This is a genomic window from Pseudomonas sp. MT92, from assembly GCF_058792515.1.
The window spans coordinates 1-57,671 of record NZ_JBXAFA010000022.1 but is presented as its reverse complement, the minus strand read 5'-3'; the positions used below and the strand labels follow the sequence as shown (position 1 = coordinate 57,671).

The 57,671-nt window shown below is 60.6% G+C and carries 38 protein-coding genes, 2 pseudogenes and 2 riboswitches (1 of these 42 running past the window's edge); of the genes and pseudogenes, 20 read left to right on the top strand and 20 right to left on the bottom strand.

What is annotated here, in order from left to right:
* The 5 genes from AC1Q6D_RS30120 to AC1Q6D_RS30100 all read right to left on the bottom strand — a co-directional run.
* Positions 1–67, bottom strand: the 5' end (the start) of a protein-coding gene (locus tag AC1Q6D_RS30120) for an amidohydrolase family protein (protein WP_103405782.1). 1,130 nt of this gene lie to the left of the window's left edge; the window shows 67 of its 1,197 coding nt (coding positions 1–67); the start codon lies at positions 65–67; its stop codon lies beyond the left edge, outside the window.
* A 146-nt stretch (positions 68–213) separates the two neighbouring features.
* Positions 214–1,272 carry an extracellular solute-binding protein gene (locus tag AC1Q6D_RS30115; RefSeq protein WP_103405781.1) on the bottom strand — a complete coding sequence of 353 codons (1,059 nt, stop codon included), beginning with the start codon at positions 1,270–1,272 and terminating at the stop codon, positions 214–216.
* Between the two features lie 17 nt (positions 1,273–1,289).
* On the bottom strand, positions 1,290–2,078 hold the full coding sequence (locus AC1Q6D_RS30110) for an ABC transporter permease (protein ID WP_047529819.1): 789 nt from the start codon (positions 2,076–2,078) through the stop codon (positions 1,290–1,292).
* Positions 2,075–2,992: an ABC transporter permease gene (locus AC1Q6D_RS30105; RefSeq protein ID WP_047529818.1), complete on the bottom strand. Its 918-nt coding sequence runs from the start codon at positions 2,990–2,992 to the stop codon at positions 2,075–2,077. The genes AC1Q6D_RS30110 and AC1Q6D_RS30105 overlap by 4 nt, the downstream gene beginning before the upstream one ends.
* Position 2,993: 1 nt before the next feature.
* On the bottom strand, positions 2,994–4,079 hold the full coding sequence (locus tag AC1Q6D_RS30100) for an ABC transporter ATP-binding protein (protein WP_103405780.1): 1,086 nt from the start codon (positions 4,077–4,079) through the stop codon (positions 2,994–2,996).
* A 140-nt stretch (positions 4,080–4,219) separates the two neighbouring features.
* Between AC1Q6D_RS30100 and AC1Q6D_RS30095 the strand changes: the two genes are divergently transcribed.
* From AC1Q6D_RS30095 to AC1Q6D_RS30075, 5 genes are all read left to right on the top strand, one after another.
* Positions 4,220–4,909 (top strand): GntR family transcriptional regulator, encoded by a 690-nt coding sequence (locus AC1Q6D_RS30095; RefSeq protein WP_047529816.1) that lies wholly within the window; start codon positions 4,220–4,222, stop codon positions 4,907–4,909.
* A gap of 139 nt (positions 4,910–5,048) precedes the next feature.
* Positions 5,049–7,160, top strand: coding sequence for a hybrid sensor histidine kinase/response regulator (locus AC1Q6D_RS30090; RefSeq protein WP_103405779.1), 2,112 nt, complete (start codon positions 5,049–5,051; stop codon positions 7,158–7,160).
* Positions 7,161–7,211: 51 nt separating this feature from the next.
* Complete coding sequence (locus AC1Q6D_RS30085; protein WP_103405778.1) at positions 7,212–9,848, top strand: excinuclease ABC subunit UvrA; 2,637 nt, start codon at positions 7,212–7,214, stop codon at positions 9,846–9,848.
* 219 nt (positions 9,849–10,067) lie between these two features.
* Positions 10,068–10,301 (top strand): DUF465 domain-containing protein, encoded by a 234-nt coding sequence (locus tag AC1Q6D_RS30080; protein ID WP_103405777.1) that lies wholly within the window; start codon positions 10,068–10,070, stop codon positions 10,299–10,301.
* Between the two features lie 109 nt (positions 10,302–10,410).
* Positions 10,411–10,599, top strand: coding sequence for a hypothetical protein (locus AC1Q6D_RS30075; protein WP_103405776.1), 189 nt, complete (start codon positions 10,411–10,413; stop codon positions 10,597–10,599).
* A gap of 52 nt (positions 10,600–10,651) precedes the next feature.
* On the opposite strand, the gene AC1Q6D_RS30070 is transcribed toward AC1Q6D_RS30075, so the two are convergent.
* The 6 genes from AC1Q6D_RS30070 to AC1Q6D_RS30045 all read right to left on the bottom strand — a co-directional run bounded on the left by AC1Q6D_RS30070 (position 10,652) and on the right by AC1Q6D_RS30045 (position 17,167).
* Positions 10,652–11,740: an SMP-30/gluconolactonase/LRE family protein gene (locus AC1Q6D_RS30070; RefSeq protein WP_103405775.1), complete on the bottom strand. Its 1,089-nt coding sequence runs from the start codon at positions 11,738–11,740 to the stop codon at positions 10,652–10,654.
* Positions 11,737–12,882 carry a sterol desaturase/SRPBCC family protein gene (locus AC1Q6D_RS30065; RefSeq protein WP_103405774.1) on the bottom strand — a complete coding sequence of 382 codons (1,146 nt, stop codon included), beginning with the start codon at positions 12,880–12,882 and terminating at the stop codon, positions 11,737–11,739. Before AC1Q6D_RS30065 ends, AC1Q6D_RS30070 begins: the two co-directional genes overlap by 4 nt.
* A gap of 105 nt (positions 12,883–12,987) precedes the next feature.
* Positions 12,988–13,851 (bottom strand): LysR family transcriptional regulator, encoded by an 864-nt coding sequence (locus tag AC1Q6D_RS30060; RefSeq protein WP_047529801.1) that lies wholly within the window; start codon positions 13,849–13,851, stop codon positions 12,988–12,990.
* 85 nt (positions 13,852–13,936) lie between these two features.
* Complete coding sequence (locus tag AC1Q6D_RS30055) at positions 13,937–15,784, bottom strand: amidohydrolase (RefSeq protein WP_178083149.1); 1,848 nt, start codon at positions 15,782–15,784, stop codon at positions 13,937–13,939.
* 293 nt (positions 15,785–16,077) lie between these two features.
* The gene (locus AC1Q6D_RS30050; protein ID WP_047529794.1) at positions 16,078–16,392 is read right to left on the bottom strand and encodes an SCP2 sterol-binding domain-containing protein; all 315 of its coding nucleotides are present in this window, start codon (positions 16,390–16,392) and stop codon (positions 16,078–16,080) included.
* A gap of 64 nt (positions 16,393–16,456) precedes the next feature.
* The gene (locus AC1Q6D_RS30045; protein WP_047529792.1) at positions 16,457–17,167 is read right to left on the bottom strand and encodes a histidine phosphatase family protein; all 711 of its coding nucleotides are present in this window, start codon (positions 17,165–17,167) and stop codon (positions 16,457–16,459) included.
* A gap of 200 nt (positions 17,168–17,367) precedes the next feature.
* Between AC1Q6D_RS30045 and sohB the strand changes: the two genes are divergently transcribed.
* Positions 17,368–18,390 carry a protease SohB gene (sohB, locus tag AC1Q6D_RS30040; RefSeq protein ID WP_047529790.1) on the top strand — a complete coding sequence of 341 codons (1,023 nt, stop codon included), beginning with the start codon at positions 17,368–17,370 and terminating at the stop codon, positions 18,388–18,390.
* 175 nt (positions 18,391–18,565) lie between these two features.
* Positions 18,566–22,477 (top strand): annotated as a pseudogene (locus tag AC1Q6D_RS30035) (dermonecrotic toxin domain-containing protein).
* A gap of 48 nt (positions 22,478–22,525) precedes the next feature.
* On the opposite strand, the gene AC1Q6D_RS30030 reads toward AC1Q6D_RS30035, so the two are convergent.
* Entirely contained in the window at positions 22,526–23,020 is a 495-nt protein-coding gene (locus AC1Q6D_RS30030) for a DUF934 domain-containing protein (RefSeq protein ID WP_103405772.1), read from the bottom strand.
* Complete coding sequence (locus tag AC1Q6D_RS30025) at positions 23,004–24,662, bottom strand: nitrite/sulfite reductase (protein WP_103405771.1); 1,659 nt, start codon at positions 24,660–24,662, stop codon at positions 23,004–23,006. Before AC1Q6D_RS30025 ends, AC1Q6D_RS30030 begins: the two co-directional genes overlap by 17 nt.
* 522 nt (positions 24,663–25,184) lie before the next feature.
* On the opposite strand from AC1Q6D_RS30025, the gene AC1Q6D_RS30020 reads away from it, so the two are divergent.
* Positions 25,185–26,270 carry an ABC transporter substrate-binding protein gene (locus AC1Q6D_RS30020; RefSeq protein ID WP_103405770.1) on the top strand — a complete coding sequence of 362 codons (1,086 nt, stop codon included), beginning with the start codon at positions 25,185–25,187 and terminating at the stop codon, positions 26,268–26,270.
* Positions 26,271–26,276: 6 nt separating this feature from the next.
* On the opposite strand, the gene AC1Q6D_RS30015 is transcribed toward AC1Q6D_RS30020, so the two are convergent.
* A complete protein-coding gene (locus tag AC1Q6D_RS30015; protein WP_103405769.1) occupies positions 26,277–26,495 on the bottom strand; it encodes a DUF2970 domain-containing protein in 219 nt (72 codons plus the stop codon).
* Positions 26,496–26,671: 176 nt separating this feature from the next.
* On the opposite strand from AC1Q6D_RS30015, the gene AC1Q6D_RS30010 reads away from it, so the two are divergent.
* Entirely contained in the window at positions 26,672–33,250 is a 6,579-nt protein-coding gene (locus tag AC1Q6D_RS30010) for an NEL-type E3 ubiquitin ligase domain-containing protein (protein WP_103405768.1), read from the top strand.
* A gap of 55 nt (positions 33,251–33,305) precedes the next feature.
* Here AC1Q6D_RS30010 and metH read toward each other — a convergent pair whose 3' ends face one another.
* Positions 33,306–37,016 (bottom strand): methionine synthase, encoded by a 3,711-nt coding sequence (gene metH / locus AC1Q6D_RS30005; protein WP_103405767.1) that lies wholly within the window; start codon positions 37,014–37,016, stop codon positions 33,306–33,308.
* Between the two features lie 155 nt (positions 37,017–37,171).
* Between metH and AC1Q6D_RS30000 the strand changes: the two genes are divergently transcribed.
* Entirely contained in the window at positions 37,172–39,469 is a 2,298-nt protein-coding gene (locus AC1Q6D_RS30000) for a fatty acid cis/trans isomerase (RefSeq protein WP_103405766.1), read from the top strand.
* Between the two features lie 227 nt (positions 39,470–39,696).
* Positions 39,697–40,281 carry a Fe-S biogenesis protein NfuA gene (nfuA, locus tag AC1Q6D_RS29995; protein ID WP_007959519.1) on the top strand — a complete coding sequence of 195 codons (585 nt, stop codon included), beginning with the start codon at positions 39,697–39,699 and terminating at the stop codon, positions 40,279–40,281.
* 107 nt (positions 40,282–40,388) lie between these two features.
* Here the strand turns inward: nfuA and cobM are convergent, their stop codons facing one another.
* From cobM to AC1Q6D_RS29975, 4 genes are all read right to left on the bottom strand, one after another.
* Complete coding sequence (gene cobM / locus AC1Q6D_RS29990) at positions 40,389–41,135, bottom strand: precorrin-4 C(11)-methyltransferase (RefSeq protein ID WP_047529769.1); 747 nt, start codon at positions 41,133–41,135, stop codon at positions 40,389–40,391.
* Between the two features lie 83 nt (positions 41,136–41,218).
* Complete coding sequence (locus AC1Q6D_RS29985) at positions 41,219–41,632, bottom strand: cobalamin biosynthesis protein (protein ID WP_103405765.1); 414 nt, start codon at positions 41,630–41,632, stop codon at positions 41,219–41,221.
* Entirely contained in the window at positions 41,629–42,333 is a 705-nt protein-coding gene (locus AC1Q6D_RS29980) for a CbtA family protein (protein ID WP_047529765.1), read from the bottom strand. The genes AC1Q6D_RS29985 and AC1Q6D_RS29980 overlap by 4 nt, the downstream gene beginning before the upstream one ends.
* An 11-nt stretch (positions 42,334–42,344) precedes the next feature.
* The gene (locus AC1Q6D_RS29975; RefSeq protein WP_047529763.1) at positions 42,345–42,539 is read right to left on the bottom strand and encodes a CbtB domain-containing protein; all 195 of its coding nucleotides are present in this window, start codon (positions 42,537–42,539) and stop codon (positions 42,345–42,347) included.
* A gap of 120 nt (positions 42,540–42,659) precedes the next feature.
* A riboswitch (cobalamin riboswitch) is annotated at positions 42,660–42,885 on the bottom strand.
* Between the two features lie 121 nt (positions 42,886–43,006).
* A riboswitch (cobalamin riboswitch) is annotated at positions 43,007–43,218 on the top strand.
* 98 nt (positions 43,219–43,316) lie between these two features.
* Between AC1Q6D_RS29975 and cobW the strand changes: the two genes are divergently transcribed.
* From cobW to AC1Q6D_RS29955, 4 genes are all read left to right on the top strand, one after another.
* Positions 43,317–44,384, top strand: coding sequence for a cobalamin biosynthesis protein CobW (gene cobW / locus AC1Q6D_RS29970; RefSeq protein ID WP_103405764.1), 1,068 nt, complete (start codon positions 43,317–43,319; stop codon positions 44,382–44,384).
* 3 nt (positions 44,385–44,387) lie between these two features.
* Positions 44,388–48,230 (top strand): cobaltochelatase subunit CobN, encoded by a 3,843-nt coding sequence (gene cobN / locus AC1Q6D_RS29965; protein ID WP_103405763.1) that lies wholly within the window; start codon positions 44,388–44,390, stop codon positions 48,228–48,230.
* A 109-nt stretch (positions 48,231–48,339) separates the two neighbouring features.
* Positions 48,340–49,338, top strand: a complete 999-nt coding sequence (locus AC1Q6D_RS29960) for a magnesium chelatase ATPase subunit I (protein ID WP_103405762.1) — start codon at positions 48,340–48,342, stop codon at positions 49,336–49,338.
* Between the two features lie 2 nt (positions 49,339–49,340).
* On the top strand, positions 49,341–50,003 hold the full coding sequence (locus tag AC1Q6D_RS29955; RefSeq protein WP_371919930.1) for a vWA domain-containing protein: 663 nt from the start codon (positions 49,341–49,343) through the stop codon (positions 50,001–50,003).
* A 95-nt stretch (positions 50,004–50,098) separates the two neighbouring features.
* On the opposite strand, the gene AC1Q6D_RS29950 is transcribed toward AC1Q6D_RS29955, so the two are convergent.
* Complete coding sequence (locus AC1Q6D_RS29950) at positions 50,099–51,643, bottom strand: MFS transporter (protein WP_103405760.1); 1,545 nt, start codon at positions 51,641–51,643, stop codon at positions 50,099–50,101.
* Positions 51,644–51,746: 103 nt separating this feature from the next.
* On the opposite strand from AC1Q6D_RS29950, the gene AC1Q6D_RS29945 reads away from it, so the two are divergent.
* From AC1Q6D_RS29945 to AC1Q6D_RS29925, 5 genes and pseudogenes are all read left to right on the top strand, one after another.
* The gene (locus AC1Q6D_RS29945) at positions 51,747–52,616 is read left to right on the top strand and encodes a LysR family transcriptional regulator (protein WP_103405759.1); all 870 of its coding nucleotides are present in this window, start codon (positions 51,747–51,749) and stop codon (positions 52,614–52,616) included.
* 282 nt (positions 52,617–52,898) lie between these two features.
* A complete protein-coding gene (locus tag AC1Q6D_RS29940; protein WP_103405758.1) occupies positions 52,899–54,458 on the top strand; it encodes a TerC family protein in 1,560 nt (519 codons plus the stop codon).
* A 224-nt stretch (positions 54,459–54,682) separates the two neighbouring features.
* Positions 54,683–56,750, top strand: a pseudogene (locus AC1Q6D_RS29935) (type VI secretion system Vgr family protein).
* Entirely contained in the window at positions 56,747–57,343 is a 597-nt protein-coding gene (locus AC1Q6D_RS29930; RefSeq protein WP_103405757.1) for a DUF4123 domain-containing protein, read from the top strand. Before AC1Q6D_RS29935 ends, AC1Q6D_RS29930 begins: the two are co-directional and overlap by 4 nt.
* 95 nt (positions 57,344–57,438) lie before the next feature.
* Positions 57,439–57,671: hypothetical protein (locus AC1Q6D_RS29925; RefSeq protein WP_103405756.1), on the top strand; the 233-nt coding region annotated here is incomplete at its 3' end.

Sequence of the window (57,671 nt, the reverse complement as noted above, 5' to 3'; positions counted from 1 at the left end):
CGATCAGCAGGTCTTCGGCGGGGGAGCCGTAGGGGCGCACATAGCGCAGCCAGCGGGGTTGAGTCATTTAAACCTCGAATTCTGTGGTGTTTGGGAGGGCCTCATCGCTGGCAAGCCAGCTCCCACAGGGTTTGGGGGGTTCACAAATGTTGTGATCAACACAAATTACTGTGGGAGCTGGCTTGCCAGCGATGGCCGCGTCAGGGTTTCAAGTCAGCCCTTGAGCTTCGCCCAGATGCGGTCCTGCAGTTCCCGCGCCTTGTTGCTGCACTCTTTTTCAGGGCGCAGTCGCGAGGCGAATTCGTCGGGCATGTTGATGGCGTCCATCACCCGCCATTTGGCGTCGATCAACGTGTCGCTCTGGATGCCGTTGGCGTAGGCGATGGCGTTGGACACGGCGGCGGCGTTTTCCGGTTTCATCATCCAGTCGATGAAGATTTTCGCGTTGCCAGGGTGCGGGGCGCTTTTGGGCACGGCGAAGTTGTCCTGGAACATCGCCAGGCCTTCGCGCGGGTAGACGTACTTGATGGTGCTCTTCTGCAGCGTGGCTCGCGCGGTGGAACCGTTCCAGTTCTGCATCATGATCACTTCACCGGAGGCCATGCGGTCGACGGTGTTGTCGGAGCTGTACATCTTCAGGAACGGTTTCTGTTTTTGCAGCAGCTCGAGGATGCGCTTGGCGTCCTGCGGGTTTTCGCTGCATTCGTCGACGTTCAGGTAATGGCTGGCGGCATTGATCACGCTGCTGGAGGTGTCGAGCGCGGCGAGTTGGCCTTGCAGTTCCTTGCGCGGTTCGAAGAACTCTTTCCACGAATCGTCGAGTTTGCCGCCCGGCACCCGCGCACTGTCATAGGAAAACCCGGTGCTGCCCCACAGGTACGGTGCCGAGAATTTGCGGCCGGGGTCGAAACCCGGGTCGCGGAATGCCGGTTTCACGTATTGGAAATTGGGCAGGGTCGAGGCATCGATTTCCAGCAGCAGGTTCTGGTTGATCAGGGTGCGCATGATCGACTGCGACGGCACGATCACGTCATACGCCGCGCCCCCGGCCTGCAATTTGGCCAGCAGGGTTTCGTTGCTGTCGTAGCCGTCCATGGTGACCTTGATTCCGGTCTCTTTTTCGAACTTGGCCAGCAGGTCGACCGGGTAGTAGTCAGTCCAGTTATAGAAGAACAGCTCCTTGGGTTCGGCGGCGTGCGCGCCGAACGCGGTGAAGCAACTCAAGGCCAGACTGGCAACGGCGAAACGCATGCTTTTCACTTTCTTGTTCATAAACACAGGCTCCAGGCTCATTGTTGTTTACCGCGCTGTCCCAGCCAGAAGGCCAGCACGACCAGCACGATGGAAATCACCAGCATCAGGGTCGAAATCGCGTTGATCTCCGGCGTCACGCCGGCCTTGATCGCCGAGAAGATGTACACCGGCAAGGTGGTCGAACCCGGCCCGGCGACGAAGAAGGTCATGATGAAATCGTCGAGGCTGACCACGAACGCCAGCACCGAACCGGACAACACCGCTGGCCACAGCAGCGGCAAGGTCACCCGGCGAAACACCTGCCACGGGTTGGCGTACAGATCGTTCGCCGCTTCCAGCAGGCTCTTGTCCAGGTCATTGAGCCGCGCGCGGATCGGCAGGTACGCGAAGGGAATGCAGAAGCCGACGTGCGCGATGATCACTGTCAGCAAACCGAGCTTGATCCCCAGTGCCATGAACAGCAGCAAGGTGGCGACCGCCGTGACGATCTCCGGCAGGATCAGCGGCAGGTTGATCCCGCCCTCGACCATTTTCTGTCCGTAGAACGGCCGGTAGGTGGCCAGCGCCGCGAGCAAGGCAATGGCCGTGGCGCAGACCGTGGCGATGCTGGCGACGATGATCGAGTTCAGCGCCGCCGTCTGGATCGACGGGTTGGCCAGGATCCGCCCGTACCAGGCGAAGGAGAACTCGGTCCACACCGTGGCCGAGCGGTTGGCGTTGAAGCTATAGGCAATCAACACCAGGATCGGCAGGTACAGATAAGCCAGCATCAACAGACTGACTTCACGGGTCAGGGGCAGTTTTTTCAGGTGCAGGGCGATCATGCTTGGGCTCCCCGACGCAGGGTCTTGGCGGCGTTGCGGCTATAGAGGGCGTACAGCACCAGGGACAGCAACATGATCCCCAGCAGCAGGAACGACAGCGAACTGCCCAGCGGCCAATTGCGCGCGGTGCCGAACTGTTGCTGGATCAGGTTGCCGATCATCAGCGTCTTGCCGCCGCCGAGAATCGCCGGGGTAATGAACGCGCCGAGGCTCGGCACGAACACCAGCAGGGAACCGGCAATCACCCCCGGCATCGACAGCGGCAAAATGATCCGCTTCAGCGCGTGCCAGCGATTGGCGCCCAAGTCATAAGCGGCTTCCACCAGACGCCAGTCGAGTTTCTCCAGGGTCGAGTAGATCGGCAGGATCATGAACGGCAGGAAGCTGTAGACCAGGCCGACGCTGACCGCGAAGTCGTTGTAGAGCAGGGTGATGCCACCGGCCTGGGGGAACAGCGCATTGAGGGTTTGGGCGACCCAGCCCTGTTCGCGCAGGATGATCAGCCAGGCGTAGTTGCGGATCAGCAGGTTGGTCCAGAACGGGATGGTGATCAGCAAGACCATCAGGTTGCGCCGGCGCGGTGTCAGGCTCGACATCCACAACGCCACCGGAAAGCCGAAGAGGAAGCACAACACGGTCGTGCCTCCGGCCTGGAACACCGAGCGCAACAGCGCCTGGGCGTAGACCCAGTTCAGTTCCAGTTCGCCGTCGAAACCTTCCTGGAAAAACAGCTGCACGTAGCTTTGCAATTGCCAGTTGGCCTGCCAGTCGACGCCGCCATATACGTTGCGCGGCAACAGGCTGATGTAGCCCATGATGCCTAGCGGGATGGCGATCAGGGCCAGCAAGGTCAGTACCACCGGGCTGAGCAACAGCGCGCGGTTGAGGGCGGGAGAAGTGCTGCTGACGCTCATCTCAGGCCTCCATCAGCAGGCAGGCGTGGGGCGGCAGGTTGACCGCGACGCGATCGCCGACACCGCGGCTGCGATTCAGGCCTTCGTTGTTTTCGCGCAGCATGACCTTGATGTCGTTGTTCAAGCGGCACTGGTAGAGGGTCGCGGTGCCGACATACAACACGGCCTCGATGACCCCGCGCAGGTGATGCGGTTGCGTCGGCTCGACCAGTTGCGAGCGCTCCGGACGGAACGCCAGTTGCACGCTGGCGCCATCGAAGCCCTGGGCCGGGCAGGGGATTTCCACCGGCATGCCGTTGGGCACGAACAGCTTTTCGTTCTGCTGGCCGCGCTTGAGATGGCCGGGCAGGAAGTTGATGTCACCGATGAACTGCGCGACAAACTGATGCTGCGGCCGTTCGTAGATGTCATTCGGCGTACCGATCTGCAGGATCTTGCCGGCGGACATCACCGCAATACGATCGGACAGGGTCAGGGCTTCTTCCTGGTCATGGGTGACGAAAATGAAGGTGATCCCGGCTTCCTTCTGCACGCGCTTGAGCTCGACCTGCATTTCCTTGCGCAGCTTGAGGTCCAGGGCCGACAGCGGTTCGTCGAGCAACAGCACTTTCGGTTTCGGTGCCAGGGCCCGGGCCAGAGCCACGCGCTGTTGCTGGCCACCGGACAATTCCGCCGGTTTGCGCTTGGCCAGGTGCTGCATTTGCACCAGCGCGAGCATTTCGTCGACCCGCTGCGCAATCTGCTTGTGATCAAGACCCTGCATCTCAAGGCCGAAGGCGATATTCTGCGCAACACTCATGTGCGGAAACAGCGCGTAGCTCTGGAATACCGTGTTGACCCGACGCTTGAATGGCGGCAGGTCATTGACCGGTTCGCCCGCGAGGCGAATCTCGCCGGCGCTGACGTGTTCGAAGCCGGCGATGGTGCGCAGCAGGGTGGTTTTGCCACAGCCGGAGGGGCCGAGCAGGGTAAAGAACTCGTTGTCGGCAATGTCGACTGAAACGTTGTCGAGGGCTGGAGCCAGCCCCGGATCATCGGAATACCGTTTAAAGACGTTACGCACTTCGATTGCAACTGGATGACCCATAATGGTGCATTCCTCTAATTATTGTATGCAAAATCTGGATGCAATTTAGAAATACCCGGATTAACCTGCTCGTGCAACCCCCTTTTTCAAGGCAGTTCATTCGCCTGGGGCTGATTGCATGGCGCTGAAGGAGTGATCGAATGGCGGAAAAGAAACTGGAAACCACGGTCGACCGTGTCTACCAAGGGGTTTACGAGGCGATCAGCAAGCGCACCTTGCGTCCCGGGATGAAGCTGGGCGAGTCATCCCTGGCCGAACTGTTCAATGTCAGCCGCACGTCAGTTCGTGCCGCGCTCAAGCAGTTGGAAGCCGATGGCCTGGTCACCACCGAGCCCAATAAAGGTGCATCGGTATCGTTGCCGAGCGACGAAGAGATCCGTTCGCTGTTCGAGACGCGACGTTTGATTGAAATCGGCATCGTCAGCGAACTGTGCCGTCGTCGCGATACCGCCGTGACCCAGGATTTGCGCGATCATCTGCTGCTGGAGGACGAAGCCCATCAAAGCGGCGACCACGAGCGCCTGATCCATTTGCTTGGCGAGTTCCACATCAAACTGGCCCGCAGCCTGAACAACCCGGTGTTGCTGGACTGGTTCCAGAAACTGATCTCCCGCGCCTCGCTGTACGCTGCTGCGCTGGATGACGACAGCCACGAAGCCTGTCGCGATGACGAACACCTGCGGTTGATCGAGTACATCGAAGCGGGTAACCAGAGCGCGGCGATCGAACTGACCTGCATGCATTTGAATGGCATCGAGAAGGCGATTCTGGATGTGGCCGCCACCTTGAAAACCGGTTATCACCCGCTCAAGCATTTGATCGAGGTGTGATCATCGATTGGCTCTTTGTGGGAGCACGCTGTGGCACCCTAAATGCTTCGACGATATGAATCAGCTATACCTCTATGAAACCATTGCCATCCGCGATGCTCGAAACAAACGGGTATGATTTTCTGGATAAGGCCAACTGATGCAGTTTCTAGAGGATAGCCACGGGTGTGCCGGCTGGAACGGTGAAATGGCCGGGCGTATCCGTGCGTTCGACTGGAGCCGGACCGAGCTGGGCAACCTCGATACCTGGCCCAAGAGCCTGAGCAGTTCGGTGCAGTTGATGCTTGCCTCGCCACTGCCGATGGTGATGCTCTGGGGGCAGCCCGGCTACATGATCTATAACGACGCCTATTCGGAGTTTGCCGGCGGGCGTCATCCTTATCTGTTGGGTTCTCCGGTCGAGCTGGGCTGGCCGGAAGTCGCCGAATTCAATCGCTACGTGGTCGATACCTGCCTGGGCGGCGGCACCTTGTCCTTCCGCAACAAAGAGTTGGTGCTGTTGCGCAGCGGAATCCCCGAAGAGGTGTGGTTGGACCTGTATTACAGCCCGGTTGCCGATGATAACGGCAAGCCCGCCGGGGTCATGGCGATGGTTGTCGATACGACTGAACGGGTGATTTCCGAGCGCCGTCGCCAGGCCGCCGAAGATGCCTATCGCGCCGACAACGAGCGCGTACGCCTGGCGTTGAATGCCGGCGCCTTGCTGGGGTCGTTTGTCTGGGACGTGAAGAGCAATGTGCTGAGCGGCGATGAGCGTTTCGCCCGCACCTTTTCCTATCCCGCCGAACAGCCGCTGGACAACCTGCCACAAGACATCGCTGAAGCGCATATCCACCGTGACGACCTCAGTTGGCTGCAGGAACAGGTCCGGCAATCGATGGCGACGGGCGAACCCTTCAATGCCGAATATCGGGTCATCCGCCCTGATGGCAGTTATCTGTGGGTACTCGCCAGTGGCTGTTGCGAGTTCAATGAACAGGGCGAGCCGTTTCGTTTCCCCGGGGTGTTGATCGACATTCATGAACGCAAGATCGCCGAAGAGTCCTTGCTCAGGTTCACCCGCAACCTGGAGCAACGCGTGGCCGATGAAGTCGAGGCGCGACTGGCGGCGGAAGAACAACTGCGCCAATCCCAGAAGCTCGAAGCCATCGGTGGCCTGACGGGCGGCGTGGCCCACGACTTCAACAATCTGTTGCAGGTGATCGCCGGCAACCTGCACCTGCTGGCCCGGCATGAGCCAAATAACGCCAATGTCCAGCGCCGGGTGGCGGCGTCGATTGCCGCCGTCGAACGCGGGGCAAAACTGTCTACGCAATTGCTCGCGTTTGCTCGTCGCCAGCCCTTGTCCCCGGCCATTTATACGCCTGAGCAGATTTTCGATGGCCTGGGTGAGTTGTTGCAGCGTGCGCTGGGTGAAACCTTCCAGGTGCAAATGCGTGCGCCCGCCAACCTCTGGCGGGTGTTCGTCGATCGCAATCAACTGGAAAATGCCATTCTCAACCTGGCCATCAATGCCCGTGACGCCATGAAGGGTGAGGGCACCATCGACCTGAGCGCGGAAAACATCCGCCTTGATCGCGCATTTTGCAAAGGCAAGGGCATCGGCGCCGGCGACTATGTGCGGGTATCGGTGGCCGACACGGGGGCAGGCATGCCGCCGCAGGTGCTCGCCCAGGCGTTTGAACCGTTTTTCACCACCAAGCCCGACGGCCAGGGCACGGGGCTTGGCTTGAGCATGGTGTTTGGCTTCGTCAAACAGAGCGGCGGGCACATCGAGATGTTCAGCGTCGTCGGCGAAGGTACCCGGGTGCAGCTTTACTTCCCGCGCAGCCTGCGCACGGCGGGCAATGAAATATCCACTCTTGAAGTGCAGCAACGAGGCGGACACGAGCGGATTCTGGTGGTCGAGGACAATGAAGCGGTGCGCGTTTCAACGGTGGAGTTGTTGCGCGAGGAGGGCTATCAGGTGCTGACGGCCACCAATGCCGATGTCGCCATGCAGATGTTGCTGGAAGGCGTGGCGGTAGACCTGATTTTCACCGATGTGGTCATGCCGGGCCTGATCAAGAGCTCGGATCTCGCGGCGTGGGCCAAGGTACAGAATCCGCCCGTGACGGTGCTGTTCACCTCGGGGCACACCCGTGACATTATCTCGCGCAATCACCAACTCAGCCCGGATACCTTTTTGCTGAGCAAACCCTACGGCCCCGATGCGCTGACCCGGATGATTCGTACGGTGCTCAACGGTTGAGCAAAAAGACCGGCATGGGTGGGTTCTGCGCTATCCAATCAAGGCGACCTGATGACCTCAAACCGCACCTCCAATCCAACCTCCGGCATGGTCAAGGTACGCGGTGCCCGGGAACACAACCTCAAGAACGTCGATGTCGATATTCCCCGCGATGCCTTGGTGGTGTTCACCGGGGTGTCCGGTTCGGGAAAATCGTCGCTGGCGTTTTCGACCCTCTACGCTGAAGCGCAACGCCGCTATTTCGAATCCGTCGCCCCTTATGCGCGCCGCTTGATCGATCAGGTCGGCGTCCCGGATGTGGACTCCATCGAAGGCTTGCCACCGGCCGTGGCCTTGCAGCAGCAACGGGGCACGCCGAGCACGCGTTCTTCGGTGGGCAGCGTGACGACGTTGTCGAGCCTGATCCGTATGCTCTACTCCCGCGCCGGCAGTTACCCGCCAGGCCAGCCGATGCTGTACGCCGAAGATTTTTCGCCCAATACGCCCCAGGGTGCCTGCCCGGAATGTCACGGCCTGGGCCGGGTGTATGAAGTCACCGAGGCGCTGATGGTCCCGGACCCGAGCCTGACCATCCGCCAGCGGGCCGTCGCCTCATGGCCCCTGGCATGGCAAGGACAGAACCTGCGCGACATTCTGGTGACCATGGGCTACGACGTCGATATTCCCTGGCGCGACCTGCCGAAAAAGCAGCGCGACTGGATACTGTTCACCGAGGAAACGCCGACGGTGCCGGTGTACGCCGGCCTCACCCCGGAAGAAACCCGGGTCGCCCTCAAGCGCAAAATGGAACCGAGTTACCAGGGCACCTTCACTGGCGCGCGCCGCTACATCCTGCACACCTTCACCCACTCCCAGAGTGCGCTGATGAAAAAGCGTGTGTCGCAGTTCATGCTCGGCAGCCCGTGTCCGTTGTGCGAGGGCAAGCGGCTCAAACGCGAGGCGCTGTCGGTGACCTTTGCCGGCTACGACATCGGCGCGCTGTCACAGATGCCGTTGTTGCAAGTCGCTGAGGTGCTGAAGCCGGTGGCGGCCCAGCATTACCTGGAGGAGGGTGATGAAGCGGGCGAGGTACTGAGCCACAGCCAGACCCGCGAGGCCCGTGAACAGCGCGTGGCCCATGGCGCCAGCGGCCACGCCAACGCCCCCGATGTACGTCATACGCCAAACCTGTCAGTGGAAAAACGCCTCGCCGCGCAACGGATCGCCCAGGATTTGCTGGAGCGGGTCAGCACCCTGACCGACCTTGGCCTCGGTTACCTGGCGCTGGAGCGCAGCACGCCGACGCTGTCATCGGGTGAGTTGCAGCGTCTGCGCCTGGCGACGCAGTTGGGCTCGCAGTTGTTCGGCGTGATCTACGTGCTGGATGAACCCTCGGCCGGCCTGCATCCGGCGGATGGCGAGGCGTTGTTCGACGCCCTTCAACGCTTGAAGGCCGCCGGCAATACCTTGTTCGTGGTCGAGCACGATCTGCAAACCATGCAGCGTGCCGACTGGTTGATCGACGTCGGCCCGGCGGCGGGGGAGCATGGCGGACGGGTGCTGTACAGCGGTCCACCGGCCGGGTTGGCTGAAGTGGCCGAATCGCAAACCCGCGCCTACCTGTTCGCCGAGCAGGCCAGTCACGCCCGTACCAGCCGCAAGGCCGGGGATTGGCTACGCCTGGAAGGCATTACCCGCAACAATCTGGATAACCTCGATGTCGAGTTTCCGTTGGGTTGTTTCACGGCGGTGACCGGTGTCTCGGGTTCGGGCAAGTCGAGTCTGGTCAGTCAGGCGTTGCTGGAACTGGTCGGCGCGCACCTCGGGCGCCCGGCCGCCGACAGCGAACCGCAAGAGTTGAATCTGGAGGACGACACGCCGCAGGTCAGCAGTGGCCAGGTCACGGCGGGGCTGGCGTCGATCAAGCGTCTGGTGCAAGTCGATCAGAAGCCCATCGGTCGCACACCGCGCTCCAACCTGGCGACCTATACCGGGCTGTTCGATAACGTGCGCAAACTCTACGCTGCCACGCCCGAGGCACAAGCGGCGGGTTATGACGCCGGGCAGTTTTCCTTCAACGTCGCCAAGGGCCGTTGCCCGACCTGCGAAGGCGAGGGGTTTGTCAGCGTCGAGTTGCTGTTCATGCCCAGCGTCTATGCACCGTGCCCGACCTGTCACGGTGACCGCTACAACCCCGAGACGCTGGCGATTAGCTGGCAGGACCGCAACATTGCGCAGGTCCTGCAATTGACGGTGGATGAGGCGGTCGAAGTGTTCACCGAACAAGCGGCTATCCGCCGCTCGCTGGAGGTGCTGCGCGACATTGGCCTGGGCTATTTGCGCCTCGGTCAACCGGCGACGGAGCTGTCCGGGGGCGAAGCCCAGCGCATCAAACTGGCCACCGAACTGCAACGCAACCAGCGCGGGGCCACGCTCTATGTGCTCGACGAGCCCACCACCGGACTGCACCCACGGGATGTCGATCGCTTGCTGGAGCAATTGAACAACCTGGTGACCGCGGGGCACACGGTGATCGTCGTCGAGCACGAAATGCGCGTGGTGGCGCAGAGCGACTGGGTGATCGATATCGGCCCAGGGGCGGGGGATCAGGGCGGCAAGGTGGTCGTGGCGGGGACGCCGCAGAAAGTCGCCAAGAGCAAGAAGAGCCGGACCGCGCCGTTTTTGGCCCGGGTGCTTGGCGCGGTGTGAACGGGCGGTGTACTTGCGGGCCCGTTCGCGAGCAAGCTCAAGGCTTCAAGTTGTGGAGGCCGTCCGGCAGGCAAAGGTTTTATCGCATTGGCCAAAGGACGACGAACGGACACCGCTGGTCTGACAGGTGGTCGACAGAACCGGTCAACCAAGGCCATTCTGATAGTTGGCGAGCGCAATCAGAGGCGTTTGCTGCCGATTAACAAACGGAGGTGTTCCATGCCGGTGTCACACGACCTTTATCAGGATCTGAAACGCTCAAAGGAAGAAATCCAGCACAAACGCACCAAGGATCCGTTATTGGATTCGCTGCTTAACAAGTATTCGCAGGCCGATGCCGAAGTGGTCAAGGCAGAGCAGGCCAAGTCCAGTGATGACGCAGTGAAGAAGCTCAAGGAGACGCGCCTGATGGTCAAGGACAAGATCGTCAAACAACTCGAGTCGCCGTCCTGAAAGTTCCCGTGAGCCGCCGACGACCGGTGGCTGAACAATTGGAACGGCGCTAACGACCGGCACCTCGAATGATCAGAGACCGTCATTACGGCGACAGACGAGGTGCCCCATGACTCATCCAAAATTCCCCAGCGAAGAACAGGGTGGCTTCGATCCCATCCCCACCCATCCCGAGCCTTTGAGTCCGGGGCGCAATGCCGTCGATCCTGAAGAAGAGCCCGGCCTCGACGAAGTGCCGGATGATGAAGCAGGCAAACCGCCGACCAGGCGCGATCGTATTGATCTGGATTCCGATTGACTCCTATCCCTGTGGGAGCGGGCTTGCCCGCTGCTGCAATGTGATTGCGTTGTTATTGCAGCGCCGCGCTCAGCGGCAAACGCACCATGTGTTTCGCCTTCAGCGAGCCGAAATACAGCCAGTCGCCATATTCACGCGCGGTGGTGATCGGTGAGTAATTGCCGCTGCTGCTGTCCTGCAGGTTGGCAATGACCCTGCCTTCGACATCGAGCCCGAGAACGAAGGCGCGTTTCTCCACCGGTTTGGGCAGCACGGTCATGGCACGTGCGATCACCTTGCGTATGAAAGGATGTGCCGCCGTGGCGTCGAGCAAGGCATTGCGCGGTGCGTACAGCGCCACCCAGAAACGGTCGTGACCATTGAACGCGAGGTTGTCGGGCAGGCCTGGCAAGTTATCGATGAACAGATCGTGGGTGCCGGCCTTGGGGCCGCTCAACCAGTAGCGGCTGATGCGATAGGCACCGGTTTCATTGACCAGCACATAGGCATCGTCCGGTCCGAGCGTCACGCCGTTGGCAAATTCCAGTTTGTCCAGCAGCACCGAGGTTTTGCCGGTCTGGAAGTCGTAACGCAACAAGCGGCCATCGCCACCGTGTTCGATGATCGCTTCACCATCCTTGCCGTAGCCGAAGCGGCTGGAAGCATCGCTGAAATAGGCATAGTGCCCCGGCTTGTCGATGGCGACGTCGTCGGTGAAACCGAAGGGCACGCCGCTGGCCTCTGTCGCCAAGGCCGCAAGGCGACCTTGGCCGTCCAGCGACAGCAAGCCCTTGGCCGCATCAGCGATCACCAGCAAGCCGTTGGGGTGGCGAGCCAGGCCCAAGGGCCGGCCACCGGTATCGGCCAGGACCGTGGTTACTTTGCCGTCAAGGCTCGTGCGGATCACCCGGCCGTCATGCAAACCGGTGATCAGCGTACCGTTTTCCAGCAGCAACGCTTCGGGGCCATCGATGTCCGCAGCGCCAACAGGCTCCACGCCCTTGAGGCGCTGATTGTCGGCATAGGTGCCGCTGGTGAGCGATGGCGCGGGGGCTGGCGTCCAGGCCACGGGTTTGACCCTGGTCGGCATCAGCAGCAAGAAGGCAGCAACGACAATGACCACCAGCAGCAAGCCATGGCGAAACCGGATCGAGCGACTCAAGCGCGGGCTTCCGACAGGGCCAGGTGTTTTTCCGCCATCTCGCGCAGCGCCAGCATCGAGGCCGCCGACTCACGATCGATCCGGCGCTTGAGCAACAACCGATTGGCAAGGCGCATCGCCACGCCACTGAACTGATACTCCAGTGTGCGGACAAACCGCGTGCCGTCGCCCACGGCTTCACATTCGTAAGTCAGTACCAGCGACAGTCCATGGTCGCCGAGCGCCTGGGCACGCCAGCGCAACCCAGGCAGGTATTCATCGACGACCCAACGCAAATGCCCGTCACGTCCACCGGCGCGGATGTCTTCCTCGAACCGCGCGCCGGCGTGCAGCGGACCCTTTTGTCCGTTGATCCTGAGGGACGATGGATGCCACTGCGGCCAGTGGCTCACGTTGCTGGCGTACGCCAGCACGGCAAAGGGCGTTCCGGCGATCTCGATCTGATGCTGCATGCGGGTCATGGGCGTGCTCGTCGGCTGCGGGATCGCCGGCTCCGGCTCCCAGTAGAGGGTGCCGAACAGGTAATCCATCAATGGAAAAACGATGTTGAAGTTACGTTCCTGCATCAACTCACGGCGGTGATGCAGCTCATGCAGGCGCCGCATCTGGCAGACCCAAGGCAGGCGCGTCAGCGGGTTGTGCGGCGGTAGATGCTCGCAGGCATGGAACGCTTCATAGGCCAGGTATCCGAGGACCAGGAAACCGCCGACCAACCCGGCGACGTTGACGTCCACTTGCATGAGCAGCCACCAGAGAGGCAGGGTGATGAGCAGGGTGTGCAACACGATCAGCCAGGCCGGAAACAGAATCACCCGCCAGTCACGGGCGCTGTCATAAGTCATGTGGCCCGGTGCGAAAAAACTGTGATGGTCGCCGGTATGGCGGGCATAGAACAATCGCGCGTAACTTTTTTTCTGATGGCCCAGGTGCCGATGCACGCAGTACACACCGAAGTTGAAGAGCAACAAGGTCAGAGGCACCGCCAGCCATTCTGTCGGTTGCACCTGGTGCACAGTGCTCCAGAAAACGGCCATGGCGAACACGCCGAACAGCAGCACGAAGGTGCCGTGAAGCCAGGGGTTGTAGCGCGGATGGATGTTGGCGCGGTAGCGGCTGCGGAATGCTTCGGTGGTCTGCCTCACTGCAATCACCTGTCGTTATCGTTATCTCCAGCAGCGTAGACGATCCCGGCGTGTTGGCTGCAGAACTTCAACGACACGAGTGCCACGATCCGGTGCAAGGCGTATTCAGGTCAACGGGTTCCAGCGTTGCGACCAGTCTTCATCGGACTGGATGACTTCGCGCAGCAGGTCGAAGGCTCTTTGCAAGGTCGGCGAGTCGCGGTCGCGGGAGTAAACCAGATAGGTCGGGTAACTGAACTCCGGTGCTTTCGGGACTTGTTCCAGTACACCGCTTTCCAGGTAACTGCGCACGACGCGGGTGCGGAAGTAGCCGCTGCCGCCGTTTTCCAGAATGTATTGCAGGCCCAGCGGGCCGAGATTGAAACTCAGGGCGGCTTTGGCTTTTTCCGGCAGCGCGGCATCGTGCCGGCGTCGGAAGTCCTGGCCCCAGTCAATGTAAACGTAAGGTTCGGCACGACCGGGCAGGCGGACAAGGACAAGCTTTTCCTCCAGCACCTGCTCGACCTGCAGGCGTGGCCAATACTCGGGCTGATAGACCAGCGCCGCGTCCAGCACCCCCAGTTCCAGTTGGCGCAGCAGGTTTTCGCCGTCGCGGATTTCCATGCGCAGGGCGTGGCTGGGGATTTTCTCGCGCAACTCGCCGGCCCAACTGAGCATCAACGGGTTGCACAGACTGACCTCGCCGCCGATGTGCAATACATCGCGGTAACCCTCGGGCAACGGCAAGTCCCGCCGTGCGGCCTCCCAGGTTTCCACCAGTTGATTGGCATACACCACAAAGGCTTCGCCGTTGGGCGTGAGGCGGGCACCGGCGCGGTTGCGTACGAACAGGGTACTGCCCAGCTGGCTTTCGAGTTTTTGTACCCGCGCGGTGATCGCGGTCTGGGTGACGTGAAGCTTCTCGGCCGCTGCGGCAAGGCTGCCGTGGCGGACGATTTCCAGAAAGGTGCGGGCGAGATCGATGTCCATGGGATGGCCGATGGCGGAAGTGCTCGCATTGTAAGAGCACTGTTCACCTGCGGATAGGCGTCACTTTTACCTTGTGGCCCGGGATTCAAAACGCAAAACACGAACAGCCAAACGCTCCCCAGAACCCACGGAAGTCACTGACCGGCGCATTCGACAGGCGCGCCCGCTCATGGCTGTGCGCATGCACCGCGCACGCGCCGACACATTGATGGACCTGGGCCGTCAGCGGCGCCAGCGGCTTCCAGTGCCCTGGCACCTTGGACACCGGTGACCATTGCGGCACCACGGGGATCGGTGGCGGACCGAGCTTCTCGAATTCGACGCTGCCGTAAACGATCTTGCCGTCAACGATGGTCAGCACCGCTTCGATGGCTTTGATGCCTTCGTCCTCGATGTGGAAATAGTCCGCCGACAGCGCAATCAGGTCCGCCAATTGCCCGACCTTGATCTGGCCTTTCTTGCCCTGTTCAGACGAGAACCAGGCGCTGCCATGGGTGAACAGCTCCAGCGCGGTGTCGCGGCTCAGGCCTTGGGGATGAAGCGCCAGCCCGCCGACAGTCCGGCCGCTGACCAGCCAATAGAGCGAAGTCCAGGGGTTGTAACTGGATACCCGCGTGGCATCGGTGCCAGCCCCCACCGGCACCCCTTCGGCCAACATCCGGGCAATCGGCGGCGTATGTTCAGCGGCTTTGGCGCCGTAGCGGTCGACAAAGTATTCGCCCTGGAACGCCATGCGATCCTGAATCGCGATGCCGCCGCCAAGGGCTTTGACCCGCTCGATGTTGCGCGGGGTGATGGTTTCGGCGTGATCGAAAAACCACGGCAAACCGGCGAACGGAATGTCGCGATTGACCTTCTCGAACACATCGAGCATGCGGCTGATCGACTCGTTGTAAGTGGCGTGCAGGCGGAACGGCCAGCGTTGTTCAACCAAGTGTCGAACCACGGGTTCCAGATCCTGTTCCATGGTGGGTGGCAGGTCGGGGCGGGGCTCCAGGAAGTCTTCAAAGTCGGCGGCGGAGAACGCCAGCATCTCCCCGGCACCGTTGTGCCGCAGGAAGTCGTCGCCCTGACCGAAGTGCGAGGTACTGGTCCAGTTCTTGAAGTCGGTCAGTTCTTCCTTGGGCTTTTGAGTGAACAGGTTGTAGGCGATGCGAACGGTGAGTTGTTGCTCCTTGGCCAGTTGCTGAATGACTTGATAGTCGTCGGGGTAATTCTGATAACCGCCGCCGGCATCGATTGCACTGGTGACACCCAGGCGATTGAGTTCGCGCATGAACTGACGCGTGGAGTTCACTTGATATTCCAGCGGCAGCTTCGGACCCTTGGCCAGGGTCGAATACAGAATCATCGCGTTGGGGCGGGCGATCAGCATGCCGGTGGGGTCGCCGTTGGCGTCCCGCTGGATTTCGCCGCCCGGAGGGTTCGGCGTGTCGCGGGTATAGCCGACCACTTTCAGCGCGGCCCGGTTGAGTAGCGCGCGGTCGTACAAATGCAGGACGAATACCGGGGTATCGGGCGCAGCCTTGTTCAGTTCATCGAGGGTCGGCAGGCGTTTTTCGGCAAACTGGAATTCGTTCCAGCCACCCACCACCCGCACCCATTGCGGTGTGGGCGTGCGGTCAGCTTGATCCTTGAGCATGCGCAGGGCATCGACCAGTGACGGTACGCCTTCCCAGCGCAGTTCGAGGTTGTAGTTGAGACCGCCACGGATCAGGTGCAAGTGTGAGTCGTTGAGCCCGGGAATCACCGTACGACCATGCAGGTCGACGACTTGCGTGGCCGGCCCCTGCAAGGCCATGGCCTGGGCATCGCTGCCAACCACCACGAAGCGCCCGTCCTTGATCGCCACGGCACTGGCCTGGGGTTTCTTGCGGTCAACGGTGTGCAGGCGTCCGTTGTACAAAATGAGATCGGCGGGGGTGTCGGGCATGGTTTTACTCCCTGCAAGCAGCGGGCTGATCCAGGCGCCTATGGCTCCTGCCGAAAGGCCTTGCAGTACACTTCGGCGATTGACGCCGTCGTGGTCGTCAGGTGGGCTCATGGCAGTGCTTCGCGCAAAAGGATCGAGGGGCAATCGGTCGGTGTCTGATGCATGCGGCCACAAGAAATATAGACGGCAATTCCATGGCTGAACGATTCTTTGCCCCGGAAACGACGAATCCCGCCACTAGGGGCGGGATTCGTGTGCAGCCAGAGAGGCTCCCGGGGGCGGGAGCCGTCGTCTTAGCTCGGGAACAGCTCGGACAGCTTCATTGCCAGCATCATGTCGCCTTCAGCGCGCAGTTTGCCGCCCATGAACGCTTGCATGCCGTCGGTTTCGCCGCTGACGATGCCTTCCAGGGTTTCGCCGTCCATCACCAGAGTGACCTGGGCGTCCGGGTTTTCGCCTTCTTTGAGCTCGCAGGTGCTGTCTTTGACAACCAGCGAGAAGTTCTTGGTGTCGTCGATGCGGAAACCGAAAACCAGGTCCAGACCGGCAGCAGCGGCTGGGTTGAACTTGGCTTTCATTGCTTGTACGGCATCAGCTACGGAGGTCATGGTTCGATCCTTTCTTGGGTAATAGGAGCTGGGTGATTACAGCCAGGGTCACAATAGTCCGGACTCAACGAAACGTGATGAGTTCCGGGGCCTTCAGCAGTTGCAGGTGTGCATGACTGTTGAAGGAAGCCAGTGCCACTTCGCGACCACGGAACTTCAGGTGGTTGAGCGAGGTGTTGACGATTTGCCAGTTCAGTTCAAAAGCCTGCTTTGCAGGCATGTGCGTTATGAGGTGCAGCAGGGCAGTGATGGTGCCGCCGGAGGTGAACACGGCGATTTTCTGCGTGTTGTCGGCCTGTTCGAGAATCCGGTTCAGGCCGGCCTGCACACGCTCGACAAAGCCTGGCCAGCTTTCCAGGCCCGGAGTGTCGTAAGTGCCGGCGAGCCAGCGTTCGATGATCAGGGCGAATATGCGCTGGAACTCCGCGCGGTTTTGCGCGGCATTGCGCAGGATGTCCAATGCTTCCGGTTCGTCCGGCAACATGGCCGGGAGCAGGGCGCGGATCACCGCGTCGGCGTCGAACTCATTGAAGGCGGAATCGGTTTCCAGGATCGGGACCGGCAGGCCTGCGGCGGCAAACTGTTCCAGCGCACTGTTGGCCGTGTGTTGCTGACGGCGCAGGTCGCCGGACAGGCATCGATCGAAGCGGATGCCGAGTTCTGCCAGGTGTTGACCGAGGATTTCCGCCTGGCGAATACCGGTGGGCGACAGGACGTCATAGTCGTCTGCACCAAAGGAGGCCTGGCCATGTCGAATCAAATAGATACTGCCCACGTCCGCGTCGTCCCGGTACGTTGAAGGTTCGGCGAGGTTATGAGGATGGCGGTGAGCTGTCAATGAAAAAACATACGCTTGTTTGAAATGCTCGTTAGACGCCCGTTGCCAGAGGTTTCACAGCTGGTCGCAACGGCGGCTCATGGGTATGCTGGAGTTATCCGCGCGCGTTCATGCCGCGCATCGTTTGAGGAGTCCCTGTGGAGTTTTTCACCGAGTACGCCAGTTTTCTGGCCAAGACCGTGACCCTGGTGATCGCCATTCTGGTGGTCCTGGCCAGTTTTGCGGCATTGCGCAGCAAAGGTCGACGCAAGTCTGCCGGGCAGTTGCAAGTCAGCAAGCTCAATGATTTCTACAAAGGCCTGCGCGAGCGCCTTGAGCAGACCCTGCTCGACAAGGACCAGCTCAAGGCCTTGCGCAAGTCCCAGGCTAAAACCGAGAAAAAGCAGAAGAAAAAAACCGAGGCCAAACCCCGGGTGTTCGTGCTGGATTTCGATGGCGACATCAAGGCGTCAGCGACTGAAAGCCTGCGTCATGAAATTACCGCACTGTTGACCCTCGCCACCCCCAAGGATGAAGTCGTACTGCGCCTGGAAAGCGGCGGCGGCATGGTCCACAGCTATGGCCTGGCTTCCTCGCAACTGGCGCGTATCCGTGAAGCGGGCGTGCCGTTGACCGTCTGCATCGACAAGGTCGCGGCCAGCGGTGGCTACATGATGGCGTGCATCGGCCAGAAGATCATCAGCGCACCCTTTGCGATCCTTGGCTCCATCGGCGTGGTGGCGCAGTTGCCCAACGTCAATCGCCTGCTGAAAAAGCATGACATCGACTTCGAAGTGCTCACCGCCGGTGAATACAAACGCACCCTGACCGTGTTTGGCGAAAACACCGAGAAGGGGCGGGAGAAATTCCAGGAAGACCTGGATATCACCCATCAACTGTTCAAGAACTTTGTCTCGCGCTACCGCCCGCAACTGGCTATCGACGAGGTGGCCACCGGTGAAATCTGGCTGGGTGTCGCGGCATTGGAAAAGCAACTGGTGGACGAACTGAAGACCAGTGATGAGTATCTGGCCGAACGCGCCAAGCAGTCCGAGCTTTATCACCTGCACTACGCCGAACGTAAGAGCCTGCAAGAGCGTATCGGCATGGCGGCCAGCAGTTCGGTCGATCGCGTACTGCTGAGCTGGTGGAGCCGCTTGACCCAGCAGCGCTTCTGGTAACACATCGACAGGCATCGAACCGGGGCATTTGCCCCGGTTTTTTTTCGCCTGGCAATCTGCAGGGTTGTCCTCCAGAACATGGCGAATTCTCCGAGGTCAGGAGTCGATCCGTCCTGCTTTCGAGGGCGTGGCGGAGGGTTATGTTGGTGTTCCCAACGTTTGCCATGGAATGCACATGAATGACCAACCGAGTGACCCTCAGATTGCGTTCGCCACAACTGATCGGCCCATGCACGAAGCACTGAACTCAATGGTGAACGGCGCCTTGCCGCAATCTCCCGAGCAATTCGGCACACAACTGATCCGGAAAAAATGGGGCGAGAACATCGACCCGCAGACTGCGCAGTTGGTAACACTGGATTACCACTATAGAGGACATCCACCGCAAGACGGGGTCGAGCAAGGTCAGGTGGCGAGCTCACAGACGCTGGTACAGGCGCTGCTGTCCAATTATCAAACCGTCGGTGACGGCCGTTTCGCGGAAACCGTTTTCGGTCTTTACACACCGCCCGACGTCGGCCCGTCCATTCGCATTGTCCAGAACGTCGATGAATTTGCTGACCACGGCAATGGCAACCATCACACTTACGAAGGCATCTATCGGCAAACCGTGCCGCAGGTCTATGGGCCGACCACGCAAATCGCGCTCAGGCCGGCGGACTTCAAACGGTGGGTGTGGGAGTTGAATCTGAAAACCCGCTATCAGGCCTACCTTGAAAACGCCTGGCCCTCGGATGAGCAGATCGCAGGTGCGGCGCCTTGCGACCTGAGGACTTCGACCAAGGCTGCCTTCGTCATGAGCGCTTTCCTGCAACACCAGGAAGGCAGTTTGACCCAGGAGGGGATGGCGCTGGCGCTGCTGGCGTGCGGGTTGCCGGAGCGGCAGACCTGGGACGCACTGACCCTCACTCAATTGAATGCAGCAACCCGCGTCCATTCGCCCGTCGTCGCCGGTCGCCTGACGATCTACCGTTACACCTCGACCGATCTCTGGTGTTTTCGCCAGCGCACCAGCTCCAGGGTCTTGCTCTACATCCCGGGCAACTCCTCACCGCTGCATGAATTCGTCGACATCCAGCACCTGCGCCAATGGATCGTTGCCCAAGGCAAGGTGACCGAGACAGGGCAGGCTTTGGCCATGCACTTTGCCGAAGATGATCGGCAAGACGGCACCTTCCATGCGGGCGTGTTGACAGCGCTGGAGGGCATGGCGGTGTTCCCAAGGGAGCACTGGTTGAAAAAGAATGCCGGGTTTTTCAACAATGACGGATTCTGGGACCCGCAGGACTATGTGGGCATTGAGCGCTCACCCGCGGCCACTGACCCGTTCGCTGAATTGGTGCTGACCATGAAGCAGGCGGCCATGGCCAGCGTCAACACCATCCGTGATGATGCCCAGGTCAACCGGGACGACTTGAGCGCGGTGGTGGAGCCGCTCGTACAGTGGATCAACTGCCTGGGCCCTTTGGCGTTGTTCATTCCCGGAGGCGAGGGCGTGCTGGTGCTGGCCGGGATCATCGACGCCGGTTATGGCATCAACCAGGCCGTCAACGGTGACACCCCGGAGAAGCGCTCGGAAGGCGTGACACGCACGGTCTTCGGCTTGCTCAATGCGCTGCCCCTGGCCAAATCGATTGCCGCACTCAAGGTCGAGGGCCGAGTGGCCGAAAGTCTTCACGACGCTCCTGAGCCGAGCAGTGAATCGAGCCTCCAGCCACTGACCGATACAACGCTTCAACCCGTCTCCGCGCCAGCCCTGAAGCCGCCTGCGACTCGCCTGGAACTCATGCGCGGCGTGTGTGCACCGTTCGCGTCCTTCAGCGACGAGGTACTGGGCCAGATTGCCCGGGTGAGTACGGTTAACGATGACATGTTGCGTCTGATGCAGACGGGGCGCCCGCCGACTCCGCTGCTGGCCGATACCATTGCCCGCTTCAAGCTTGACCAGGAGCTTGAGGCGACAGCCGATCCGACGACACGCGCCAGTTTATTCAACGCCCGTTATCAGGCACTCCAGCACTCGGATCATGAATGGGTCCGCTTGTTCCAGCGCGAGTACCCCGGTTTGCCGAAAGCGGTTGTGGAGCAAATCCTCGACCGTTCGGGCGTGGAGATCGAAGGGCCGGTCGATGCTGCCGAAGCGGTGAGGGTGCTCAGGCGGCTGGACGATAAAGCGCGTGAATATCAGCAGCATGTCAGGCTCAATCGGGCCTATGAAGGCCTGTACTTGCGCTCGATTGTCCACCCCGAATCCGATGTCCTGGCCTTGCATTCTCTGGCGCGGTTACCTGGGTGGCCGACATCCTTGCGCATCGAGGTGCTGGAAGCATCTGAGGGTGGTCGGCTGCTGGATCGCTGTGGCCCGCTTGATGCGCCGGATTGCCGACGCTTGATCAAGGTCGCCGATCGCTATTGGCCTTCTGCGGCGTTGAAACCTGGCCGTGAAGGCTCGGACCTGTTCACTGCGCTGGTCGACCTGTTATCCGTTGAAGAGCGAACCGTGTTGTCATTGCGCGCAGCCGACCCGACAGGTGAGTTGCGCCTGCGTCTGGGTGAGCGAACATTGAGCCGTACCGAATTGATGCTCGGCCTGAGCAGGATGGATTCGAAATTGCCTTTCGAATCCCCTGGACTTCGCGGCGGCGGTTTTCCAAATACGCCCCAGGGGGCGTCCCTGAGTCATGAAGTCGTGCGCTTGCAGGTCAGGGATATTTACCCGGACTTCACCAACGCCCAGGTCGACGAGCTATTGGCGGGCGCCGGTGCCGGGGCTCAGGCGCTGCTGGAGCGCCTTACCCTGCAATTGCGACAACTGCATACCGATCTGGTGCATTGGGTCGAACAGACCGTGTCGGACCTTGATGACATGGATCTGGATTTTCTTGCCGTTGGCGATGAAGGTGCCGTGGGCATGACCCCTCAATAGGTGGCGGCACACAATGCAGAAATGCTGGAGCACGTGATCGATTACGAGCGTGAAACCAGGATAGAGCTTGCCAACGAATTGATGCTCATCTGGCAGAAGTGCCCGCCCGAGGCCAGTAGAGTCATGTCCGACGGGGCATTGGCCGGCTACCGGCTCGATCTGGCCTTTGAGGACTACCACCGCTTGCCGCTGATGAACGTTCGATTCGATGAAGTCGTCGAACTGTCGATGCAGGGGCTGCACCTGGTCGAACGTGAAAGTCTCAACGGGTTTCTGGAGAGTTTCCCTAACCTGCGCACGTTGAATCTGGAGCGACTTGACCTGCGTCTGCCCAACACGAATGACGTGCTGGAAGTGCGATTGCCGCCAGCGATCCTGCAAATGAAGCGGCTCACTTCGCTCAACCTCAAGTCGACGTTTCTGGAGTTCAAGGAGCACACGGCTGCGCAATTGAGCGACCTGGTCAGGTTGCAGAGCCTGGACCTGAGCGATAACCCTTTGGCCATTGCGCCTGTCGTTTTGGGGATGAAGGCGCTACGCGAGCTGAAACTGAGCAATACCGGCATCAGTCACTGTCCGATCGGCATCGTCGATGAGCCATTCATGACTTCACTGGACTTGCGTCATAACCGCATCAGCCGGGTACCCCAGGCGATATTGAACCAGGCAGTCTCCCGGGATCGGGTCTGGCTCTGGGACAACCCGCTGACGGATGAAGAGACACTGTCGCGTCTGGTCGACCACCGTGAACGGACTGGCATCAATCTGTGGTTAAGCCAGCCGGGTGAGGGGTATGGCAGTGCCACGCCGTGGCTGCAAGAGGGTGATGAAGTGCTGCGCGCGGCGCGGCAGCAGATCTGGCAACGGCTGGCCGCCAAACCAGTGGGCGACGTGTTTCTGCGTGTTATCGATGGATTGAGCCTGACGGCGGATTTCCAGGTGGGTTACCTGATCCTGCAAGCGCGGGTATGGCGACTGCTGCAGGCAGCGGAGGCTTCAGAGGAGTTGTGGGGCTGGCTGCGCCAGTGCATGGAAGCAAGGACGCCCGATGCGGAAAATCCGTTCAGGCTGTTCACTGTTCTGGAGGATCGAGTGCGGCTGTACACCGATTGGGTCGCGTTGGGGCGGCCAATTCCTATGGCCAATCTTCCGAATCGCTGATCGGAAGCAAAACGCCTTGAACCCCGCAAAGGGTTCAAGGCGTGACGATCAACGGCGACGGAACAGCGGCAGCGGTTCGTCGGTGGCGGCCTGATAAGTCACCGAGAAGTCTTTGAGGCTTTCCAGCGCTTCATACGGGTCTTTGTCGGCACGCAATGCAAAGGCATCGAAACCGCAACGATGCAGATAGAACAACTGGTCGCGCAACACATCGCCAATCGCCCGCAGTTCGCCTGTGAAACCATAACGGTCACGCAGCAGACGGGCGTTGGAGTAGTTGCGGCCATCAGTGAAGGCCGGGAAGTTCAAGGCGATGACCTTGAAGTTCGCCACGTCGTCACCGATCTCTTCGGCTTCTTCATCGGCATCCAGCCATACGCCCAGGCCGCCATCGCGGGCCTTGAGCATACGGCTGTGTTCGCGCCACAGTGCCAACGGGACGATGTAGTCGTCGCAGTTGGTGATCTCGTCGATGCTGAAGTCCTTGGGCAGCAGGTGCCAGGTTTCGTCGACGACCTCGTTGTTCTTAATGATTCGCTGCATAGACGCGTTCCTTGAAGAGGTCGATGCCAATACGCTGATAGGTGTCGATGAAGCGCTCGTCTTCGGTACGCTGTTCCACGTACACGTCGATCAGCTTCGAGATCACGTCCGGCATGTCGTCCTGGGCGAACGACGGGCCGAGGATCTTGCCCAGACTGGCGTCGCGGCTGGCGCTGCCACCGAGGGACACCTGGTAGAACTCTTCACCTTTCTTGTCCACCCCGAGAATGCCGATGTGACCCACGTGGTGATGACCACAGGCGTTCATGCAACCGGAGATGTTCAGGTCCAGCTCACCGATGTCGAACAGGTAGTCCAGATCATCGAAGCGACGCTGGATAGATTCGGCGATCGGGATCGACTTGGCATTGGCCAGGGAGCAGAAATCACCGCCCGGGCAGCAGATGATGTCGGTCAGCAAACCGATGTTCGGCGTGGCGAAGCCTTGCTCGCGCAATTCGCCCCACAGGGTGAACAGCTTGTCCTGCTCGACGTCGGCCAGAATGATGTTCTGCTCGTGGGACGTGCGCAGTTGGCCGAAGCTGTAGCGCTCCGCCAGATCGGCGACGGCGTCGAGTTGCTTGTCGGTGATGTCGCCCGGTGCCACGCCGGTTGGCTTCAGGGACAGGGTCACGCAGACATAACCCGGCTGCTTGTGGGCCTGGGTGTTGCGTGCGCGCCAGCGGGCGAAACCCGGGTGCTGCTGGTCGAGTTCGGCCAGTTGGGCGTTCTGGTTGTCCAGGGCCCTGTAGTCCGGGTCGACGAAGTGTTTGGCGACGCGATGCACTTCGGCTTCGGTCAAAGTGGTCTGGCCACCGCGAAGGTGCTCCATTTCCGCATCGACTTTCTGAGCGAAGACTTCAGGTGTCAGCGCCTTGACCAGAATCTTGATCCGCGCCTTGTACTTGTTGTCGCGACGACCGTAGCGGTTGTAAACCCGCAGGATGGCGTCGAGGTAGCTCAGCAGGTCTTGCCACGGCAGGAATTCATTGATGAACGCGCCCACCACCGGCGTACGGCCGAGGCCACCGCCGACCAGCACACGGAAGCCCAGTTCGCCAGCGGCGTTGTACACCGGCTCCAGGCCGATGTCGTGGACTTCGATGGCGGCACGGTCGGACGTCGAGCCGTTGATGGCGATCTTGAATTTGCGTGGCAGGTAGGCGAATTCCGGGTGGAACGTGGTCCACTGGCGGACGATTTCGCACCATGGGCGCGGGTCGATCAATTCGTCGGCTGCGACGCCGGCAAACTGGTCGGTAGTGACGTTGCGCAGGCAGTTGCCGCTGGTCTGGATCGCGTGCATCTGCACGGTGGCCAGTTCAGCCAGGATGTCCGGGATATCTTCCACCGCCGGCCAGTTGAACTGCACGTTCTGCCGGGTGCTGATGTGGGCATAGCCCTTGTCGTAGTCACGGGCAATCCTGGCCATCATTCGCACTTGGCGCGAAGTCAGTTGGCCGTAAGGCACCGCAACACGCAGCATCGGCGCGAAGCGCTGGATGTAAAGCCCGTTCTGCAGGCGCAGGGGGCGGAATTCTTCTTCGCTCAGCTCGCCTGCCAGATAGCGTCGGGTCTGATCACGGAACTGCTTGACGCGGTCCTCGATGATCCGCTGATCGTACTCGTCGTATACGTACATATAAGTCCTGTTCTCAGGCTTGGGCCGGTCGGAAACAGCGGCGTTTTTTGCTTGCCGGAATCCGATAATTCCTCGGCAATTCTGCGCGCACGGCCGCGCACTCCGTACGGAGCCGGGGCAAGATACCAGTTTGCGGTTATGCGCAAAAGTGATGTTTGAGTATATGTAAAGAACCAAATCGCCTAATGAGGATCGTTGTAGCAAAGACCCTGTTTGTGATGCGGGCAATCGTCGTCTTTACTGTGATCGAGTCTTTATGCAATCACCGATAAAACCGACAAGAGGCGATGCAATGAGCAACCCTACCAAAGCGACAAAAACCGATAGCACGGTCGATGCCTGGGCGATTCTGTTCCTGATCATTCTGGTCGTCGGCACAGCGGTATATTGGGTCAGTCATCAATAAACGACCCCGTCCGGGCCCACTTCCGACGATTGTCGGACAAAAAACGGAATAAACGCCGTTTTGCGGGCGTTCGCTGGCTATAATGCGCGGCGGATTTCCGGGGGCTCGGACGATAAATGTTGAAGTTTCTATGTGGTGCATTTCTGGCGCTGGGTATGGTCGTGGGGCCTTTTGCCCGGGCGGAATCTGTGCTGTTCCTGAATCCGGGGACGCCCGTGGAACTTTTCTGGACCAGCTACTCGCAATTCATGCAGGCCGCGGCCGATGATCTGCACATCGACCTGCGCATCCTGTACTCCAACCGGACCTCCGAAGTCGTCATCGCGCAAGCGCGCGAAGCCCTGCTTGGACCCCATCGCCCGGACTATCTGATATTCGTCAACGAGGAAAGTGTCGCGCCCGAAATCCTGCGTCTGGCGAAGGGCAGTGGTGTGAAGCTGTTCATGGTCAATAGCGCCCTGAGCCCGGATCAGACGCGCCTGCTCGGTGCACGCCCTGACAAGTATCCCGATTGGGTGGGCAGCCTGGTGCCCAACGACGAGGAGGGCGGCTACCTGATGCTCAAGGAGTTGATTCGCCTGCATCCGCCGGTCGCCCCCGGCCAGACGATTGACCTGTTGGCCTTCTCGGGATTGAAAATCACTCCGTCCGCGCAGTTGCGAGAGAAAGGCATGCGACGGGCGTTGGCCGAACACCCTGAAGTGCGCTTGCGACAATTGGTTTACGGGGGCTGGACCCGTGCACGTGCCTATGAGCAGGCCAAGCTTCTGTTCAAGCGCTACCCACAGACATCCCTGGTCTGGTCGGCTAACGACGAAATGAGCTTTGGCGCCATGCAGGCTTTCGAAGAGACAGGCGGAAAGCCCGGCAAGGATGCGCTGTTTAGCGCCATCAACAATTCACCGGCTGCGTTGCACGCGTTGCTGGACAATCGGCTGAGCGTGTTGCTGGGCGGTCATTTTACTCTGGGTGGCTGGGCCCTGGTGCAGCTGCATGACTACAACCAGGGCGTCGACTTCAGCCGTTATGGCGGTCGCGACCGGCAGATTTCGCTATTGCAGGTGATTGATCGGACACAGGCCAAGCGCCTGCTGGCGCTGGGCAGCGAAAAAAAATTCGGTGTGGATTTTCACAAATTCTCGGCCAAGGGGCAGCCGGTGTCTTATCGATATCCGTTCAGCCTGCAAGCCCTGATGCACTGATTCAGTTCATAGCCCGGCCAGAACCAGCACCAGCTTCACGATGCCGAACAGCGTCAGCGCGAACACGGCCGTGAACAGCACCCCCAGGATCACGAAATGGCTGGGTTTGCCGTGAGTAAAATCACGCGCCCGGTTTTTTCCGCTTTGCACCCCGAATGCAGCTGCCACGACGCTGTGCAGCATCTGCCAGAACGACGGTGGTTTGTTGTCGACTGGATCGTCCATAAATCCCCCGGCTTTAAAGTAGGTCCCCCAAGCATAGCCAATCCGTCGGCCACTGGTGCGGGCGGTCGGCGGATCGACGCATTTTGAAATCAGTCCGGGCTGATGCGATAACTATCTACTGCAAATACGGTTCACTGAAATGATGTTCTGTCGTTCCATTTTTCAGGAGCGACACAATGTCTACCCATCCGCCCTCTGCGGCCCGCCAACGTTTGGTTGCGGGCCAAACCAGCATTCACCGCGAACTTCTTGAACAACTGACGCCTGATTGGTTGATCGATGCCACGCCGCAGCGGCGAGCAGCCATGAAAGCCAGCGGCTCGCTCGCACCGCACTGGTATACGCGAGCATCCATCGAGCAACAGCAGGCACTCAAAGACCGTTTCACAGACAGCCTGGTTTCCCAGACCCGACTCGACAAAACGATGTCGTCGCTGCCAGATGCCGAAAGTTTTGCCGAGCCGATACTGCAAAAGGCGCTGAAGGATCAGTTCGGGGTCGAGGCCGACGTCAACAAAACCATGGTGTGTCTGAGGCGAGCGCTGGAAGTCAGCGAGCTTGAAATCGAGATCAGCTCATTCGAGGTCATGAAGCTTTCGTTGTTGCAGGCGGCACTGCATAACTTCGAAGCATCCGAATGCGAGGCGGGCGCCTTTCATCGCGAGTCAGGGTTTGTGGTTGAGACTTCCACGCCAGGTACATTCGAGGTCATTGCCCTCAACATCTCGGTCAGGCAATTCCTCTCACTCTGCCGCAAGCTCGATATCGGCGCGCAGTATCAAACCCGTGTGAAGGCGTTTTTCCAGGCAACGGATGCGCAGAAGGAAACGACACTGTCCGAGCAGTTCATTGCCAGCCAGAAAGCGGCAATGAAAGCCGCCGCTGAATTGGCGCTGCTGAAAAAGGACATCGAAGCCGACGACTACGCAATGATCCTTTCAGTGGTTAATGGCGAGGTCCATCCCCGTGTTGGCAACACACCGGTCTGGTTTCGCGACTTGAGCCTGATGAAGCGCAGATTGACGGGCTGCGTCGTGTTCAGCATCAGTGAACAATATCGCTATACCAACGACTACATCGTCTACATTCCCCACGATCCCGAACACCCGCTCAAACGCTATACCGCTGAGCAACTGCGTGAAGAATTCAAGCGCCAGTTCACTGCCCATGACCCACTGTCCGACAGTGGCAGCGGGCCAACCGCCCATCAGCGGTTTTTCAGCCAGTTCGTCGCTTACGCCGACCGCCCTTATTACTTCGGTCAATTCACCCGCAAGGCCGCAGACTCTGCGACCGATCCTTTGCATTCATTCTGGTTTAAAGTCGTCCAGTACGTGCCTACCTTGTCGGCCGCCATCCGCATCAAAGCGTTGCCGCCAGAACCTGCAGGCAAACGTGAGCCGGTCGACGATCCATACCTCAATCCTTTCGGGATCGTTCGTGAAGGTGTGGCGGGCATCTGGTCCGCCAACAGCGATCTGTGGACTTATCTCTACGAGCAAAACCGCAAGAAAGTCATCGCCGACGCACGCAGTCATGCGGTTCCCACGGCGGAAGTCGATGCGCGAGTACGGGCGCAAAAGCTCAATCATCTGGTGGAATTTGGTCTGCTGGGCCTGAACATGGTGTCGATGTTCGTTCCGGTACTGGGGGAGATCATGCTGACGGTCATGGCGGGCCAGTTGCTGTACGAGTCGTTCGAGGGGGCGATCGAGTGGAGTGAAGGGGATCGAACTGCGGCCAAGGCGCACCTGATCGATGTGGCCGAGAATCTGGCGATGATCGCGGTGATGGCCGGTGCGGGCAAAGGGTTGGCCAAACTGTCGTCGGTGCAACCCGAACCACTGGTTGAACGCCTGCAACCCATCCAGCGCGAAGACGGCAAAACCCGCTTATGGAAAGCTGACCTGAGCGGATACGAGCGCAACCTCATCCTGCCTCGCCATTCAGTCCCTGATGCGTCGGGCCTGCACCGGATAAATGGCAAAACCTTTATCCGGCAGGATGGCAAGGTCTTCGAAACGACCCTTGACCTTTCGCTGAAAAAATGGCGCCTGCGGCATCCGACTGATTCGGATGCCTGGCAACCGATACTCGAACATAACGGGCATGGCGCCTGGCGTCATGCGCTGGAGCGTCCCCGGACCTGGGATCGGCTGACCCTGCTGCGGCGCATCGGCCATACCACCGAGGCGTTTTCCGATGAGCAACTGCTCGACATCGCCGAGGCCTGTGGTGTCGAGGACAATGCCTTGCGCAAGATGCACATGGATCATCTTCCCCCGCCACCGGAACTGGAGCACGCCTTGCGGCTATTCGAAGATGAACCGGGCATTAACGGGTCATTGCTCAAAAAACTGCAACGGGCCACCCCGGGGCTGAGTAATGCCGCCGCCCGCAGGATTGTGCTCGACGCCAATGCCGAAGAGCTCAACCGCCTGAAAACTACGAGTCGAATTCCCCTGAAAATGCAGGAGGAGGCCCGTTGGTATGCACAGCAGGGGCGCCAGGCCCAGGCTTTCACTGGCCTGCGCATGGAGTCCGCGCTGTCGGCGGACAGCCGCTGGCTCGCACTGCATGCCCTGGAAAAAATGCCGGGATGGTCCGGCGAAGTACGGCTGGAGATTCGCGACGGCCACATCGAGGGCGCGCTCATCGACGGTATCGGTAGCGAGACCGCGACAATCCGTAAGTACGTGGTTAAAAACGGCCCGTCCTATCAGGCATTTGATGAGCTTGGCGAGACGCTCAATGGCGTGCCGGCCACCGGCGATAATTTTTTCGCCTCGCTCATGCACGCATTGCCCGATGAATCCCGTCGCGCATTGGGCGTTCCGCACGTGGGCCAAAGCGCCGGTCTGAAGCAGGCTGTCATCGAATCGGCCTTCGAGCATAGGGCGCAATTGTCGCAAATGCTGGAGCAGCGCAGCGGCCAGAACAAGACGTTCAAGCCGCCCGTACGCGTAACGGAGCGCCGGGTGGGCTACTACGCCAGCGGGCGCGGACAAGGTTTGAATCCTTCTCTGGTGACCCGGGTTCAGGACGTCTACCCGGCGCTGACTGATCAGCAGGCCAACGGGTTTATCCTGGCGCAATTGCGCGCGGGCAGAACCGACGCACAGATTTATAGCCTGTTACAGGCGCGTATGCGCGAGTGGGAGACCCTTGAGTCGACGCTCGATCAATGGGTCGGCGAGCCGATAGCGGGTTCTATGCTGGAGTCGGTGCTCGGAGGCAAGGCCGCGGTCGCACAGAATCTCAAGCAATCCTGGCGTAATTCGCCGCTGGCCGGGGAGCATTCGCGCTACAGAATGCTCGACCTGGTTTGCGACGACCCGATCCCTGCGCTGTCGGCGGATTTCTCCCATGTGCGTGATCTGTATGTCCGGGGTCGTAGCGTCACCGACGCCAATGTCGATGCGTTGTTGGCGAATTTTCCCAAGCTCAGAAGGCTGCGGATCAATGGCACAGGCAACGCTTTCACCACCGTGCCCCAAGTATTGAGCAGTATGCCGGACCTCACGGGGTTGAGCCTGTATTCAGCTGCGCGCTTCGCCGCAGACATGCCGTCGAGACTGGGTGCGTTGACGACGCTCGAGGAGCTCAGCCTGTATTCAACCTGGGGCGTTCCGGTGGCGTTGGACGTCAGCCGGCTACGCAATCTGCGCCTGCTTGAGGTGATTGCCCCGTCAATGGATCAGTGGCCAATCGGGGTTCTGCAACTGCCCCGTCTTGAGCGCCTGAATCTCACCGGCACAGGCATCAGAACGCTACCTGAAGGTATTTTCGAAGGGCATGAAAAACTCTGGTCCGGATTGTCGCTGGACTGGTCGAACGTCCTGCGTAAAAACTTCAAGCCGGCGTATGAGTATCTCAAGCGTCAGCCGCAGCACCTTGTTGACCTGGAAGAAATGGTCAGGGATTACTGCAAGGGCGAGTTGAAACGTCTGGGTGAAGGCATCAATGACCCGTCTGCGGGAATGTTTGATCAGTTTGTCGAACAGTGGCCAGACGCAGCGGCGAGATTCGACGCCGTCGAAGCATTGAGTGAACAGCATCATCAGCTCAATCAGCACCTCAATGACTGGTCCCAACGCGCGCTACAAATGCCTGGAGCGGCCCACGAGATCATGGGGCGTACATGGACGGCAAATGCCCTGAGAACCAGCTGGCGCAACGGCGCATTCAAACGCTACGGCTCGACGGCCAATGCCTCTGTACTCGATCTGCCGAATCTGGCTCTGAGTGAGTTTCCCGAATTGCCGGACGGCGCCTTCCCCGAAGTACGAACCTTGTCTTTGAAGGGCAATGGAGCGCCCGTCCAACAGATCCGCAGTTTTGTACGCGGGTTCCCTGCGCTGGAAAAACTCGATGTGAGTGGCAGCGATCTGACCGACGTGCCCTTTGCGCCCGGTGATCTTGGAAAACTGACTGAGCTGGATCTTTCCAATAACCGAATCGTTGGCGATACCGGGATTCAGCAAGCTTTTGATGGGTTGCAGGCGCTGCAACGCCTGGACTTGAGCAACAACCCGTTGAACACCCTGGATGTCAGTGCAATGACTCGTCTCAAGGCCTTGAATCTCAGCGGCACAGCACTGCATGAATGGCCGACCGGGGCACAAGCGCTACCAGAGTTGTATTGGCTGGATTTGCGCGACAGCAGGGTCAACGCGCTGCCGGAGTCGCTTGCGGATGAAACGCTGCTCAAGACCAACCTCACCGGCACACCTTTAACCCCTCAAGCCGTCGCCGTACGCAATGCGGCCCGGCATCGAATGGAAATGGCCAAAGGGCTGCCGGCCGGCGCTCTGGAACGGTTCGACCTGGAACAGGTGCCACTGGATTTCCCGCCGCTTGAGAGCGCAAGTTCGATCGCACGTCACTTACTGCCGCTGCCGGAAGTGCCAGCGGGAGAAGGGAATGCGGTTTTAACAAAGCGCCTGCAACGCCTGAAACCGGCACTCGCCGATGATGACGCCTTGCAAATGATCGAACAGATGCAGGGGGGCGAAGCTGCAAGCGTGAAAATTGCCGAATGGGAGCAAGCCTTTGAAACGCTCACGCGCCAATTGAATGGCTGGCTGTTTACCCGGGGATCTCGTGGTAGCGGCTGGATGACGTCCTCCATCATTCGCAGGCAGGCCGCCTTGCGCATCCTCGAATGCTGGCGCACAGGTCTGAGCGGCAACGGCGCCGTGACGGATGCGGTGCTGGATCTCAACGGTCTGCAACTGGGTGATCTGCCTGAGGTGCCAGCAATGTTCGAGCATGTCGGCACGTTGAAACTGACGAGTGTAAAACTGACCCGGCGAGGTTCCGACGGGTTCCTGAAGGCCTTTACCCGCCTGAAAAACCTGGACCTCAATGGCAATGGGCTGGATGGCATTCCAGAACCGGTCCGTTCCATGGGCGGCCTCGAGCGTCTGGAAATGTCCTCGAACCGGATAACCGATGCCGAGCAGCTGTATGCCGCTTTGGACAATCTGGAGGGTTTGCGCTGGCTGGACTTGAGCTACAACGAACTGGATGCCTTTGATATTGGCAATTTCGAGCGATTGGAAACGCTGGATCTGCGTAACAACAATTTGACCGAATGGCCGGACGGGGTGTTCGACAGCCCCTATCTGGGCACGCTCAATCTCAGTGGCAACGACATCACGTCGATCCCCGTGCAGGCCCTCAATGGTGACCATGAGGTGCTGATGGCCGGTACGGATTTGAGCGACAACTACAACCTTTCCCTTGAGAGCCTTGAACAACTCAGGGATTACCGTGAAGCGGGTTTGCGCGACGCGGTGCTGGGAATCTCGCGGAGCGATCTTGACGAGTTGATCGATGACTCCCACGGTCAGGGCGGCGACAGCAGCGAAGCCATCGATACGGATGAGGATCTGCCTGAGATTGAGCCGGATCCGGAGCAAAAAGCACCCTGGTTAACCCATCTTCCTCCCGAGGAAGTGGCCGGCAAAACCGGGATATGGAATCAACTCGCGGCGGAACCGGACAATGCGGCGTTCTTTCATCTGCTTTCGCGATTGCAGGATACGCAGGAGTTCCGGGTGGCGAACGCCGATCTGACGCGGCGGGTCTGGACGGTCATTGAAGCCGCCGCCAGCAATTCGGAACTGCGGGAGATCCTGTTTGCCAGCTCCAGCACCCACGGGACTTGTGTCGATGGTCGAATCCTGACGTTCAGCGGGCTGGAGAGCAAAGTTTTCACCCACAATGCCTTGCTTGATATTCCCGTCGGGCGCCCGGCTGTGAAGGGGCAAGCGCTGCTGAACTTGTCCCGGCAGTTGTTTCGACTGGACAAGGTCGACGATCTCGCGAGGAAAGTCGCCATTCGAACCGGCCAGGATGAGGCCGAGGTACGTTTGGGTTATCGAATCGGCCTGACGCAAGGCTGGGCAGACGGCCTGGAGTTGCCAGGGCAACCGAAACACATGACCTATGGCTCGGGAGTGACCGCTCAGCAACTGGCGGACGCGCGCCTCGAGATCACCAACGCAGAGCAATCCGATGGTTTTTTCGAAGACTTGATCCAGCGCGACTATTGGGTGAGTTATCTCAAGGAAAAATACCCTGACGTGTTCAGGGCGCTCGATGAGCTGGATGTTCAGGAGGAGGTTGATAGCGCTGACGAGGGGGCGTTCCTGAGTCAGCTGTTCGAGCAGACGGCGGCGCGTAACGCGAAGATGATCGAGTTGTCCCGCCAGGAGGTTTCGCAGCTGGCGGCTGCTTCAAACAGGTAAATCACCTGTGGGAGCGAGCAAGCTCGTTCCCACAGGGTTTATTTCAGTTGAACACTCAGTTGTCGTAACCGAGGTTCGGTGCCAGCCAGCGTTCAGTCACACTCAGCTCCTGACCTTTACGCGACGTGTAGCTCTGCACCTGGTCCTTGTCGATCTTGCCCACGGCAAAGTACTGCGCTTGCGGGTGGGCAAAGTACCAGCCGCTGACCGCCGCTGCCGGGAACATTGCGTAGTGCTCAGTCAGGAACACGCCGCTGCGGCCGGCGTGCATTTCGCGGGCCTCGGGGTCGAGCAGGGCAAACAGCGTGGCTTTCTCGGTGTGATCCGGGCAGGCAGGGTAGCCCGGGGCAGGGCGGATACCGGTGTATTGCTCCTTGATCAACGCCTCGTTGTCGAGGGTTTCGTCCTTGGCATAACCCCAGTGTTCTTTTCGCACCTGCTGGTGCAGCCACTCGGCACAGGCCTCGGCCAAACGGTCGGCCAGGGCCTTGACCATGATCGAGTTGTAGTCGTCGCCAGCGTCCTGATAGGCCTTGGCCACTTCTTCGGCACCGATACCCGCGGTGGTGATGAAACCACCCACGTAGTCGGTGATTTCGCTGTCTTTCGGAGCGACGAAGTCGGCCAGGGAGAAATTCGGCTTGCCGTCGGTCTTGATGATCTGCTGACGCAGGTGGTGCAGCTTGGCCAAGGGCTTGCCGTCATCCCCGTAAACTTCGATGTCATCGTCGCGCACCTGATTGGCCGGCCAGAAACCGAACACCGCGCGGGCGCTGATCAGCTTCTCGTCGATCAGTTTGGCGAGCATTTCCTGGGCATCGGCGTACAGCGCGGTGGCGGCTTCACCGACCACTTCGTCCTGGAGGATGCGCGGGAATTTGCCGGCCAGGTCCCAGGAGATAAAGAACGGCGTCCAGTCGATGTACTCGGCCAACACTTTCAGGTCGATGTTATCCAGCACCTTGGTGCCGGTGAACGTTGGCTTGACCGGCTCGTAGGTACTCCAGTCGAACTGCGGTTTTTTCGCGATCGAAGCGGCGTAGCTCAGGCGCTCGGTGCGGGCGCTGCGGTTGGCGGTGCGCTCGCGGACCTCGACGTATTCCTCGCGGGTTTTCTCGACGAAACCGGCCTTCAGTTCCTTGGACAGCAACTGCGTGGCCACGCCGACGGCGCGGGAGGCGTCGGTGACGTAGACCACGGCGTCGTTGCTGTACTTGGGCTCGATCTTCACTGCCGTGTGCGCTTTGGAGGTGGTCGCGCCGCCGATCATCAATGGCAGATGGAAGTCCTGGCGCTGCATCTCGCGAGCGACATGGACCATTTCATCCAGTGACGGAGTGATCAGGCCGGACAGGCCGATGATGTCGCACTTCTCGTCCTTGGCGACCTGGAGGATTTTCTCCGCCGGCACCATCACGCCGAGGTCGACGATGTCGTAGCCGTTACAGCCCAGCACCACGCCGACGATGTTCTTGCCGATGTCGTGCACGTCGCCTTTCACCGTGGCCATCAGGATCTTGCCCTTGGCTTCCGGTTTGTCGCCCTTTTCCAGCTCGATGAACGGGATCAAGTGGGCTACCGCCTGTTTCATCACGCGGGCGGATTTCACCACTTGCGGCAGGAACATTTTGCCGGCGCCGAACAGGTCGCCAACGATATTCATGCCGGACATCAGTGGACCTTCGATCACTTCGATCGGGCGGGCGAACGATTGACGGGACTCTTCGGTGTCTTCAACGATGTGGGTGGTGATGCCCTTGACCAGTGCATGCTCCAGGCGCTTGTTGACGTCCCAGTTGCGCCACTCTTCAGTCTCGGCTTCCTTGACGCTGCCGTCGCCCTTGTACTTGTCGGCGATGGCGAGGAGGGCGTCGGTGCCTTCCGGGGTGCGGTTGAGGATCACGTCTTCAACGGCGTCACGCAGTTCCACCGGGATCTGGTCGTAGATCTCCAGCTGACCGGCGTTGACGATACCCATGGTCAGGCCGGCGCGGATCGCGTACAGCAGGAACACCGAGTGAATCGCTTCACGCACCGGGTTGTTGCCACGGAACGAGAACGACACGTTGGACACGCCGCCCGAGGTCAGCGCATACGGCAGTTCGTCGCGGATGTAGGCACAGGCGTTGATGAAGTCCACCGCGTAGTTGTTGTGTTCTTCGATGCCGGTGGCCACGGCGAAGATGTTCGGGTCAAAGATGATGTCTTCCGGCGGGAAGCCGACTTCGTTGACCAGAATGTCATAGGAGCGTTTGCAGATTTCTTTCTTGCGCGCTTCGGTATCGGCCTGGCCGGCTTCGTCGAAGGCCATCACGACCACGGCGGCGCCATAACGCTTGCACAGCTTGGCGTGATGAATGAACTGCTCGACACCTTCCTTCATGCTGATGGAGTTGACGATGCCCTTGCCCTGGATGCACTTGAGGCCGGCTTCGATCACTTCCCACTTGGAGGAGTCGATCATGATCGGTACGCGGGAGATGTCCGGTTCGCCGGCAATCAGATTGAGGAAGGTCACCATGGCCTTCTTCGAATCGAGCATCCCTTCGTCCATGTTGATGTCGATCACCTGGGCGCCGGCCTCGACCTGCTGCAGGGCGACTTCCAGGGCTTCGGTGTAGTTGTCTTCGCGGATCAGGCGGGCGAATTTGGCCGAACCCGTGATGTTGGTGCGCTCACCGACGTTGACGAACAGCGAGTTGCGATCGATGGTGAACGGCTCCAGGCCCGACAGGCGGCAAGCCTTGGGGATTTCCGGAATCTCGCGCGGCGCATAACCGGCCACGGCCTTGGCGATGGCTTCGATGTGGCCCGGCGTGGTGCCGCAGCAGCCACCCACGATGTTCAGGAAGCCGCTTTGGGCAAACTCTTCGATGACCTTGGCGGTTTGCGCCGGCAATTCGTCGTACTCGCCGAATTCGTTTGGCAGGCCGGCGTTCGGGTGCGCCGAGACGTGGGTGCTGGCCTTGTTCGACAGCTCTTCCAGGTACGGGCGCAGCTCGCTGGCACCGAGGGCGCAGTTCAAACCGACGGAAATCGGCTTGGCGTGGGCCACGGAGTTCCAGAAGGCCTCGGTGGTCTGGCCGGACAGGGTGCGACCGGAGGCGTCGGTGATGGTGCCGGAGATCATGATCGGCAATTCGATGCCCAGTTCTTCGAACACGCCTTGAACGGCAAAGATCGCAGCCTTGGCGTTGAGGGTGTCGAAAATGGTTTCGATCAGGATCAGGTCGGCGCCGCCTTCGATCAGGCCTTTGGTGGACTCGGTGTAGTTCTCCACCAGTTCATCGAACGTCACGTTGCGGTAGCCGGGGTTGTTCACGTCTGGCGACAGCGAGCAGGTGCGGCTGGTCGGGCCGAGCACGCCGGCGACGAAGCGCGGCTTGTCAGGGGTTTCCAGGGTCTTGGCGTCGGCGACCTTGCGCGCCAACCGTGCACCTTCTACGTTCAATTCGTACGCCAGGCCCTGCATGCCGTAATCGGCCAGAGAAATCTGAGTGGCGTTGAAGGTGTTGGTTTCGAGAATGTCGGCGCCGGCATCCAGGTAGGCTTTTTCGATACCGCCAATCACATCCGGGCGCGTCAGCACCAGAAGGTCGTTGTTGCCTTTGACATCGCTCGGCCAGTCGGCAAAGCGTTTGCCACGGTAATCCTGCTCCTCGAGCTTATAGCTCTGGATCATCGTGCCCATACCGCCATCGAGAATCAGAATGCGCTCTTTGAGGGCGTGCTTGAGAGCTTGAAGGCGAACGCTGCGATCGGACATTTGGACTACTCGGTAAGGCCATGACGAAGGGCCGGGATGATAGCAAACCTGTGCGCTATTGGAGCATGTCTGGATTTAACGTGAATATCGCTCATGATGGTGTGATGGCCAGACCGGTAGAATCGCCGCGTTTTTTAAAGATCGGGACCAGGGACATGTCGTATCGCGTCGTCATCAGCATTGCATTGTTGCTGTTTAGCTGGGGCGCCGTCGCGCAAAGTCCCGCTGTATCTAACGGCATTTCCTACACGCGTGACATCCAACCGATCTTCACTGAAAAGTGTGTGGCTTGCCACGCCTGCTACGACTCCGCCTGCCAGCTCAACCTGGGCAGTGGCGAAGGCGCGGCGCGCGGCGCCAACAAAATCCCGGTCTATGACGGTGATCGCAGTCAGGCCGCCGCGCCGACCCGGTTGTTTTATGACGCGTTCGGTAAGCGTGCCTGGCAGCAAAAGGGCTTCTATTCAGTGCTCGACGCCCAGGGCAGTCAGGCCGCGCTGATGGCGCGGATGCTCGAGTTGGGTCACAAGGCGCCAATGCAGCCCAATGCCAAGCTGCCCGAAGAGATTGTCCTGGGTCTGAATCGGGAAAACACGTGCGCCATGCCGGCGGAGTTCGATGCCTATGCCGGTTCCCACCCGAAGGAGGGCATGCCGTTGGCGGTGACGGGTCTGACCGATCAGCAATATCAGACGTTGCAACGCTGGCTGGCCTCTGGCGCGCCCATCGATGAGCAAGGCCTGGCGCCCAGTGCGAAAGAAGCCTTGGAGGTGGTGCAGTGGGAGAACCTGCTGAATGCGCCGGGTGCGCGACAAAGTCTGGTGGGGCGCTGGTTGTTCGAGCACTGGTTTCTTGCGCACATCTATTTCAAGGATGGCGAGCCCGGGCATTTCTTCCAGTGGGTGCGTTCGCGCACGCCGAGCGGCCAGCCTATCGATCTGATCAACACCCGCCGGCCCAATGATGATCCCGGCACTCAGATCTATTACCGCCTGTGGCCGGTACAGGGCGTGATCGTGCACAAGACCCACATCACCTATCCGCTGAGCGCGGCGAAGATGGCGCGGATCAAAACCCTGTTCTACAACGGCAACTGGCAGGTCAACGCGCTGCCGGGCTACGGGCCGGAACGCCGGGCCAATCCGTTTACCACTTTCGAAGCCATCCCGGCCCAGGCGCGTTATCAGTTCATGCTCGATAACGCCGAATATTTCGTGCGCACCTTTATTCGCGGCCCGGTCTGCCGGGGTCAGATTGCCACGGACGTGATTCGCGATAATTTCTGGGCGCTGTTCCAGGCCCCGGAACATGACCTCTACATCACCGACCCGAAGTATCGCGGCCAGGCGACACCATTATTGGCGATGCCAGGGCAGAACGACGACGTTGGCAGTGTCCTGAGCCTGTGGCATGACTACCGCGACAAGCGCAATGCGTATGAAGCCCTGCGCCGGGACAGTTACGCGGACTTGCGGCCGCCGAGCTGGTCCAGCCTGTGGGCAGGCAATGACAACGCCTTGTTGAGTATCTTTCGACATTTCGACAGCGCCTCGGTGACCAAGGGCCTGATCGGTGAGGTGCCGCAAACCATCTGGCTGTTCGACTTCCCGTTGCTGGAGCGCACTTACTATCAGTTGGCGGTGAATTTCGACGTGTTCGGCAACGTCTCTCATCAAGCCCAGACGCGCTTGTATTTCGACTTGATCCGTAACGGCGCGGAGCAGAACTTCCTGCGCCTGATGCCGGCCAACTCCCGCGACGATTACCTGGACGACTGGTACCAGAGCAGTGGCAAATTCAAGATGTGGCTGGACTACGAATCGATTGACAACGACACGCCGACGGCGCTGAAACTCGATCCGAAGGACCCCAAGCGCGATTTCGTCATGCAGTTGCTGGCGCGCTATGGCGAGCTCAATGCCAACCCGGACCCGATCAATCGCTGTGACGGTGCCTACTGCTCGCGACCCAACATCGATCTGGACTTGCAGGGTGCCGAACAAGCCCTGAGTCGCCTGACTTCGCGCCCGGCGGCCGGACTCAAGGTCATAGACCAGTTGCCTGAAGCGACCATGCTGCGCGTCGAGACGGCGAGTGGCCAACGTGTGGTCTACAGCCTGCTGCGCAACCGCGCACACAGCAACGTAGCGTTCCTGCTTGGCGAGTCGCTGCGGTATGAGCCAGGGCTCGACACGCTCACCATTTATCCGGGGGTCATGAGCAGCTACCCGAACTTCATGTTCAACATTCCCGCCGAACAAGTCCCGGCCTTTGTCGACGCCATGGAAAACGCCAAAGACGCCGGCAGCTTCGAGAGGATTGTCGATCGCTGGGGCGTAAGGCGCAGCCATCCGCAGTTCTGGCAGTACTTCCATGACCTGAGCCGCTATATCCATGAGACCGATCCGGTCGAGGAGGGCGTGCTGGACATGAATCGCTACCAGAATCTTTGATCGATTTTTGCAAGCTGCCTGATGTCCCGGACTAAGAAGCGACCATCGAATCAGGATCGTGGGAAAGCCGCAATTGGGTAGTCAACTGCAGCTATCGGTGGTTTAAAGTCGGGATTGACGGCGAATGGCCGGGTGAGGTTGCCATCGTTCTTTCCTGACAAAAATACTGGGACTTTGTCCGGCGCGATGATTGGCGTAAACTGCGCCCAAGCCTGCGAGGAGTTTCCATGACCGCTATAACCATCACCGACGCCGCCCACGATTATCTGGCTGATCTGCTCTCCAAGCAGAACACCCCGGGCATTGGCATCCGCGTCTTCATCACCCAGCCTGGCACCCAGTACGCCGAAACCTGCATTGCCTACTGCAAGCCGGGCGAAGAAAAACCCGAAGACACCGCGCTGGGGCTCAAAAGCTTCACCGCTTACATCGATTCGTTCAGCGAAGCTTTCCTGGACGACGCGGTTGTCGACTACGCCACCGACCGCATGGGCGGCCAACTGACCATCAAGGCGCCAAACGCCAAAGTCCCGATGGTCAACGCCGACAGCCCGATCAACGAGCGCATCAACTATTACCTGCAAACCGAGATCAACCCGGGGCTGGCCAGCCACGGCGGCCAGGTCAGCCTGATCGACGTGGTTGAAGACGGCATCGCCGTTCTCCAGTTCGGCGGTGGTTGCCAGGGCTGCGGCCAGGCAGACGTGACCCTGAAGGAAGGCATCGAGCGCACCTTGCTCGAGCGTATCCCCGAGCTCAAGGGTGTTCGTGACGTGACTGACCACACGCAGAAAGAAAACGCCTACTACTAAGGCGTTCGCTGCGAAATTAAAAAACGGCGCCCGTGAGCGCCGTTTTTTATGGGTGTTCGATAACCTGTTGCGATCCGACAAGCCCCCGCCACAGGATTCAGCAGGGTTCAAGGTCGATAGAGATGCGCATGCCCCGCGCGATACAGCGACGATTCGCTGAAATGGTCACTGCCCAGCACCCGTCCCACCAGAATCAATGCCGTGCGCCGAAACCCCTTGGCCTGAACCTTCCCGGCAATGTCTTCCAGCGTACCCACCACCCAATCCTGATCCGGCCAGGTCGCGCGGTGAATCACTGCAATCGGGCAATCCGCGCCGTAATGCGGCAGCAATTCGGCCAGGATCTTTTCCAGGTGATTGACCCCCAGATGAATTGCCATGGTGGCTCCATGCTGCGCCAGGCTGCCTAATTCTTCACCGGCGGGCATCACGGTTTTGTCGGCATAGCGAGTCAGGATCACGCTCTGTGAGACGTCGGGCAGGGTCAGTTCCGCCCCCAAAAGCGCTGCGCAGGCGGCCGTAGCGGTGACCCCGGGAATGATTTCAAAGGCAATGCCGAGTTCGCGCAGGTAGCGAATCTGCTCGCCGATGGCGCCATACAGGCTCGGGTCGCCAGAATGCACGCGAGCCACGTCCTGGCCCTTGGCGTCGGCGGTCTTGATCAGGTCGATAATCTGTTCCAGATGCAGTTCGGCGCTGTTGACCACTTGCTCGGCACAATGTCCTTGCAGTACTGCGGCGGGCACCAGCGAACCGGCATAGATGATCACCGGGCAGCTGCGAATCAGCCGCTGGCCTTTGACGGTGATCAGCTCGGGGTCGCCAGGACCTGCGCCTATGAAGTAGACGGTCATCGTCGATTCCTGTGGGAGAAAGGGGCTGGGCAAGGCAGCAGATGAAGATTGCTCATGATCGAAAGCGCGGATTATCGAGGATTTTACGTCGAGCAGGCCAATGCGAAGGTGGCCTGGGCATATTTCTGCCGCTTGATCAGCAGTTTGGCCGGCGAATGGGTCAACTGCTCGGCCAGGGCCAGTGCGGCACTTTCCGCTATGCCGTAGCAGCCGGTTCGCTCGAAGGCGATCTGCGAATGATGACTGAGTTGTGGCTCATAGCCGGCCAACTGTTCGCTGCTGAAATACGTCAGTGGCAGCGCGAGTTGCTCGGCCAGCTCGACAAGGGCCGGCTCATCTCGCTTCAAATCGATACTGGCCAGGGCCTTGATCTGATGCAATTCGATCTGGTGCGCTTGCAACGCCTGATCGAGCAACGCCCGTAACGTGGTGACGGGGCAGCCCCGTTGGCAGCCCAGGCCGACCACCAGGGTCGGCGCTGTGCCGGTATCGGTCATGCGTGGTATTGGCCATCGCTCTTGCGGCGGAACAGCCAGGCGCTGATCAGGCCCAGGGCCAGCCAGAACGCGACATTGGTCAGCTGCGAAGCGATTTTGAATTGGGTTTCCAGTGCTTGCGGTGCCAGCATCGAGTGCACGTCCGGCTGCGGCGCGCCAATCACATGAGGGACGGCAATGATGGCTGCACCGAGGACTTTCATCAGCCAGTGACGGCTGAACGCGATCAGCGCGATGCCGACAGCGGTTGAAGCGGCGGTGCCAATCCACCAGGTCTGCCGTTGCGCCAGGTCGGCAGCGGCGGTGCCTGGCAGTTCCGGCGGCAGGCCAAGGGTCGGCGCGAGCACGAAGGTCGCGTAACCGGCCAGGCCCCAGAGCAACCCCTGAGAGGTTTTGGTCGGCGCGCGCAAGGTGTACAGGCCGGCGAGCATCAGGGCGAAACCGACAGCCACCACCAGATTGCCGCCGGTGGTCGACAACACGCGCTGCCAGCCGTTTTCCGGCTCCCAGGCTTCGGCATCGTGGGTGTGAGCGGCGACGCCAGCGGCATGTTCATGGACTTCAACAGCAGCGGGTTCGGATTTTTCGTAGGTTTCGGCCTGCAGAATCAGCGGAGCGACCCAGAAGCTTTGCAGCAGGGTCAGCAGCAGGGCGGCCAGCAGCCCCGTGAACCCCGCGGTTTGCGCGATACGCTTGATCATGTCGACAGGTCTCAATGGCACGGGAAGGCAGCGCTGTGACGGGTATCGTGAGCGGCGTTGTGAACCGCCTCGATGTGCGAGAAACCGGCGAAATACACCAGGCACGCACCGAGGATCGACGCACACACGGCGGCGGTCAGGCGTTGAGTCAGGGTTGTGGTGCTGCTGGTGGTGGTGCTGTGGCCGGTGCTGCTGATAATCGACATGGCGCTTCCCTCAGTTCTGTCAGCGGGGAATGGGAGCGCATGCAAATCCCTGCACGAGCGAGCGCGCAGAGGTTCGAACAGCGCCCGCCCACCGCGGGTTTGTCATTCAGTGATTGTAAGGTTCACTTTGTGTTGCGGGCCGGTCTCCGGGCTCACGAGGGGTGCTGGCTATCGCCTGAACCTGCAAGCATCACCTTCCCATGCCGCACTGGCACAGTGGATCTGACGCTTCGCTCGCTTACCGTTGCGGGGGCAGCACCGGACTGACATGGCTTTAGAGTAAAGCACATGATTCACCGGTTTCCCGTTTCACCCTGTGAAGGGCACCCGTAACAAGGCGTGTAGGAGAGCATGGGCAGAGGTGGGGCGTCAATTGGCAAGTGTTCTCAACTCGGGACTGAGTTGCTTGATTCGCGAGCAGGCACTGTAGAACTCAGCATGAACATTGACCCGCCCCAATACGATGCGTAGCCTTGCGCTTTCGAGGTTCTTCGGCGTTTGCCGAAGCTAAGAAGGGAACGCGGTCGATGCCGCGGCTGCCCCCGCAACTGTGAACGGTGATGTTCGCTGCCACGCCACTGCACGCTCAGGTCCTGAGCCCGCGGGAAGGCGCAGCCAACGCCAGTCAAGCGACTGGCACGCCGTCAGCCAGGAGACCTGCCTCGAACAGATTCTCACTACAACCGGGCGGGGTGATCCGGTGGCGAACGCTTCCGGCGCGCACAGGCGTTGCCGGTTCTCGTCCCGTATGCCCGCCACCTTGCCAAAGGGCATCCGATGAAAACACTGGCCAAACTCCCCGTCACCATCGTTACCGGCTTCCTCGGCTCGGGCAAAACCACCTTGCTGCGGCACATGCTCGACAACGCTCAAGGGCGTCGCATCGCGGTGATCGTCAACGAGTTCGGCGAGCTGGGTATCGACGGTGAAATCCTCAAGCAGTGCTCCATCGGCTGTACCGAAGAAGAAGCCAATGGCCGCGTCTACGAACTGGCCAACGGCTGCCTGTGTTGCACCGTTCAGGAAGAGTTCTTCCCGGTGATGCGCGAACTGGTTGCCCGTCGCGGCGATCTCGACCACATCCTCATCGAAACCTCCGGCCTGGCGCTGCCAAAGCCGCTGGTCCAGGCCTTCCAGTGGCCGGAAATCCGCAGCGCCTGCACCGTTGACGCGGTGATCACCGTGGTCGATAGCCCGGCCGTGGCCGCCGGCACCTTCGCCGCGTTCCCGGATCAGGTGGACGCCCAGCGCAAACTTGACCCGAACCTGGACCACGAATCGCCGCTGCACGAGCTGTTCGCCGATCAGTTGTCCAGTGCCGACCTGGTGATCCTCAACAAAGCTGACCTGATCAGCCCGGAAGACCTGGCCCGCGTGCGCCTGGAAGTCGCTGAAGAGTTGCCGCCTGCGGTGAAAGTCATTGAAGCCAGCAGCGGTCGCCTGCCACTGGACGTTCTGATCGGCCTGGGCGCCGGTTCCGAAGAACACATCGACAGCCGCCACAGCCATCACGATCATCACCACGACGATGATGATCACGACGACCACGATCACGACGCTTTCGACTCCATCTCCATCGAACTGCCAGCCTCTGACGAGAGCTTGCTGATGGACGCGCTGACGCAATTGGTGGTGGAGCACAGCATCCTGCGGGTCAAGGGCTTCGCGGCGATCCCGAACAAACCGATGCGCCTTTTGATCCAGGGCGTGGGTACTCGTTTCGACAAGCACTTCGACCGTCAGTGGGGGCGCGAAGAAGAACGCACCACACGTCTGGTGTTGATCGGCCAGGCGCTGGACGCCGAGCTGCTCGAAACGCAATTGCGCGCCGCGCTCAGCGTATAAGCCATGCACCTGCTCAGGACCCAGCCCGGCGGTTTCGTGTCGGACGACAACATTGCCGACCTTGGACAAACTCCCGCCGAGCTGGTGATCCTGTGCAGCGGCGATTCCAGCCTGGCGCTGCTCGCCGAAGCGGCCCAGCAGTTGCCTGACGATTACCCGAGCGTGCGCCTGGCCAACCCGATGCAGGTGCAGAATCACGCTTCGGTCGATTTGTACGTCGACGAAGTGCTGCGCCACGCCAAGGTCATTCTGATCTCGCTGCACGGCGGCATCGCCTATTGGCGTTATGGCGTGGAGCGCTTGGTAGAGCTTTCCCGGCGCGGGGTGCAGCTGATTCTGGTGCCGGGTGACGATCGTCCGGACCCGGAGCTCAGCGACCTTAGCACCGTGGGTGCTGAGGACCGCGACAGACTCTGGCAGTATTTGCGTCAGGGTGGCATGGGCAATGCCCTGGGCTTTTTTCGCTGCCTGGCCAATCGCTGGCTGGGCCGTGATTACGCCTGGTCCGAGCCACAAGCCTTGCCGCGCACAGCGATCTACCACCCACACAAAAGTCCTGCGCAACTGAGTGATTGGCAAGCCGAATGGCGGACCGATCAACCGGTGGCGGCGGTGCTGTTCTACCGCTCGCACTTGCAGGCGGCGAACACCGCTTTCATCGACGTCTTCTGTCAGCGTTTGCAGGCAGCGGGGTTGAATCCGTTGCCTATCGCCCTGGCCAGTCTGAAAGAACCCGGCTGCCTGTCGGTGGTCGAGGACTGGCTGGACGAGGTCTGCGCCTCGGTGATTCTCAACACCACCGGTTTCGCCCAATCGAGTCCTGAAGCTCCGCATTTGCGTCCGTTTCGCCGCAATATCCCGGTGATCCAGGCAATTTGCGCCCAGGATAACGAACCGGGATGGCGCGCCAGCGAACAAGGGCTCGGCCCGCGTGATCTGGCGATGCATATCGCCCTGCCGGAACTGGACGGGCGAATCATCAGCCGACCGATCAGCTTCAAGGACCTGGCCTGGCGCAGTGAGCGCAGTCAGTCCGATGTGGTCTGCTACCGCGCGCAACCGGAACGCATGGACTTTGTCGCCGAACTGGCGCGGCGCTGGATTGATCTGGCGCGGTTGCCGAATGCCGAAAAACGCGTCGCGCTGATTCTCGCCAATTACCCGACCCGCGACGGGCGTATCGGTAATGGCGTCGGCCTCGACACCCCGGCTGCGGCACTGAATATCCTCCGTGCACTGCAGGCCGAAGGTTATCCATTGCCGGCGCCGTTGCCGGACAGCGGCACCGCGTTGATCCAGCAACTGCTCGGCGGCGTCAGCAATGATCTTGACACCCTCGACCAGCGCCCGTGCCAGCAAAGCCTGGCCATGGACGACTACCTGCAGATGTTCAACGCGCTGCCCGAAGCCAACCGCCAGGCGGTGCTACAACGCTGGGGTGCACCCGAGAGCGATCCGATGTGCCGCGCCGGGCGGATGATGATTGCCGGGTTGCGTTTCGGCCTGACGTTCGTCGGCATTCAACCGGCGCGGGGCTATCAGGTGGACCCGAGCGCGGTGTATCACGACCCCGACCTGGTGCCGCCCCACGGTTATCTGGCGTTTTACTTCTGGTTGCGCAACACCTACGGCGCCCACGGCGTGATCCACGTCGGCAAGCACGGCAACCTCGAATGGCTGCCGGGCAAGGGTGTCGGGCTCTCCGAACACTGTTGGCCGGACGCGTTGCTCGGGCCGTTGCCGAATATCTATCCGTTCATCGTCAACGATCCGGGCGAGGGCGCCCAGGCCAAGCGGCGCACCCAAGCGGTGATCATCGACCACTTGATGCCGCCGTTGACCCGCGCCGAAACCTACGGCCCGTTGCGCAATCTCGAGCTGTTGGCGGATGAGTACTACGAAGCGCAACTGCTCGATCCGCGACGTGCCCGGGAGTTGCAACGCGACATCCTGCAACTGGTGCGTGACACTCATATTGACCGCGAACTGCAACTGGACGAACAACTCGACAGCGATGCCGACGCGGCGATCTGGTTGCCGCGTCTGGACACCTACCTGTGCGATTTGAAAGAGTCGCAGATCCGCGATGGCCTGCACGTGTTCGGTGAGTCACCGACCGGGCGCCTGCGCATCGACACCTTGCTCGCACTGCTGCGCATTCCACGGGGCGATGGGCGTGGTGCGCAATCAAGCCTGCTCAGGGCGCTGGCGAAAGCCTTTGAACTGGGCTTCGATCCGCTCGATTGTGCACTGGCCGAGCCGTGGAACGGGCCGCGTCCGCATGCGTTGTTGTCGATCAGCGATGAACCCTGGCGCATTACCGGCGACACCCGCGAACGCCTGGAGCTGTTTGCCACACAACTGATCTCTCAGGCGCTGGATGCCCCTTGTCGGAGCGAGCCTGCTCGCGAGGGTGTGTCAGTTGACATCAATGCGGCTGACACACCCTCGCGAGCAGACTCGCTCCTGCAGGAGGCCGGTTGGACCGAGGTACAAGCCATTCTCGACAACCTGCGCGAAGTGGTCGCACCACGCCTGGACGCCTGTGGTCCGGCCGAAATGCGCGGTCTGCTCGATGCCCTGAGCGGTCGCTTCGTCCCGGCCGGTCCCAGCGGTGCGCCGAGTCGCGGGCGGTTGGACGTGCTACCCACCGGACGCAATTTTTACTCGGTGGACGTGCGCAACCTGCCCACCACCACGGCATGGCGCATCGGTTTCCAGTCAGCCAACCTGATTCTCGAACGGCACCTGCAAGACCACGGCGATCACCTGCGCCAGCTCGGCCTGTCGGTGTGGGGCACTGCGACCATGCGCACCGGTGGTGACGACATTGCACAGGCCATGGCGTTGATGGGCGTGCGTCCGGTCTGGGCGACCGGTAGCCAGCGAGTCGACGACTTCGAAATCCTGCCGCTGAGTTTGCTCGACCGCCCCCGCGTCGACGTGACGTTGCGCGTCTCGGGTTTCTTCCGCGATGCCTTTGCCAATCTGATCCGCCTGTTCGACGCCGCCGTGCAAGCGGTCGCCGCGCTGGACGAACCCGACGACCTCAACCCCCTGGCGGCCAAGGTTCGCGCCGAACGTGAAGCGTTGTTGCAATCGGGACTGGACGAAGACGCGGCCAGACGCCAGGCCGGTTGGCGCATCTTCGGTGCCAAGCCCGGCGCGTATGGCGCGGGCGTGCAGGGTGCCATTGACGGTCGCCTGTGGCAGAGCCGCGAGGATCTGGCCGAGGTGTATCTGAACTGGGGAGGCTACGCCTACGGCGGTTCCGACGAAGGCACCGCTGCCCGCGAGCAGTTCGCCCAGCGCCTGAGCCAGGTGCAAGCGGTGCTGCAAAACCAGGACAACCGCGAGCACGATCTGCTCGACTCTAACGACTATTACCAGTTCCAGGGTGGCATGTTGGCCGCCGTGGAAAGCCTCAGTGGTGCAACGGCGGCCAGTTATCACGGCGACCATAGCCAGCCGGACCTGCCCAGAATCCGCACGCTCAAGGAAGAACTGAACCGGGTCATCCGCTCCCGGGCGGCCAATCCGAAGTGGCTCGAAGGCGTCAAGCGTCACGGCTACAAGGGCGCGTTCGAAATGGCGGCGACGGTCGATAATCTGTTCGCCTTCGATGCCACCACCCGGTTGATCGACGATCACCAATACGCGTTGCTGGCGGATGCCTATTTGCTCGACCCCGATACCCGTGACTTCGTTCGCGAGCACAATCCCCATGCCTTGCGCGACATGACCGAACGCCTGCTCGAAGCGCAACAGCGGGGTATGTGGAAAGCGCCGGGCGAATATCGCGAGGCGTTGGAGAATCTGTTGCTGGATATAGAAGAAGACAGTTAATACACCGCCGACCCTGTGGGAGCGAGCTTGCACGCGATGGAGCGTCAGTCACATCAATAGCCACTGACGCGCCGCTTTCGAAATCACCGACCATGACCGAGATTGAACAATGACCGATACCCCCCATTTCCCGCTCTCCGCCGTGGTCGGCGCCGATGATTTGAAACTCGCGCTGTGCCTGACCGCCATCGACCCGAAGATCGGCGGTGTGTTGATCGAAGGTCCGCGCGGCATGGCCAAGTCGACGCTGGCCCGTGGCCTGGCGGACCTGCTGGCCAGCGGTCAGTTTGTCACCTTGCCTTTGGGCGCCACTGAAGAACGCCTGGTGGGCACACTCGATCTCGACGCCGCATTGAGCGAAGGTCGCGCGCAGTTTTCCCCGGGCGTGCTGGCCAAGGCTGACGGTGGCGTGCTCTACGTCGATGAAGTGAATCTGCTGCCTGATCACCTCGTCGATCTGCTGCTCGATGTGGCCGCCAGCGGCACTAACCTGGTCGAACGCGACGGGATTTCTCACCGCCATTCGGCGAAGTTCGTGTTGATTGGCACCATGAACCCGGAAGAGGGCGAGCTGCGCCCACAACTGCTCGATCGTTTTGGCTTGAACGTCGCCCTCGGTGGTCACACCGCGCCGGCCGAACGCGGGCAAATCATCCGACGGCGCCTGGACTTCGACACCGATCCGCACGGCTTCTGCGCCGAGTGGGAAGGCCAGCAGCAGTCGTTGCGCGAGCGTTGCCAGCAGGCGCGCAGCACATTGGCCAGCATTGCCCTCGACGATGACGCCCTGTCGCAGATTACCGAGCGTTGTTTTGCCGCCGGCGTCGACGGTTTGCGTGCCGACCTGGTCTGGTTGCGCGCGGCGCGGGCCCATGCCGCCTGGCGCGGAGCGCGAGCCATCGCTGTGGAAGATATCGATGCGGTCGCCGAATTCGCGTTGCGCCATCGCCGTCGCGAGCAAGCGCCACCGGCACCCCAACAGCAACAGTCCCACGCCGGTCAACAGCCAAGCGCCGGCGAAGGCCAGGGGCAGTGGGGCGAAATGCCCGCTCAGGCGCTGCCGGTCGGGGCTCGTCGTGAAGTGCCGAGCTGGCCAAAAAAGCCCTAGGCATTCGCCCTCGCTCAGACGCGGGGGCGAATGCCAGACCCCGCGCAGGGCGCCTCGATCACGGCAAACAGGGCAAGCGTCACGCCGCGCGCGACGGTTCGATCAACTGGCCCGGCACGTTGCTGGACGGCCGGCCACGTCAGCGCGATGACCTGTTGTTCCACCTGCGTACCCGTTCAGCCCATGAGCTGTGGCTGGTGATCGTCGATGCGTCGGCATCCACGCGTCGCCATCACGCCTTGAGTGATGCCAAGGGCTTGCTGGCGCAGCTGTTCGACGATGCTTACCGCCAACGTGCGCGCCTGGCCTTGCTGACCGCCAGCGGAACGCAGCCGAAGTGGCAGGTGCAAGGCTTGAAGGCATCCAGCGGTTTGCGCGCCTGGCTCGATGGGCTCGGTGCCGGCGGTGGCACGCCGTTGCTGGCGGCGTTGAGTGAGGCGGGGCGCTGGCTGGGTGCGCGGCACAAGCGCTTCCCGGCGGAGCAGCAACGGTTGCTGCTGGTGACCGATGGCCGCTTGAAGGACTGGCCGACGTTGCCCTCGCTCGATTGTCCGGGGCTGGTGATCGACATCGAGCGCGGGCCGATTCGCCTCGGGCGCAGCAAGGACCTGGCGGCGCAGTTGCAGGCTGATTATCGGCATATCGACGGATTGCTTCCCGGCTGAGATGCGCGGTGCCCAGGCTTGCCTCATCGTCGGACTGCACATTCAAAGATGAATTCGGCAGGCTCACCCTACCTCACAGGCCTGGACGCCGGGTGTCATTCCAGCACCAAGGCTGAGCGTTGCGCTGGAATCGGCTTGCGCATCAGCGTTCCCACAACCCCTGCGCCCAATAATCCCGCCAGGCCGGCGACCCACAGCAATAGGCTGAAACCGCCCACGAACGCCTGTCGCGCCAGTGGTTCCACCACCGGCCGCGCGGCTTGTGGCAACAGGCTCATCGCCGCCGGCATGTCACCGGCCACCACCCGCGAGGCGACGCCCTGGGTTTGCTCGAGCCACTGTCCGCCCTGTGCCGACAGGCTGTCGTGCAGCAGCCGTTCGCTATGCCCGGAAAGCAGCGCACCATACACGCCGATGGCCAGCATCACCGCACTGAAACGCATGGTGGTGCTCATGCCCGAGGCCATGCCGGTGCGCTCGCGCGGCACGCAGGCCATGATGTTTTTCTGCGTATCGCCATTGAGCAACCCGGCGCCGGCACCGGTCACGGCGATCGCCAGGGCGAAGGGCAGGTAGCCGCCGCTGTTGACCGCCCAGGCGCTGAGCAGGTTGCCGCTGCCCACCAGAGTCAGGCCGATGGCCATCATGTTCGCCGGGGTTACACGTCCGGCCAGGCGCGCGCCGAGGCGCGGGAAGATCAACATGGTCACGGCAAAAGGCAGCATGCCCAGTCCCGCGGAAATGGCGCTGAAGCCCAAGCCGTTCTGCAGGTAAAACGGCAGCAGGGTCATCATCACTTGGGCGCACGCGGCGTAGGCGAACATGCCGAGCAGGGCGCCGATGAAGCGCGGATGCCTGAACAGTTGCAGGTCGATCATCGGCCGCTGTTGCAGGCGCTCGATCAGCACAAACAAGCCCATTAACAGCGCACCGCCCAACAGGCGGGTGTAGGTGAGGGGGCTGTTCCAGCCGATCCGGCTGGCTTCGATCAGGCCCCAGATCAGGCACAGCAAGCTCGCGCTGAAGGCGAGGCTGCCCCATGGGTCGAGGCGCGCAGCCTGAGCGTCACGGGATTGCGGCACTGCACGCCAGACCATGTACATCAGGAACAGGCCGACGGGCAGGTTGAGGTAGAAAATCCAGCGCCAACCAACGTATTCGGTAATCAACCCGCCCAGGGTCGGCGCCGCAGTCATGGCCACGCCCATGCAGCCACCCCAGAACGCCCAGGCTTTGGCCCGTTCCACTTCATCGTGGAAAGTGTGGCCGATCGAAGCGAGTGCCGAGGTCAGCAACAATGCGGCGCCGACGCCTTTGATGGCCCGGGCGATGTCGAGGAACAACGCGTTTGGCGCCGCGCCGCAACCGAGGGACGCGAGAATGAAAATGCCCAGGCCCCAGATCAGGGTTTTCTGTCGGCCAAAGCGATCGGCCAGGCTGCCAGCGGGTAGCAGCAAGGCGGCGAAGGCCAGCATGTAGGCGCTGACCACCCATTCGATGTCTGCGAAATTGGCCCCCAGATCCCGGGCGATGCTCGGTAAGGTAACGGCGACGATGTTGGTGTCGAGCACGATCAGCGAACACACGGCCGACGCGGTAAGTAAGGTCAGTTGCTTGCTCACTCTGGGTTTGACGGACATGGCACGGGTTCTCTACTGTTAGGTTTCGTGCAGCTTATCGCCGGTATACGGAGCCTTTGTTAGGCGTACCTCGTCACTTCATTACCTTTGAGCTAATGCACCGATGGACATTCGTCATTTCCGCTATTTCCTCGCGGTCGCCCGGCACCGCAACTTCACCCGTGCCGCCGAGCAATTGGGGATCGCGCCGCCGACCTTGACCCGGCAAATCCAGGACATGGAAGCCGAACTGGGGGCGCGTCTGTTTTTGCGCCAGGCTCGGGACGTCAGCTTGACCGAAGCGGGCGCGGCGCTGGTGATCGAGGCCGAAGCCACGGTGCGGCAATTTGAGTCGGCCCAGCGCAATGCCCAGCGTGCCGGCCGTGGCGACATCGGGCACATCGAACTCGGTTATGTTGCTTCGGCGGTGTATTCGGGGCTGCTGCAAAAGCAGGTGCAGGGTTTTGCCGGCCAATACCCGGATGTCAGCCTCAATGTGCGTGAAAGCCCCATGGCCAGTTTGCCAAACATGATTCTCGAGGGGCGCTTCGACCTGGGCTACATCCGCTGTCCACTGTCCTTGCCCGATGGCATCGAAGGCGTACGCCTGAGCGACGAAGGTTTTGTGCTGGCGTTGCCGGCGGACTCGTGGCTCAACCGCCTGACGGTCATCAATTCGGCGCACTTGCAGAATGAAAACTTCATCCTCCCCGAACAAGTCGTTGGCACCTTGCAGGTGGCCGCTCAGGGCGATTTTGTGCCGAAGCTGGGGGCGCAGCCGGGTGGCCTGGTGGCGGTGATCGCGCTGGTGTCCCTGGGGCAGGGGGTGGCGGTGGTACCGGAGTCGGTGGTCGGCCATGTCAGCTTGCCAAACGTGGTGTATCGGCCCATCAAGGATTGCCGTGCATCGTCGTGGCTGGCGTTGATCCATCGGCGGTTTGAGAAATCACCGGCGGTTCTCCGGTATATCGATTGGGTAAGAAAAGCGGGGTAGCTCCAAAAGAGCCTTTACAGATTTTGAAATGATTTTCGGCTGTAGGAATTATCCCGATCAACTGTACGATCCAAGTCCTTTTTTCCATTCAGGACTTACATGAACACCCTCACGGAGCCTCCCGGTTACCCTTTCCCTTCGCACCAACGCGCGTTCTTGACGCACGCCAAGCCCCCGTTATCCCGGCACCCAAACGCCCTTGTCCTTGGAGTTTCCCGGCCTCTGCGCCGCGCCTTGCCGTGCCCGGCAATCTGAATTCACTGACGAGATCGAGACGTTTATATGGAATGGATAGCTGACCCCACCGCATGGCTGGGCTTGTTGACGCTGATTGTGCTGGAGCTGGTGCTGGGCATCGACAACCTGGTGTTTATCGCGATTCTCGCCGACAAGTTGCCGCCTGAGCAGCGCGACCGTGCGCGAATCATTGGTCTGTCCCTGGCGTTGTTGATGCGTCTGGGCCTGCTCGCCAGCATTTCCTGGCTGGTAACCCTCACCCAACCGCTGTTCGAGGTGTTCGACAAGAGCTTCTCCGGCCGTGACCTGATCATGTTGTTTGGCGGTGTGTTCCTGTTGTTCAAGGCCACCATGGAGTTGCACGAACGCCTCGAAGGGCATGTCGGCCAGCGCTCGTCCAACACGGCCTACGCCTTGTTCTGGCCGATCGTGGCGCAAATCGTGGTGCTCGATGCCGTGTTCTCCCTCGATGCGGTGATTACCGCTGTGGGCATGGTCGATGAACTGGCGGTGATGATGATCGCGGTGATCATTTCCATCGGCCTGATGATCGTCGCCAGCAAACCGCTGACCCGTTTCGTCAACGCGCACCCGACGGTGATCATGCTGTGTCTGGGCTTCTTGATGATGATCGGTTTTGCGCTGACCGCCGAGGGCCTGGGCTTCCACATTCCCAAGGGCTACCTGTACGCGGCCATCGGTTTCTCGATCCTGATCGAGGTGTTCAACCAGGTTGCCCGGGCTCGCCGCAAGCGTTCGATGCAGGGCCTGCGACCGATGCGCGAACGCACGGCTCACGCGGTGATGCGCTTGCTGGGCGGTCGCAAGTTGGCCGTGGAGGAGGTTGGCGAAGACATTGCGGACCTGTTGGACAACGGCGAAGCGCCGACTGAAGAGCTGTTCGACCGTCGCGAGCGGGTGATGATCAGTGGCGTGTTGCAACTGGCTGAACGGCCGATCCGGACCCTGATGACCGTGCGCGCCGACGTCGATCATATCGACCTGGACGATGATGCCGAGGCCATTCGTACAAGGTTGATGCATTCGTCCTACTCGCGTCTGCCGTTGATTCGTGACGGTGCAGTGGATGAGCCGTTGGGCTTCGTGCACAAAAAGGAACTGCTGAAGGAGTACCTGGCCGGTAACGAGCCTGATCTTGCGCACCTGGCACGCCAGACCATCAATGTGCTCGACAGCTATTCGATCCTCAATGCCCTGGAGCAGATGCGCAAGGCATCGACCCACATCGCTTTTGTGGTCAATGAATTCGGGGACTTCGTCGGCGTGCTGACCATGACCGACATTCTTGAATCGATTGCCGGCGAGTTGCCCGATGCGAGTGAGATCGAAGGTCCGGATGTGATCGAGGACAACGGCGGGTTTGTGGTCAGTGGCGCCTTGAACCTGGCGCGGGTGCGGCAACGCACCGGATTTGCGGCGCAACCGACCGACGACTATCAAACCCTGGCCGGGTTGGTGGTGAGCTTGTTGGATCGCCTGCCGATGATCGGTGACAGCCATGAGTGGCAGGGCTGGCGCATGACCGTCCTCAAGGTTGAAGAGCGACGGGTGACGCGGGTGTTTCTGGCGCGTGTCGACGGCTGACGTTACGGCGGGCCCGAGGGCCCTTTTTCTGACAAGCCAGCGTTTACAAATACGGTGGAACGGTAGGCGTTGGCTGGCCGGCTGAGCATTTCGGAAAATCTTCAGGCGAAAAATCCCACACAACAAAAACACCATTCCCACATCAGAAGCGGAGTTGCCCTGCATCAATCCCGCATTCACTCATTCACAGTCCCGCCCTTCAAAATCAGCACAAGGGATGTGTGATGTTCAGCCCTGCCGACCAAGCCTCTTTTATCCTTGATATCGAGGGGCTCAACCACGATCTGCAAGTCCTTGAGTTCACCGGCAAGGAAGCCATCAGCCAACCCTTCCGCTTTGATCTGAAACTGGTCAGCGAAAGTCCCGACCTGGATCTGGAAAGCCTTCTGCATCGCATGGCGTTCCTTGGCTTTGACCGCCACGGCGCGGGTATTCATGGCCAGGTTTACAGCGTCGGCCAGGGCGACGCAGGCAAGCGCCTGACCCAGTACCAGCTCTGCCTGATGCCCAGTCTTGCCTATCTGGGCCACCGTTTCGACCATAAGATATTCCAGAAACTGAGCGTGCCGCAGATCATCGCTCAGGTACTGGAAAGCCACGGCATCCTCAGTACTGCCTATCGCTTTACCCTCGGCACGGATTACCAACCACGGGACTACTGCGTCCAATATGGCGAGAGCTGCCTGCATTTCCTGCAGCGCCTCTGCGAAGAAGAAGGCCTGCATTACCACTTCGAGCACAGCCGCGAGGGACATGTAGTGGTGTTCGGGGATGACCAGACAGTGTTCCCCAGGCTCCAACACCCCACCGTGTACCTGCAAGACAGCGCAATGGTCGCCGATGAGCCGGTGATCAAGGCCTTCACCCTTGCAATGGAGACCCGACCCACGTCCGTGACCCGACGCGACTACGACTTCGAAAAGCCTTTGTTGCAACTGGAAAGCGGCGCGAAGGATCCTTCGCCGCTGCGACTCGAAGACTACGGCTTTCCCGGCCGTTTCACCGACCGCGAACTCGGCGATCATCGCGCTCAACGAGCACTTGAACGACACCGCAGCGATTATCGGCAAGCCACAGGACGTAGCGATCAACCGATGCTGCTGAGTGGTCATTTCCTGACGCTGACCGGTCACCCTCGCCAGCAGTGGAATGACCTGTGGTTACTGACCGAAGTCATCCACACCGGCCAGCAACCGCAATCGCTCGAAGCGTCGATCCTAAGTGCCCCGAACGACGAACTGTCTCAAGGCTATCGCAACACCTTTCTCGCCACACCGTGGGACGCGCCTTACAGACCTCCGCTTGCCCACCCCAAAACCACGATCAACGGTTATCAGCATGCCGTTGTCTGCGGCCCGCCTGGCGAAGAAATTCATTGCGACGAATACGGCCGTGTTCGTGTCCAGTTTCCCTGGGATCGCGACGGCGCTAAAAACGATCATTCAAGTTGCTGGGTGAGAGTCGCCAGCAAGTGGGCTCACGACCGGCATGGCAGCGTGTTGATTCCCCCGCGTCGGCATGGAGGTGGTCGTCGGTTTCTATCAGGGCGACCCGGACAAACCGCTAATCGTCGCCTGCTTGAGCAATGGCGCCAATCGTCCTGCGCTCGACCTCCCGGCCGAGAAAACCCGCAGCACCTTCAAGACTCAAACCAGCCCCGGGGGCAGAGGCTTCAACGAACTGCGCATCGAAGATCGCAAGGGCGCAGAGGAAATATCCATCCGTGCCCAGCGCGACTACCGGCAATACGTGCTGAACGACGAGCGGCTTCAAGTCGACAACCTACGCAGCGTCGTGGTCGCGGGTAACGCCCGTCATGAACAGCGCGCCGAAGAGCGGCGCATCACCCACGGCGAGCGGCGCACGGAAATCAGGCAGGACGATCATCTGACGGTACAGGGCAGCCGCCACATTCGCGCCGCCAACCATCGGTTGAGCGCTCAGCATCAGGTCAACGTCAGTGCCTGCCAGAACATCGTCATCGATGGTGGCGCCAGCACCACGATTCAGGCCGGCGGCGTGTGGATCACGATCAATGCGGCCGGGATCTTCAGCAGCGTGCCCGTTGAAGTGGGCGGCGCGCCGAAGTCGATCATCGCGGCGACCCCGGTGATGCTCGATGCGAGCGAACCACCACGGCCGGAAGCCGTTTCAGCCGCATTACTCAAACGATTGCTCGGCGATGAAGCACTGGTTGAACTCTGCCAGATGCCTGCGGGGGGTACGCCCATGGACTGCCCGCTGAGTGATTGCCAATGCCGTAAAGCCCTGGGCTATGGAGACCGGACATGAATACCTGGATTCTGCTGGAGCGCCCGACGGCGCAACTGAAAACGCTGTATCGCCTGGCGACGCACCCCGACACTCATATGCTGTATGCCGGCACCTCCTTAGACAGTTTCGCCGAGCAAGGCCCCTTGCTCGTTAGGCTGAACAACCAACCGACATTCAATCAGGCGATCGAGCGTTCCCCGGCTGAATGGCCCGGTCTGCTGATCGAAAGTAACTTCGACACCCCCTCGATACTCGCGCATCTGCGGAAGATTCTGATCGTCAACTTCGACCAGCAACGTAAAGGCGTCCTGCGCTACAGCGACCCCACCGTCGCCAGCTATTTCTTTGCGGCCTGCCCGGCGCAAGACCTCGGCCGGTGGCTGGGACCGATCAGCCGCCTGCGCTGGTTCGGTGGGACATGGGCCACTAAAGCTGCCGGTGAAGCCGACTGGCAGCAACTGGATAACCCGCATGCGACCCACTGGACCATCGAAAACACGCGTCGGGCCGTGTCCCTGAGCGCCGCCCAGGAAGAGGCCCTGACGCGCCTGGGTAATGAGCAATTTCTCCATGACTGGTGGCTGCGACACCCGCAGCATTCATTTGTGTAGGCCAATCAATTGATGGAGCAAGCGCTGGCCCAAGGCATCGACGACAGCAACGCCATCAGCGAATACCTGAGCACCCACTGCACGCAGGTTAAGTCATGAAGCGCCTGGGAAGATTGTCCGCCGGCCCTTGCTGCGAGCCCGACAGACTGATCGTCCAGGTGATCGGCACGGACCATTCCAAAGACCAGCGCCTGGTGCTCCTCGACCGGTCCGGCCTCGAACCGCTGCCGGCCCTGACCGATGAGGTGGATCGCGAAACGGAGCGTTTATTCAGCGTCCACTGCGAGCTGTTCGTGTGGAACTGGTACGCCCGGTACGAGCATCAGTT

Excerpts from the sequence above, each read along its gene's own strand:
- AC1Q6D_RS30115 (WP_103405781.1), bottom strand. The coding sequence starts at position 1,272 with ATGAACAAGAAAGTGAAAAGCATGCGTTTCGCCGTTGCCAGTCTGGCC.
- AC1Q6D_RS30110 (WP_047529819.1), bottom strand. The coding sequence starts at position 2,078 with ATGATCGCCCTGCACCTGAAAAAACTGCCCCTGACCCGTGAAGTCAGT.
- AC1Q6D_RS30105 (WP_047529818.1), bottom strand. The coding sequence starts at position 2,992 with ATGAGCGTCAGCAGCACTTCTCCCGCCCTCAACCGCGCGCTGTTGCTC.
- AC1Q6D_RS30100 (WP_103405780.1), bottom strand. The coding sequence starts at position 4,079 with ATGGGTCATCCAGTTGCAATCGAAGTGCGTAACGTCTTTAAACGGTAT.
- AC1Q6D_RS30095 (WP_047529816.1), top strand. The coding sequence starts at position 4,220 with ATGGCGGAAAAGAAACTGGAAACCACGGTCGACCGTGTCTACCAAGGG.
- AC1Q6D_RS30090 (WP_103405779.1), top strand. The coding sequence starts at position 5,049 with ATGCAGTTTCTAGAGGATAGCCACGGGTGTGCCGGCTGGAACGGTGAA.
- AC1Q6D_RS30085 (WP_103405778.1), top strand. The coding sequence starts at position 7,212 with ATGACCTCAAACCGCACCTCCAATCCAACCTCCGGCATGGTCAAGGTA.
- AC1Q6D_RS30080 (WP_103405777.1), top strand. The coding sequence starts at position 10,068 with ATGCCGGTGTCACACGACCTTTATCAGGATCTGAAACGCTCAAAGGAA.
- AC1Q6D_RS30075 (WP_103405776.1), top strand. The coding sequence starts at position 10,411 with ATGACTCATCCAAAATTCCCCAGCGAAGAACAGGGTGGCTTCGATCCC.
- AC1Q6D_RS30060 (WP_047529801.1), bottom strand. The coding sequence starts at position 13,851 with ATGGACATCGATCTCGCCCGCACCTTTCTGGAAATCGTCCGCCACGGC.
- AC1Q6D_RS30055 (WP_178083149.1), bottom strand. The coding sequence starts at position 15,784 with ATGCCCGACACCCCCGCCGATCTCATTTTGTACAACGGACGCCTGCAC.
- AC1Q6D_RS30050 (WP_047529794.1), bottom strand. The coding sequence starts at position 16,392 with ATGACCTCCGTAGCTGATGCCGTACAAGCAATGAAAGCCAAGTTCAAC.
- AC1Q6D_RS30030 (WP_103405772.1), bottom strand. The coding sequence starts at position 23,020 with ATGCAGCGAATCATTAAGAACAACGAGGTCGTCGACGAAACCTGGCAC.
- AC1Q6D_RS30025 (WP_103405771.1), bottom strand. The coding sequence starts at position 24,662 with ATGTACGTATACGACGAGTACGATCAGCGGATCATCGAGGACCGCGTC.
- AC1Q6D_RS30020 (WP_103405770.1), top strand. The coding sequence starts at position 25,185 with ATGTTGAAGTTTCTATGTGGTGCATTTCTGGCGCTGGGTATGGTCGTG.
- AC1Q6D_RS30015 (WP_103405769.1), bottom strand. The coding sequence starts at position 26,495 with ATGGACGATCCAGTCGACAACAAACCACCGTCGTTCTGGCAGATGCTG.
- AC1Q6D_RS30010 (WP_103405768.1), top strand. The coding sequence starts at position 26,672 with ATGTCTACCCATCCGCCCTCTGCGGCCCGCCAACGTTTGGTTGCGGGC.
- metH (WP_103405767.1), bottom strand. The coding sequence starts at position 37,016 with ATGTCCGATCGCAGCGTTCGCCTTCAAGCTCTCAAGCACGCCCTCAAA.
- AC1Q6D_RS30000 (WP_103405766.1), top strand. The coding sequence starts at position 37,172 with ATGTCGTATCGCGTCGTCATCAGCATTGCATTGTTGCTGTTTAGCTGG.
- nfuA (WP_007959519.1), top strand. The coding sequence starts at position 39,697 with ATGACCGCTATAACCATCACCGACGCCGCCCACGATTATCTGGCTGAT.
- cobM (WP_047529769.1), bottom strand. The coding sequence starts at position 41,135 with ATGACCGTCTACTTCATAGGCGCAGGTCCTGGCGACCCCGAGCTGATC.
- AC1Q6D_RS29985 (WP_103405765.1), bottom strand. The coding sequence starts at position 41,632 with ATGACCGATACCGGCACAGCGCCGACCCTGGTGGTCGGCCTGGGCTGC.
- AC1Q6D_RS29980 (WP_047529765.1), bottom strand. The coding sequence starts at position 42,333 with ATGATCAAGCGTATCGCGCAAACCGCGGGGTTCACGGGGCTGCTGGCC.
- AC1Q6D_RS29975 (WP_047529763.1), bottom strand. The coding sequence starts at position 42,539 with ATGTCGATTATCAGCAGCACCGGCCACAGCACCACCACCAGCAGCACC.
- cobW (WP_103405764.1), top strand. The coding sequence starts at position 43,317 with ATGAAAACACTGGCCAAACTCCCCGTCACCATCGTTACCGGCTTCCTC.
- cobN (WP_103405763.1), top strand. The coding sequence starts at position 44,388 with ATGCACCTGCTCAGGACCCAGCCCGGCGGTTTCGTGTCGGACGACAAC.
- AC1Q6D_RS29960 (WP_103405762.1), top strand. The coding sequence starts at position 48,340 with ATGACCGATACCCCCCATTTCCCGCTCTCCGCCGTGGTCGGCGCCGAT.
- AC1Q6D_RS29950 (WP_103405760.1), bottom strand. The coding sequence starts at position 51,643 with ATGTCCGTCAAACCCAGAGTGAGCAAGCAACTGACCTTACTTACCGCG.
- AC1Q6D_RS29945 (WP_103405759.1), top strand. The coding sequence starts at position 51,747 with ATGGACATTCGTCATTTCCGCTATTTCCTCGCGGTCGCCCGGCACCGC.
- AC1Q6D_RS29940 (WP_103405758.1), top strand. The coding sequence starts at position 52,899 with ATGGAATGGATAGCTGACCCCACCGCATGGCTGGGCTTGTTGACGCTG.
- AC1Q6D_RS29930 (WP_103405757.1), top strand. The coding sequence starts at position 56,747 with ATGAATACCTGGATTCTGCTGGAGCGCCCGACGGCGCAACTGAAAACG.